Raw genomic sequence first — 46,731 nt, 5'->3', positions numbered from 1 at the left:
ATTCACTTTATCAACAACTGTGATTTTTCACAACTCATTTAGGATTGCTATATATTAAACACTTTATTTAGCTTCCCATATTAAGCTGAATAAAGTGTTTAATATTTATTACTAATTGTTCTGCAATCAAATTTTTATAAAGTGTTGAAGCCTCACCAATACTTTCCTTATTCTTCTATGAAACGGAAGGTATAAGCAGATAAATAAGACGGATTCTGCTCAAAGGCAATCCAGCGAGGCTATACAAATTCCGCAGTAGCATCAGTAGTATTATAACCTGCGAATATATCAAGGACTATATCTCCTGGCTCTGTTAAAAAATTCATAAAAAATAGTGAAATTTGTTGGGGAAAACGCGCTGGATGAGATGGAATATCAACTGCTTTGCAGAGTTGAATATATCGAGAATTACTTTTACTATTAGGAATTTGCAACAAATTAGAAGGAATTGCTCCACCATTATCAGTGGATCTACTGTAATCGGTTCGAGCGATCGCCAGATTGCCGTTTCTGTTTCATTATCCACCGCCAAGGTAGCTTCATCTAAAACCAAAATGGGCGGATTCTTTGAGACTCTACGCTACAAGTTAATAACAATATAATTTTATAATTTTGACTTTTTTCAGAGATGTCTATAATAAAGGAGCTTTTCCCTTCAGGCTCTTTGAGGTTGCGGGTATTATGCTTAATTGCCCGGATATCATATGACATCTATCTGTCTATCAACAAATTGTCTATGAGAGTTGAAATGGAATATGGCAATATCTGATATCCTCCAAGAACCACAGCGTCTGGGTAGCTTATTTAGTGGACTGCGTGGGGATTTGACAGGAGGACTGACGGCAGCAGTGGTAGCCTTGCCTTTGGCTTTAGCTTTTGCGGTGGCAAGTGGAGTAGAACCAAAAGCTGGACTTTATACGGCTATTGTGGCGGGAATTGTAGCGGCAATTTTTGGTGGTTCTTCAGTCCAGATTACAGGCCCAACAGGTGCAATGGCTGTGATTTTGGTGGGAATTGTCGCCAAGTACGGCATTGAGAAAGTTTGGATTGCTGGGGTGATGGCTGGAATTATCCAGATTGCCTTGGGGGTTGCCAAACTGGGACAGCTAGTGAAGTTTATTCCCTATCCGGTGACAGCAGGCTTTACCAATGGTACTGCCGTGATTATACTTTGTGGTCAATTAAATAATTTCTTTGGTTTACAACTACCGCGTAGTGAACATTTTCTGCCAGGAGTTTGGCAAAGTCTAAGTCATGTAGAAGCTTTAAACTGGGCTGCTGTTGGGTTGGCAATGGTGGTGATTGCAACCACGGTTTTGTGGCCCAAGATTAATTCTACAATCCCAGGTTCTTTAATGGGGTTGGTGTTGGCAACAGCGATCGCTGCTTATTTCCATCTGGCTGTACCCACAATTGGCAGCATTCCGCAATCTTTACCGATGCCCCACAGTATCCCCCACTGGAATAATTTTAGGTTGATTCGGGAACTGATTAATCCCGCTTTGGCTTTAGCAGCACTGGGAAGTATTGAATCGTTGCTATCGGCAGTAGTGGCTGATGGGATGACGGTGAGCGAAAAACACAATAGCGATCGCGAATTAATTGGTCAAGGATTGGCAAATATTATTGTTCCATTTTTTGGTGGCATTCCCGCAACAGGTGCGATCGCTCGGACTGTTATCAATGTCCGTTCTGGTGCTAAAACCCGACTATCTGGGGTGATTCACGGCGTTGCTTTAGCCATTTTTATTTTAACTTTAGCACCCTTAGCAGCACAGATTCCTTTAGCGGCACTTGCTGGGATTTTGATAGTAGTTAGCGTGCGGATGATTGAGTGGAAAGCCATTGGTTTATTGATGCGTGCTACCTACTCCGACTTTGCTGTGATGATTCTCACCTGGCTAGTGACAATCTTGTTTGACTTAGTTCTGGCTGTAGAAGTGGGATTGATTGCAGCCGGAGCCTTGTTCATCAAACGGATGAGTGATTTAAGCCTAGTCAAAATACCTGAAACCGAAGTATTTCCCCCTGGTACTCCTCTAGAATTAGGTAGGGAAATTGCCGTTTATCGGGTAGATGGCCCCGTATTTTTTGGTGCTGCTGAACGGTTTGTTACCTTCGTCCGCCATCAACCGGAAGTGAAGTATTTAATTCTCCGGTTGCGGTATGTGCCAAATATGGACACAACTGGGTTAGTAGCCTTAGAGGATATTTACCACGACTTGGAACGGCACAATTGCCGCTTAATTCTCACAGGTTTACAACTCGAAGTCAAACAACTACTAGAACGTTCAGGATTGTTAAAAACAATTGGGTTATCAAATTGTTTTGAAACAACGACAGATGCAATTTGCTCTATCTCTCCTCAGATTGAAGGATGTTCTCAACCAATAGCTGCTGATTTGAAAACTAAAGAATTGATGGAATTAAATGAATGACAATATTTTGCCATCAAAGGAGCAAAATAGATACCTGTAATCACAACTAAAACCTAATACTTATTATCGTTTTTATATTAGGGTGTGTGATTAGATTACTCAATCATAACCGTTAGGCTCACACATTGTGCTGTTGGGAGTATTGATAATAATGTACTGAGATACTACAACATCCATACTTGCCTAAAGGTTGATGTTTATTCTATATTTGATGAGATTATGAAAACAATATGAGAAGATTTAACGGCAAAGTAAATGACTCCTCCAGAAAACAAACCTAGCTTACCAGAGGTTCATCGCAGTATTAGAGTCCCTAACAGCAGCGGCTTTTGGCGTAAGATGTTTGCTTATGCAGGACCAGGGTATCTGGTTTCAGTCGGATACATAGACCCTGGAAATTGGGCAACAGACATAGCTGGGGGGTCAAAGTTTGGGTACACTCTATTAACAGTGATTCTGCTATCGAACCTGATGGCGATATTACTTCAATCACTATGCGTACGTTTGGGAGTTGCTACGGGGCGAGATTTGGCACAGGCTTGTCGGGACTATTTCAGTCGAAGGGTAAGCTTTTGTTTGTGGGTACTGTGTGAGATTGCGATCGCCGCTTGTGACTTAGCAGAACTATTGGGAAGTGCGATCGCACTGCAACTTTTATTCCGTATTCCCTTGATATGGGGTGTGTGCATCACAGCGCTGGATGTCCTGGTACTGCTAGTTCTGCAACATAAAGGCTTTCGCTATACAGAAGCCCTGGTAATAATGCTGGTAGCAACAGTAGGCATCTGTTTTATAGCAGAAATTCTGTTTTCCCGCCCTGATCTGGGGGGAATTTTGTTGGGATATTTGCCCAAGAGAGAGATTTTACAGAATCCAGAAATGCTCTACATTGCTATCGGCATTTTAGGGGCAACAGTGATGCCTCACAACTTATATTTACACTCCTCAATTGTGCAAACCCGTGATTGGCAACCTAATACGGAAAAAAGATGGGAAGCAATTAAGTTTGGTACAATTGATTCAACTTTTGCTTTGTCATTAGCACTGTTTATCAACTCAGCGATTTTAATTGTGTCTGCTGCAACATTTCATTTTTCTGGTAATCGGAATGTAGCAGAAATTCAAGATGCTTATAAATTACTTTCACCATTATTAGGAGTTAGTGCTGCCAGTGCTATTTTTGGTATCGCTTTACTTGCTTCTGGGCAAAGTTCAACGCTGACTGCAACTCTGGCAGGACAAATTGTTATGGAAGGCTTTTTACAATTTCGCTTTCCCTCTTGGTTACGCCGTTTAATAACCCGTCTGCTTGCGATCATTCCAGCGTTAATTACAATCATTCTTTTTGGTGAAAAGAGTACAAGTAGGCTCATAGTTCTCAGTCAAGTTATTCTCAGCTTACAGTTACCGTTTGCAGTGATTCCATTAGTGATATTTACAAGTAATCGCCGCTTGATGGGTGAGTTTGTGAATCCCTTGTGGTTAAAATCTTTAGCCTGGTTAGTTGCTATTGTTATCGTAGGCTTAAATGTTTGGTTGCTATTACAAACTATTTTGGGATGACTGTTCCAAGTTCCCAGTTAATATGAATTTTTAGCGATCGCACTTATAGAATTGGGCTGGTCACGCATTGCAATCGCGCTACTCAAATGCTACTCATTAGAAATGACCTATCGTCCACAACATTTTTATCCTAAGGCATTATGCTTCTTTGAAAGTGATACAGTTTTTAATTACCGTATTTATGCACGCCGAGGTGATATGTCATCGCCTAAGTTCGTAATTCCTGTGGCTTAATCTCCCAATCCTGTTTCTTGATTCTCTCAGTTGCAAGCCGTGCCAGCTTTTCTGCAACTTTTTTAAAAGTTGTTTTGTTTGTGTAATTAGGAGATGGCTCAATTTGTGCGTGAGATGGATTGTCATCAGTTGGCTTTGGACAGACATCAATTTTGTAATCAAAAAGTGGGTTGCCTTTTTGATCGTTTTGAGAAATATTTATCATCCGAACTTCGCCAGTAATTAAACTCACGACACCATCATCTGGGTTTTTCTGCGTGCATTGTGGGTCCTAACCACAAAGCTTTGCTCTGTCAACAGAAGGAGCTTGATTTCTATCTGTAAATGCTTGCGAGGTAAGTTCTAATCCAAACTCTCCAATGCGGTAATATTTGTCTAATCCACGGAAAATGCACCGATACAATAGCTCATCATCTGTAACCACATCGCTCACTGCAAACCTCTATGAAACTAGCCATTTCCAGAGAGCCGTAAGTTCAGCAGGTGATGAAGACGTGCCGTCTTCCATTTCATTGTCAATGTCAGTTCCCCAAACTTTGATATATTCTATGGTATTTCCCGGAATATAAATAGTTAACTTTTTGGTTTCGTGCCACCACTCAAAAACTATTTCTGAGTCAAAGCTCAGATTTACCAGTGGTTCACCCCACCACATTTGGTTAGCAGCAACAACCGTGCGTAGTTGCTTCAACCATTCTATGGCGTATTTATAAGTTTCATTGTCGGCTCCTAGTTCAGCAATTCTTGTGTGAGTTTTGTGAATACTCAAGTGCAGTATAACCTCACGTTTTAGTAAGCTACAAATTTAAAACGAAAAAAAACGATTCTTGTTTATTAATTTTAAGATATCTAAGTCTGTTCTTATAAAAAGTTTTTCACACTCCTCAATCCCCAATTGTTAGAGTGAAGGAACAGATTGAACAGATTCCTTGGCAATCCAACGTTGTGCTGCAAGTTATGAAGGGGTAAAGCCATGAACCATATCAAGCGAACAATAGCCCTCTTGGGAATAACAAGTGTACTGAGTGTAATGCCTGCTGTTTATGCACAAGAAGCACAAATACCTCTGAAGGCGGCAAACTTTCAAGATTACTATAACCAAGGGGTGCAAAAGCTTGAGCAAGGCAACTTCAAAGGAGCGATCGCAGATTTTGACTCTGTAGTGCGGCTGAATCCACGATTTTATGAGGGTTTTTGCCTCCGAGGTTTGGCTAAATCTCAATTAAAAGACTTCAGTGCAGCAATCACTGACTTTAACCTAGCGCTGCGTTTAAATCCTAAGCATACAGATGCTTATAATGGTCGGGGAATCTCTTATGTAGAACTAGGAGATTTTCAAAAAGCCATTGCCGACTTTAATCAGACAGTGAAAATTGATCCAACCTCACAAGATGGTTATTACAATCTAGGACTAGCCCATTTTAGACAGGGAAATCATCAACAAGCGATCGCAAACTTTAACCAAGCACTACAAATCAATCCCAGCCTAGCTGATGCCTACGGTAATCGAGGACTGGCAAAATATGCTTTAGGAGATAGTAAGAGTGCGATCACAGACCTTCAAGAAGCTGCAAGATTATTTCTTAAAAAAGGCGATACCCAAGCTTATCAACAAACACAAGCCCTGATTCAGCAAGTTCAGCGTTAGTAATTTGTTCAGGGTAATATAGAAGCGTTAATAAACCCGCTTTCCTTGCAAATCAGGTTTAGATAAATTTAAATGCTCAGAGTGATTTAGATTTAACTGAGTAATACCAATTTAATATGAAGCTGCATAGAATAGAGCTTCCAAGATAAAGTTATAAAGAGAGCTTAATCATCAACAGGATGTAAATAACATCAGTTCTAATACTGGTATATCAGTAAATATAATCGAGTCTGTCAGGACACATTTATTCTTAGAAGAACATCTTACTCCAGATGGAATAATGCGTTTTGAAGCAGATCCAACAATTTCACAACTATGGGTAAAAGCTGGTAACCAAGAATTACATGGCAACGAGCTTGCAGCATTTAAGCGAATTGTTGCACACGAGTATGTTGAGCTAGCTTTAATGAAAAATGGTCTTCCTTATAAAGGCACTCCGCAAAATCCAGGAGCTCATGAACTTGCACCTCATGCAGACTATGTTAAACCACCATTTGCACATTGGAAATCTCAGAAATACCCAATATGGGAAGATGTAGATATATTATATTAAAGCAATTTTGAAGAAAACTAAGATGCCGCATAAAAGATAGGAAGAATTAGATATGGATAGTGAAAACGAAATTAATAAAGCTATTCAACGGCTTAAGCAAGTAAAGTGGTTTAACGATTCATATGATTACAATCAAGAAACTTGTAAGCTTCTGGTGCGTGAATGGCTGCGTCGGATGGCTCTCTGGGGTAAAGCTTTAAATGCGACTCAGAAATGGCCATTTATCAGTATAGTTGATGAAATATTTGGCGAGCGGGAAATTTCCGAACCAGTTATTATCGAAATATTTGGTGAGCAGGAAATTTCCGAATCCGTTCTTGCAGAAATTACTGTGTTTCTGCGCGATCGTGTGAACATTTACACTACTATTGCATCTCTTTGGTATATACGTTGGTCAGGTGTTAAAAACCAAAGAGAGGTTACTCAGTTTAATCTCCCCGCTCCCTACGAACCGCTAATCGTCTTCTTCGAGCTTGGAGGTTGGTTGCGAAAAGAGCAGAAATTTTTAGACGGCGTAATGATTGATATTGACAATTGGAAAGAATATGATTTGTTAAAACCATTCATTTGTCTAGAGCAAGAAAGTAACTTTTAATATAACAAGATTGTTTTTTTAGTTTGATACCAAATAATATTCGCGTCAAAATCAAAAAATGGGATCGCAAAGATTCGGCTTCTACTATTGCCAAAACAACAGTTGCGAACGCCGACTGTAATATTAGGCTAAATGACTTTAAAATCAACAAAAATAAGCATTATGAGCATTATCATCTTCGGCAGCATAAATATAGACTTGGTAGCAACAGCACCCCGGTTGCCAGTCGCAGGAGAAACGTTGCTAGGAGAAGACTTTTTTCAAGTTTCAGGAGGAAAAGGAGCTAATCAAGCCGTAGCATTAGCAAGATTGGGAATTCCTGCCCAAATGGTGGGGCGTGTAGGTGCAGACAATTTTGGTGTGGAACTTGTCAACAATTTGCAAGCATCTGGTGTGCAGATTGAGAATATTTTCGTGGATGAGACTGTTAGTTCTGGAGTCGCCATCATCGCCGTAAATCATGCTGGTGAAAATCAAATTATTGTAATTCCTGGTGCAAATGGGTGTGTCAATCAAGAAGATGTAGAACGATTGTCCCATTTATTACCAGAAGCTACAGCACTGCTTTTACAATTAGAAATTCCGATTCCTGCCGTGATTGCAGCAGCTAAAGCCGCAAGAGAAACCAAAATAACCGTAATTCTCGACCCCGCACCCGCACAATCTGATTTCCCCGATGAACTTTACCCGTTAGTGGACATTATCACACCGAATGAAGTTGAAGCCTCGCAGTTAGTGGGTTTTCCTGTGGATGGAGAAGAACTTGCAGCCAAAGCAGCTGGAGTTTTATTACAACGGGGTGTGAAATGTGCGATCGTTAAACTGGGTGCTAAAGGTGTTTTTTGTGCCACTGCTGAGGAAAAGTTTTTTGTACCAGCGTTTCCAGTTCATGCGATTGACACAGTAGCTGCTGGCGATGCTTTTAATGGCGGCTTAACGGCAGCACTTTTTGAAGGACTTTCTTTACATCAGGCAGTTGTTTGGGGTGCAGCAGCAGGTGCTTTGGCGACAACAAAACCAGGCGCACAAACTTCGCTACCGGATAAATTTACATTTGATGCATTTCTTAGGGAAAGGGCATCTGTGAGAAGTTAGAATAAAGCGCCTTTTATCCATCAATTAAAATACTCAAAATATTTTTAATAATAAGGTGTACCAATCAATGCCAATAAAAAGCCCTCAAGGCAAGATGAGGGCTTGGCACTTTTTTGCTAGATATTGGCTCAATCCCTTCTACGCACGAGCAAGCGTAATCTGAGCAGCGTCAAAGTCTTGTAGCCGAGTCATGTTTCCAGTGTTCTTATCTACGCTATACACAACATTAGGTGTCTCATATCTCAGCGCTCCAAAAGCGATGAGTTGACCTGTTGCAGAGCAAACTAAGCTTTGTAAGCCATTATTCCATACTTTACCATTAAGTTTCAATTGTGCCAGTCTGATCGGATTTTTTTGATTTGAATCTAGCTGCACCAGAGTTGTTTCACCACCTGGTCCAACTAAGGACGTATAGAGTTTTCCATCTGGGCATTCAGCTAGATTGCTGACTCGCTCATCGTTCGGCAATTTTACTTTACTAATAACACTGATCTCTCCTGTTTCAAGGTCAATATCTACCAATTTGATCGGCGGTGTACCGTTCTTCTTATTTACTAGACCGATGAGTCGCCCATCATTAGTGCCTACCAAGCTCCCAAGCTGTTGACTCTGTTTAAGTCCTGAGACTATCAAAGTTTTTACAGGCGTACTCAAAAATGTAATGCGAGTAGGTGTCTTTTCTCTTCTACTAGCGCTAACAGGAGTAACGGCTACAACAAGTGTGCCATCGCTTAAACAAGTGAAGCCACTCAATGTCTCGTTAGCCTCTACTAAAGGTTTAACGCTATCGCTAGGTGTGCCATTACTTGAAGGAGTGATGCCACTCAATATCCCGTTAGTCAAATCTGTAATGCGATCGGTAAGTGTGCCATCGCTTAAAGAATTGAAGACATTCAATGCATCATTAGACTTTACTAAAGCTGTACCGTGCTGGGCAAGTATCTGAGAGATTAGTGGACTTACAAGCTGAACCTTTCCTGTATTTAAGGATTGCAAACCAAAGGATTGCAAAACTAGTCCTAGCCCTACAGGCTTAACATCTGTAACTACATTGTCTGAGGCAGTGCTGTCTAATTCAGTGGTGTTTACCTCTGGAATAGCCGTTTGGTCACTGCTGATGATAGAGCCAGAACCTATACCTATAATTTTAAAACTTGGTGTTTGCGCCAAGGCTTTGTTAGTTAGATAACTCAGTCCAGATACTATAGTTCCAGCAAGTACCAACTGGCCAAACTTTCGACGTGATACCTTGTAATTCATATTTCTACCCTAGAATTAATGACTTTTATTGAGTAAACATGCAGTGTATTGAACATTAACGTCTAAGAGAATATTTTAAAAGTCCTAAAAACTATAATTTTGCTGTTTTCACTTGGGTTAACTTCGATGATAAATCAAGCTTTTAGCCATGTACTGAGATACCTTGCTGTGCTAACTAGGAGAGCAAAAGACCCTTTTAAAATATCCTCTAAGGCTAAAATAATCGCGTCCAGGTTGCTACTGATGGTGTTCCATTATTGTCACTAATAAAAAGCATGTACCAGCCTGGTGGCGCTATGTTTCGATTGTTTGTTACCGTGACATTGAGAGAAGTAGCGTTCCGAGAATTAATCGGTAGATCCACTAACCTTTGTTCTGTATCGCAGGAATGAGTGGTTGCCATTGGTCTAATCAGACTAACCCATTTAATATTCCCAGCCTGGGGTGTCTGAATCGTAAATTGCAGCCCGTAGCTCAATGTTTGAGGAGCGCTCTGAATGATTGGTCGTGACCGCGACATATACGCAGGACTGTAAATTTCTAATCGCAGTTCATTGACAGTCCGCGCGGGGTTACCTCCAGCTGTGGCTACCCTACCATCTGGCAGGAGCAAGGCCACTGAGTGATATACGCGGGGGACATTTTGTTTAGCTACTACTGTCCAGGTATTTGTGACTGGATTGTAAATTTCTGCTGGCAGCATTGATTGTTTTGTGTCCTCACTCATTTTGCTGCCATTGCAAACAAACACTGTGCGATCGGGCAACAAAACTGCACTCAGATGCATGCGAGCATAGTTTAGAGACTTTGCTGCTACGTAAGTTGGGTTAGTAGCTTTTAAATCTACAATATTTACCCTGTTTGTTGCTGTAGTATTATCACCCCCACCGAGAATCATAACTTTTTGGTCTTGTGCTGGTGGTAAAAGCACACTGGTAGCTTGGTTACAGGAGCCTGAGTTTTGCAGTCCTGTCACCACTTTTTCTGTCATGGTTTGCGTAAATGTTCCTGGTACGGTTAGTATCCTTGGCGCTACTCCATTGTTGCCGCCCATCTGAGCACCTGAATAAAAGATGTTTCCATTACTTAGTAAAAATAAATTTGCGTATTCTGGGATAGAACTAGTTGCTGGAAAAGCGTTCCAACCATTTGGAAATGTAACAGAATAAATTTCTGGTTGTCTGTTGAGCTTGCCATCTTTATCCGGTCCAGACAGTACAAAGATCCGACCGCTGCCTAGTGTTAACACAGTAGGATACCAGCGGCCATTATTCATTGATGGCTTCTTGACCCATTTTTCGGTAATGGGATCAAACATCAGAGCAGAGGGTGAACCACAAAATGGGTCATAGCGCAGAGTTCCACCCGCAACCATTAACAGACCCTCAGAACGGAAGGAGTGACCAGCGCAAAAAAGGTCAATAGGTTGATTATTATCATCCAATGGAGGCGCTTGACGGGAAAAGGTTCCTTTAGTCACATCCCAAACCACACTGTCATAAGGAGTATTTAATCGAGCCGGATCATTACCCGAACCGCAGAAAAAGAATATTTTACCAGTACGAAGTAGAGCGGCATGCATAGGTAGGATTGGAGCACTGTACGACAATACTTGCCATTTGTCTGTGGTAGTAGCCTGAGCTATGAAAGTCCCTACATCCGTTTTCTCTTGAAGGTCAGTCTTATTATTAGGTTGAGTCACTTTATTTACAATTATTCCTATGTAAGTTTTATGTTTTTGTTCTTTATTTCAGTAATTTCACTATTATATTTATCCTTTTTTAGGCCTATTTAATATTAAGATGTGATGTGTTTTATAACAAGATAATGTTAAATCTGTTTAATCAATAGTAATTACACTGTCAATCATCCATGCTATCGAGTATCTAATTAAGCTTTGTACTGGGTTTTTGAGGTAAGACTGAACGATGCTTTTAAATACGATGCATAAACGCCAAACAGCTTGCCATTGGACATCGCTGGCTTAAAAATTGTTTTTCCAACCTCGATTTATGACTAGGTTTTAAACACTATTACTTATTGATAAATGGTTGATAATCTTAAATTTTAATATTAGTATAGTATTATACATTAATTTTATAAAATTAAGAGGATCACGACATCCGCATTAAGACCTTTGCTAAATTAATTGGTAATTTACTACAGCAGATACACGAATTAAACTGGGGAAAGTAGGTTTTTTAGAAAGCAATGCTTAGACTTAGTTTTAGATGTGGCGATCGCAGCCAAAAGCGATCGCTCCTTTGAGACGATTAGCTGAGAAATTTTTCGCAATCAGCATGATACAAAGCACAGGCAAAGCGTAGTAAAGTAAAGTAGTAAAACTCAGAGTGGGTTATAAGCATGGAAACCTACTTAGGAGAAACAGTGGTAACGTCAATCGCTCCCAAAGCAAGATTGTTGCCATAAGCAACTCAACTCCAATGGATAACAAGAAAAATCTCCCAAAGAAAAAGGGCAAGACACTCCCTCCCAAGCTGATCATCTGGCTGGGAAAGTTTGTTTGGACGAGTATGTGGCAGATCATGATGTCAAAGCTTGCTCCTAGCAATCAGTCGGGAGCGTATATTCGTCCTCATAGCCAGTTTCGGAAGTTCATCGGTAAAGAAGAGGGAAATCCACACCCACCAGCAGAGGGACGCTACAAACTCTATGTTGGGCTGGGCTGTCCTTGGGCGCACCGAACCTTGGTAGTGCGATCGCTCAAAAAACTCGAAGCGGTAATATCAATATGTATCGTCTCTCCTTCTCCCATTGAAGGCGGTTGGATATTCAACGAGGAAGAAGAAGGTTGTAACACACTGGCTGAATTTTATCAGCTGGCAGAACCTGGTTACAGTGGACGCTCTACAGTTCCAATTTTATGGGATAACCAAACAAAAACTATCGTCAATAATGAGAGTTCAGAGATTATCATCATGTTGAACTCTCAGTTTAACGAGTTCGCCAATAATCCCCCACTCGATCTCTACCCAGAAGCACTCAAAGAAAAGATTGACTGGTGGAATGAAAAGATTTATCACGCGGTAAATAACGGTGTGTATCGCTGCGGTTTTGCCCAAACCCAAGAAGCATACAATCAAGCCTGTAATGAACTGTTTGCAACTCTGGATGAGATTGACATAGCATTGCAGAATAATCGATATCTGTGTGGGGACAATCTCACACTCGCAGATGTGCGTTTATTCACGACGTTATTTCGGTTTGATAGTGCCTATTATGGGTTGTTTAAGTGCAATAGGCAGCGAATTCGAGACTATCAGAACCTTGGAGCTTACTTACGTGATCTATATCAGCTTCCAGGTGTAGCTGACACCTGCGATGTAGAGAGTGTGAAGCGGGACTACTACGGTAACTTATTCCCACTCAATCCAGGCGGGATCATTCCCAATGGGCCTGATATGTCTTATCTTGATCAACCACATGGTCGCGATCGCATTGGCAAATTCAGTAGGGCTGAGGGCTGAGTAAGTAGTACTTATGAATTTTCCCACTTAGCACTGTTTCGGTGAATGCCTCATAAGGTAGATTGAAAACTGATACCTCAATGGCTGCATTCCAAAGTTGGTGTAATCGTGAACCAGATTAATCGAGTTGCAATTGTCGGTGGAACTCATGGCAATGAGTTTACGGGGGCCTACTTAATCCAAAAATTTGCCCAGTTTCCCGACTTGATTACTAGACCAAGTTTTGAGACAGTTGCTCTGTTAGCAAATCCTAACGCTTTTGCGGTGGGGAGGCGATATGTAGAGAAGGATTTAAATCGTTGTTTTCTCAAGCAAGATTTACAAGATCCGACTCTGAGCAGTTATGAAGAATTGCAAGCTAAATCAATCCAAAATAGACTAACATCAACTGTAGATAAAGCAGATTTCATTTTAGACTTGCACAGCACTACAGCTAATATGGGTCTGACAATTATTTTGGTAAACAGTCATCCCTTAAACTTGAAATTGGCTGCTTATCTAAGCCAGATTAATCCTTTGGTTAGGGTTTATCGCTGCTCTTTCAAATCAGTTGAAGAAAACCCATTTGTAAATTCCCTGAGCGAATTAGGCTTTGCGATCGAGGTTGGCCCCATTGCCCAAGGTATCTTAAAAGCGACGCTGTTCCAACAAACACAGGAACTTGTTTATGCGATTCTCGACTATCTAGAAAGGTTTAATCAGGGTGAAATTCCATCAACTAAGGAAACGTTGATTCTCTATGACCATTTATCAGTTGTGGACTATCCAAAAAAACAGGATGGGACAATCTTTGGGATGATTCATCCAGAATTTCAGGACAAGGATTATCAAGCCTTGAACCCAAGAGATCCTATATTTTTAACATTTGATGATAAAACAATTGTTTATGAAGGGACATCTACCGTTTGGCCGATTTTTATTAATGAGGCAGCTTACTACGAAAAGGGAATTGCAATGTGTTTGACTCAAAGGCAGCAAATCAATATTTGAGGATGTTGAGAAAATTTTTATATAATCGCTTTTTATTGAAAGTGATGATATAAATTGAACATCAGAATCTAGAAAATATGCTGATCCTAATTTATAAATCCTGTAGCTGGTGCGCCGCCCATAGCGAAGCGTTAGCGAGTCTTCGAGCGTCATAGCCTGTCATAGACATCGTTAAGGAATGTGGATTAAACAAAATCCCAAATTTCTGTTTAGTAGGGTGCGTTAGTCTAATACATAACGCACCATTTCAATACTTTCGGTGCCGGACTCCCCGTGTTAACACACCTGACTAAAGTTGCTGAAGATTAAATCCGTGTTCCTAAGACTTACTTAAATTTACGCTTAAAATCGTCCAAATACTTAAACTTATAATGAAAACGAAGCGACCAAGAAACAAACCAATAGCCAGTCTTTCTTTAGACTTGGATAATATTTGGTCTTATCTAAAAAATCAGGGCGCTTTGGGTTGGGAGACTTTCCCCTCTTACTTAGATATTGCAGTCCCTCGTTTCTTAAATATTCTCCAGCAATGGGATTTGACAATCACAGTATTCATTGTGGGTCAGGATGCAGCGCTGGAAAAGAACACCAAGGCATTAGAAGCGATCGCTAACGCTGGTCATGAAATTGGCAATCACTCATTTTACCATGATCCTTGGCTACATCTGTATTCAGAGGATGAGATTGAACAAGAGGTAGCCTTGGCTGAAGAACATATCAAGCGCGTCACTCATCAACATCCTATTGGCTTCCGGGGGCCTGGATACAGTTTTTCTCCTGCGGTATTGAGAGTCTTAGCACGACGGGGATACGAATATGATGCTTCGACTTTTCCCACATTTTTGGGGCCCATAGCACGAGCGTATTATTTGATGACCTGTAAACTGAGTAAGGAAGAACGCAAGAAACGGGAAGCCTTATTTGGTGGTTTCAAAGACGGTTTGCAGCCTCTAAAACCTTACCAGTGGCACATGGGTAAGGATAAACTCACTGAGATTCCCGTTACCACAATGCCAATTTTTAAGGTGCCAATTCACTTCAGTTACATAATGTATCTGAGTACATTTTCTTCGGAAGTGGCGTTACTCTACCTGCGAATTGCTCTGTGGCTGTGTAAAATAACACGCGTACAGCCTTCTTTGCTACTCCATCCTACAGACTTTTTAAGTCAAGAGGATGTGCCAGAACTATCATTCTTCCCTGGAATGAGCGTTCCCACCTATAAAAAGCTAGCAGTAGTAAACAAAAGTTTGGAACTGATATCCAGTCAGTTCAATGTTTTGACTGTTGGACAGCACGCCAAATTCGTAGCAAGCGTCCGTCAACTACCTGTATTAGTGCCTCAAAAGAGGTAAAAATATGATTTATACGATTTATCAGTGTAATTTGTATCCTTAATTATAGACAAAATTAAGTTTTGCGATGTCCAATCAGATTTTTTAAGCCTTGTCTAGGTTTTGAATAGTAAGCAGTTCTCTTGAAACCAGCTGACATTTGCAAGCAAGAATGTGTAAAGTAATTGAGAGTTAATCACTATCTCTAATATTTGACACATCTATCTATGGTTAGAAAAACCCAGCGTCTTTTGCTGCTAGTTATTTCCTGTAGTATAACTGGTGTAATTTTAGGAGGTACTGCCGGTTGGGCAGAAAGTAGTCTCTGCTTGGAAGACAGTAAGGTCACAAGTGACTGTTTAATCCAAGATCCAATCCAAAAAACTATCCAAGGAATGAGTACCGGATTATTAGCTGGGGCTGGGGCAGCTTGCGGTGCAGCATGGCAGTTACGGCGTGAAGATTGAGCATGAACTACCTACCACTAACCCGGCGTACCGGGTTAGATCAGGTTTCTGTACTAAAATCCTGATTTATGTAGCTTTAAAAGAATACCGATCTATTAATGGACGAGCAAATTTCTGGTGTTGTTCAGCTAGATGTTGAGGAGACATGAACTGAGCATTGCCCATAAAGCGGTACACCCAGCGACAAAACTCCTCCAGCGATCGCTCAGAAAGTTTAACAATATAATCTATGTAAGTAGGTTTGCTATGTGTCTTATTCATAAGTCTGGGTTAATCGCCTGGATTGGTGAACGAAATAATCAGCTTTTTGGTCACTTACGCTATCTTCTTGACAAGAAATAACCTTGCTATTTACTGAGGGACTTGTCAAACCACTTTAATTAAAAATAATTTCAGGATTTTCCGGATTATAATTGGGAACTTGATCTGAAATTATAGATTTAATAATTTCATCACCGGCTCTTACCCGATATGCAATAACAGGGTAATCACCAGCACAAAATACTCGAAGTTCTTGTCTTATAAGTTTTGTACGGGTACGAATTAAAAAGTTTAGCCTTAACTGTTCTTTCTGACTCAAATCAAACTGTATACACTCTAATAACATTTTGTTTGGATATATATTATCTAAGGCGAAATATGTTTCTGTCCAGAATCGTTTATTTTCAGGATCAATTTCCTCATCTAAATCAATATAGTACCCATTTATATCAAAAACCGGGTAGTCAGATTCATTGAGCAAATTGAGTTCTAGTTTTTGACTATTAGTAAATATAGGCAAAAAGTAAGCAATACTCCCGCCTCCAGTTGCATAGCCAATCAGATCATTAGTCTGCTTCTCAATTTTGTGTAGAAGGCTGTCTAAATTGCTATTTATTTCTTGTAGCCTCTTAAAATGTTCTTCATCTCGGTAAGACAGAAGTGCCAAGTATTCTTCATCAGTAAATTTTATGCTCAAGTACTCTAATCGCGTACCATAATTTTTTGGTGCATTTAAGAGTAGTACTAAACGTTCAAGATGATAAAGTTCAATAACTATACTTGTATCAAGATTTATTAGTATGTTTCGTTCATTAAGTTTTAGTTCTTGATTTGTTATAAATACTAAGCCATTTGCTCCATTCTTTTCTACACCCTTTAAATCACAAGAAAACTTTTTCTTAATCGCCTGTAGTGTTTTTTGACCTCGTGGGAAGTAGACAGCACCTACCAGCTTTAAATTATCCTTGAAACAAATCAGGTCTTTACCACCATCTTTTCCACCTAACGGATGTGATGGATCTACGGAGTAGTCTTCAGCTTGCAAGAGTGTACTAGCTAACCTTTCCGCAGGTTTTTGCCCCTTTGTCCACTCGCGCAATCGATTCCAAGTTTCATCACCATCAAATCGCCTTGAATGTTCCATTGCTCCCTGTATTATAATTCTTGACAGCTTTTATTCTTAAAAAATGAGTATCTCACCGTTCAACCTCGAAGCACTATCTTAACCAAGAACTCAAGCAGCCTAAGTAGTTATTAGACAGAATTTTTCTGGATATCTACCGCAAGCAAGTGAGGATAAATCTCTGAGATTCATCACCTTTTAGGCGCGATAACACAATGACAGGATTAGATCCGCAATTAGTCAGTGAGATGCAATTATAATTGTGTTGTATGATTTTCAAATTGTCTACTTTACGCCATACCATAACTCACTACTAATTTTTAGTCATGGCTTAGGCAATGACCGCGATCATATGAAGGCGCAGCGCCTTGTTTGGCATTGGGCCAAGATGAAAGTATTTATTAATTGAGAACAGTTCGCAATAATTTGGCAGTGGAGCGACTATCAACGACAGAATGGGGATCATAGCGCGGTAAACTGTCCATAATAAGTCGCGTACACCGGACACTACCAGCGAGAGTAAATGAGGTTGCCACCCCCAACTCGTCTACCCAATAAGCATTACATATCTAGAGAATACCTTACACCAACTGAGGTGCGATCTCTTTTGATTGGGGCGATTTATGACATTTCAGCATCTGCGTGTGAAGTGAGTTTTAAGCACCTCATGCCAATAAGAAAAAGACTGGAACTATGATAAAGCCTGCTGTTGAGTTTATTGCTCCTTTTATACATTTACAGCCAATGATTTCCATGCTTTCTGACAAGCTAATTGTCTAACTGTGCTAACACTTCGCTGCAACGGACTGAATCGATATCTGGGTTGGGATGCAAAGAAGCAAGCGTCTGGGCGCATTTGCATTCTTGGTGGGTTATAGAGAATAATCAAAAATAAAGTAACTTTGGCGTCTTCCTGCGAGAGAATAAATATAAAATATGGCGATCGCAATCGATTTTGGTACTAGCAACACAGTCATTGCTCGTTGGAACCCCGTAACCCAGCAGCCAGAAACCCTGAATTTACCAGGTTTATCAATTAAACAAAGTCTCAACCCGCCACTGATTCCCAGCTTGGTTTATGTTGAAGACGCAACCCAAAATAAAGTATTAGTCGGGCAACAAGTACGCGATCGCGGTCTTGACCTCAAGGGCGAAACTAGATTTTTCCGCAGCTTTAAGCGGGGTATCGGTGCAGATATCCAAGGTTTCTTACCCGAATTAGATGGGCAAATTGTCACCTTTGAACAAGTAGGGCAATGGTTCCTCACCCAGGTGATTGAACAACTAGCACCCCTGCAAGGGGGGTTAGATTCTTTAGTGTTAACGGTACCTGTAGACAGTTTTGAAGCTTATCGTCATTGGTTGGGGAACGTGTGTCAAGCCCTTCCCGTCGAACAGGTGCGAATGCTGGATGAACCCACAGCCGCAGCCTTGGGTTATGGCTTGGCAGATCAAGAAATTCTCTTGGTGATTGACTTTGGTGGCGGTACTTTGGATTTGTCCCTTGTCCGGTTAGATCAAGGCGTGCAAGCAACCACAAAGCCGCTGGGATTTATCCTTAAGTGGGGTAATAAGTCCCTGGCTGAAGATTCAAAACAAAAAGTTAAAACTGCCCGTGTCCTGGCGAAAGCTGGGCAAAATTTGGGTGGTACTGATATTGATAATTGGTTGGTAGATTACTTTGCCAAAACTCAAGAACTAACGATAAGTCCCTTGACAACACGATTGGCGGAACGGGTGAAAATTCAGCTATCAACCCAAAACCAAGCAAGTGAAGTTTATTTTGATGATGAGACATTTGAAAGCTATGAACTGGAACTAAACCGCGACACTTTTGAAAATATCCTCAAAGAACATGCATTTTTTGAATTACTAGATGAGTCGATGACGACACTGTTGCAGCAATCAAGACGCCAAGGGATAGAACTTCCAGATATTAATGCAGTTTTGTTAGTTGGTGGGACAGTGCAATTGCCGGCAGTGCAGACATGGATAAAACAGTATTTTGAGCCAGAAAAAATCCGTTGCGAACGTCCCTTTGAAGCGATCGCTCAAGGTGCATTACAACTAACTCAAGGGATACAAATCAAAGACTTTCTGTATCATAGTTACGGTATCCGCTACTGGGATCGCCGCAACCAGCGTCACAAATGGCATTCTCTGATTAAAGCTGGACAAGCATACCCGATGAATCAACCAGTAGAATTAGTCTTAGGCGCTTCTGTGGAAAATCAGCCTAGTATTGAATTAATTATGGGAGAATTGGGAACAGATACAGGCAATACCGAAGTTTATTTTGATGGCGATCGCCTAATTACTCGCCGTCTGGAAAATAGTGAAACCAGCGTCAAATCCCTCAACGATCAAGAAGGCGCGAGAACAATTGCCCAACTGACACCAGCTGGATATCCTGGAAGCGATCGGATCAAAATTTTCTTTCAAGTTGATGAGCAAGGCTTTTTGCGAATCACCGTTGAAGACTTGTTAACGAATGATACGCTTTTGGAGAATCAACTCGTGGCACAATTGAGTTAGATATAATGCACATCATCAGCCGTAAAAAGCAGCGCGAATTTTGTCAAAAGTATGCTGACTCCTGTGATGCGCTTAACAACTGGTACAAAGCTGCTAATAAAAGTGTATGGAATAATCTTGCCCAAGTGCAAATTGACTTAGGAATAATCTTACCGTTAATATATTTGCTTGCAGGCTTTGTGTCTGGAAGCTTCAGAAACTCTTCCAGGGTAAGTCGTTGAGTAGTTGTGGCGCTCATAGCTCCTGAATTTCTCAAAAATGTGTTTTTAGTCTAGCAGTATATATGGACAGGCGCTTTCACGGAGTGTAACGCACCTGTCCATACATCAAGGTAAGAATTGCAATTATTTCCGCACGACTACTAAAGTTCCCATTGAAGTCCAGTTGTAAAGATTGCGAGCTTGCTTAACAGGTAAATTTACGCAACCGTGGCTGACTGGAGTCCCAAAACGATTATGCCAGTAAGCACCATGAATGGCATAGCCTCTGTAGAAATACATTGTGTAAGGAACGTCAGGAATGTTGTAGCCATTGCCTCGCATTCGGTGAGTGCGATACTTAGAATTAATCCGAAATCTACCTATGGGTGTGGGGGTCGATCGCTTACCTCCAGAAATGCGGTATGAATAAACAAGTTTATTACCTTTCCATGCACGTAGGCGTTGCTCTGACAGGTCAATTTCAATCCAGCGAGGTTGGGATGTTTGCCTGATATTATTAAATACAGTAATGCTGTTTTCATCAACTGACGTGGCTGTTGCTGTAGTAGAGTCGGGTGTACCTGCTAACGGTGATGACCAAGAGAATAAAGTCACCATCATCAGCGCCACGCCTGTACAAAAAGTTCCTGAAGAACGAATCCCACCACTACGAATCCAGGTTTGCATTATGCTTCATCTTCTAAACTACGCAAAAATCATGAAGTGAAGTAGTTTTCTGAAAAACTACAAATTTCCAGAACGACTTCTAGCTTCCTGTAGAGGATTTACGCAATTCATCCGCTAATGCTTCTCAAGACAAGTCCTAAGCTAATCTGCGTCCAATTTGCACATTTGTCATTTGTGCTTTGTTATTCACAAAGGAACACAGATTAAATAAAGAGCAAAGAGCAACTTTCGTAGTGTTACGGCTTCAGTAACGCACCGAAAATATTGGGATGGTACGTTAACCAAGGGCATAACGCACCCTACGAAACAGAAGTTTTGCATTTTGTTTAATCCGCATTCCTAATGACTAATTACAAAGGACAACCTTTACAAAAAATCTGTCATTTAATATGCCTAAATGCAAATTTTCCCCGAATTCATATTTGCATTTGGAATTTCACCCAGGAATTGTCAGGATTTACGCTTATTTCTTTGGGCAAATCGTTGAATGCCCTCTTCTATATTTTATTTCAATTTTAGTAATTCCGACTCCGAAGATTCCCAGCATCAAATATTGCTGGGAATCACTCAATTGTCTTGATTTGTTGTTATTAATGATTTTCTCTAAATTGCCTTTTGGCTGCTTCACATACTATTTCTGGATGACTACTGGTGTTCCTATTGATGCCCACTCAAATAACCATTTAGCATGTTTAGGTGCGATATTCACACAGCCGTGGCTCACTGGAGTGCCAAACTTTTTATGCCAATAAGCTCCGTGAATAGCGTAACTACCTTGGTAAAACATCGCATAAGGAACGTTGGGAACATTGTAGTTTTCTCCCTGCATCTGTGTAGTTTTGAACTTGGATTGAATTTTAAAAGTACCAACAAGAGTAGGAGTAGCTTTTTTGCCAGAGGAGATAGCACTTCCATAAACAACTCTGTCACCTTGCCAAGCTATTAATCGTTGCTTTGAAAGATTAATTTGAATCCAGCGCTGCTCCGATTGTTGTAATGTCTGGATTGTTTGTGCAATCACTTGATTTTTGGAATTCGCCCAAACTTCACTCGTTCCAGTAGTAGTAAAAACACTTAAGGACAGTGCTGTACCAGTGAGGAGTATTTTTAAGCTACGTACCCAGTTAGAATAAATCAGTTTTTTCATTTTAGATACACTCACACTCAAATCATGAAGTCTTGAGAAACTTATCAGTTTTCACCTTTATTTCCCTATCTATTACTTTAATAGACGTGAACTTTTGATGGTTTGATTCTAAGTTAACCTAACTGTCGCACTAGGTTTTTTGCCCCAGATGCGATCGCCTCCCAATTTCCCTCTGTGACAAGCTTTTTGGGAAATAATTCACTGCTCAAACCTACAGCGATCGCTCCCGCTTGTAAAAATTCTTTGGCATTTTCCAGAGTGACGCCGCCAGTAGGAATTAAGGGAATCTGACCGAGTGGCCCTTGCAAACTTTTGATATAATCAGCCCCTCCCACTGCTTGCACGGGAAACACTTTTACACAACTAGCGCCCTGACTCCAGGCGGTAACAATTTCTGTTGGAGTCAGCGCTCCTGGGATAATGGGTACATTTTTTTCTTGTGCTGCTTGAACCATTGCAGGGTCAAAGTGGGGTGTAAAGAGGAATTGCGCCCCCGATGCGATCGCTTCTTGTAGCTGTTGCAGATTGAATAGCGTACCAGTGCCAATAGTACAATCTGGTAATTCTAAGCGTAGTTGACTGATTAATTCCCCAGCGCGATCGCTATTCCAGGTAATCTCAATCAACTTTATTCCCCCAGATGCTACAGCCATTGCCATTTGCTGTCCCACTTCGATTTTAGGGGCACGAATGACTGCGATCGCTCGATGTTTTTGTAACTGTGATAACCAAATTTGATTAAGCATTTTCACTGGCAATTAGGGATTGGGGGCTAGGAACTGGAGACAGGGCACTATACCGCAAGGCGGAAGTCAAAAGTCAAAAGTCAAAAGTCTTATGGAATAAGCTCTTTAGGGATTTTAAACGGTTGCTCTATTTACGCCCTGGCGTACTAGAGAATAGTTTTCCTAATACCTAATTTTCAATAACTACGCCCGTCGTAGACATCACCTGATTTAAAATAAGATTGCGGACAATGAGCCAGGAAAATTTAGTAAATTCATTTAAGTATTTTTAACTGTAAATTAAATCAAGAAACCAGCGCCAGTCTGTTATTAGGCTGGCGCTATATTTTTTAATCATTGATAAATAAAATAATAATTGGTGGTAATCTAATCCCGTGCGATCGCTGTTAATAAACTTCAATTAAAAAAATATCCATTAATCGTAGGGTGTGTTAGCACGGAGAGTACGGCACCGCCACAGATCAAGATGATGGATGGTGCGTTACGAGGTTCCGTCTAACGTAATAGCAGTTATCAGCGGCGGCTTCCACCGCTGATAACTGCCTCCCCTACTTACCTAAACTAGGGCTGGTGTATTTGCACGCTTAACTTGAGGTGTTGCAACCATCTGCATTCCAGCAGGTGCAGCTAGAGTTAAACCACGGCGCACAGGATGCACAGGACGTTTGTTCACCAGCGAAAGTTGAAAATCTGACAAAACAGTTGCCAAGACGATTTTCATTTCATACTGGGCAAATGCCATCCCAATACAGCGACGATTACCACCACCAAACGGTAAATATTCGTATGGTGAATATTGCCTTTGTAAAAAGCGTTCTGGTTTAAACTGCTTGGATTGTGGATAGACTTCTTCCCGATGATGCGCTAAATAAATACTAGGGACTATTGCCGTTCCCTCTCGCAATTCGTAGCCCATAATTTCAATTGGGGTCTTCACAATCCGCACGAAAGCATTCATGGCAATTGGGTAAATTCGCAATGTTTCTTGGCAAACTGCTGTCAAATAGGGCAATTTAGCTACATTACTCAAATCGGGGTTAACTCCAATGGTGTTAAGTTCCTGTAGCAACTTCTGACGCACCTCTGGTAAATGCTCAATCCAGTAAAAAGCCCATGTCAATGCAGAAGCGGTAGTTTCATGTCCTGCAACTAGCAGCGTCATTAACTCGTCGTGTAATTCTTCATCTGACATCCCTTGACCATCGTTGTAACGAGCAGCCATCATCAAACTCAGGATATCTTGGCGATTTTGAGCAGATTCAGCCCGACGTTCCCGAAGCAAAGCATAAATCAATTGATCAATTTTTTGCCGTTGTTGCAAAATCCAACCCCACGGACTCCACGCACCGAAATCTTTTTGCATGAACCTGAAAAAGAAGGCGCTGGACATTAGGGGCGAAGTGATGAAGTCTAGCAAGTCACTTAGCGATCGCCTAAGTTCCTCAAAAAGCTGTCCTTCATTCAAACCAAATACAACGCGTAGAATAACACGCAGGGTGATTTCTTGCATCGACTCACGGATATTAAAAGGCTTGCCAATTTGCCATTCATTACTCACCTGTCGGGTTATTTTACGGATTTCTTGACCATAAGCCCGCATCCTTTCACCATGAAAAGGAGGAGCTAATAGTTGCCGTTGGCGCTGGTGGCGATCGCCATCTGATAACATAAAGGAGCGATCGCCAAGTAAAAATTTTAGTCCTATGTTCCCCCTCCCAACCTCAAAATGGCTGGAATCAGCAGTAAAAATCTGCTCAAGTGCTTGGGGTTGACTAAAGTACACAAGATGGTTATCTCCGCGACTACTCCTGATAGTAAAGGTGTCACCATAGATTTTGGCAAAATCATCCATATATTTTACTGGCTGACTAATAAACTTAATCATCCGCAGCCAGCGCGGCATTTGAGGCCCATCAGGCAAATTGTAAGTTGCTGTCATCGAATTTTGTGGAGTTGATGGCTTCTGAATTTTATTGTTACGAGTTTTCATGTTCTTGAGGGTCACATAAAGCGGTATATTCTTGTAAGGCAGTCCAATAAAAAATGTTTCATCACCAGGGACTGAGAACTAGGGACTAGGGACTAAAGACTAAGAACTAGGAACTAGGGACTAGAGACCAGGGGGACAAAAAGGAGAATAATAACTCTTAACTCCTGTACAGACGCGATTAATCGCGTCTCTCAGCACGGGCTAAACGCCCCGCTACCGCTAACAGCACTCAAGAGGCAGAATCGGAAGCAAGCAGTGCCAAAAATCATCGCTATTCTTAACGGTAAAGGAGGAGTCGGTAAAACGACTACCGCAGTCAATCTGGCTGCAAACTTTGCGAAGAAAAAAAAGGTGTTGCTGATTGATGCAGATATTCAAGGTTCTGCCAGTTGGTGGTTTGGGCGCAGTCAGCAGGGAATGGGGTTTGATTTATCTCAAGAAACCGATCCCACACTTTTAGGTGATTTAGGAAAGATAACAGGGTACGATTTAGTAGTGGTGGATACGCCTCCCGCGCTGCGCTCTGAAGCATTAGTGGCGGTAGTTGCGATCGCAGATTATCTAGTTTTGCCTACACCCCCAGCCGCAATGGATTTAGCTATCCTCGTGGAAACAGTCAAGGAAGCCGTCATCCCCTTGGGAACCCCCCATCGGGTATTGCTCACTAAAGTCGATACGCGCAGTCTGGGGGAAGCACTAGAAGCGAAAAACACTCTGACTCGGCTAGGTATTCCTGCTTTTAATACCTTCATCCGTGCCTATAAAGCTCATGAACGAGCGGCACTTGAAGGTGTAGCAATTACTCAATGGCGAGGAGGAAACGCACGGGAGGCGGAGTTAGACTATCGCCGCGCAGCTGATGAACTACAGCATGATTGGAGAAAATAATGGTTAAGAAACAAAGTCTCTCTGACTTATTACAAGAAGAGGCGCAAAAATTTACACCCCCAGAAGGTGAATCTGCGATCGAAGTTACAGCAGAAAAAATTGCTGAAGAAGAAGCTTCGTCTGATGAGGAATCCTCAGCACAGACACCTGAGTCAACTTCTATTAAGCGCACAAGTCCCACTAAGGCTGATTTAGAAGTAACTGTCAAAGAGTTGACAAGTAATTTGGAAAAAAGCCACGAAAATGAAGCATCTCTTGGGCAGGAAATTGCTGATTTGCAATCAAAATTATCTAAACAAAAAACATTAGCATCCGAACACAAATTAGTAGTACAACAGGTAACAAAAGAACTTGACGAAACCAAAAAAACAGCACTGCAACTTGCGGAAGCAAATTCCCATCTGATAGAAGAAATTAATGCTTTAAAACAAACAGCAGAAGATAATTCTAAACTTGTTGTCAAAGAAACTAGTGCTATAAAACCAGTAAAAGAACACTACAATCCATATAACTACAAAAAATCACATCGGCCATCGGAAAGACTAGCTCCAAATCAACCAGGTGAGTATGCTGATACTGTTGTAAAAGAAACTAGTGCTATACAACCAGTAAAAGACCACTACAATCCACTTAATTACAAAAAATCACATCGCTCATCGGAAACATTAGCTCAAAATCAACCTCAAAATCAACCAAATGAGTATCCTGATAGTTCTAATGAGATGTGGTTACTTGACTAGAGTCAGTTAATCTTTGCTCCCCCAACCCTTCTAAAGTTGGGGGATTAGGTTTTTGATTGCTGAATCGATGCTCTAGGTAACAAACTGCTTTAAACGAGTTAACCTGAATAAATAAATTGATAAAATAGTAAAAAATAGAACAAAAAATCCTTGCTTAATGCTTTTAAGGCATCCAGACTATTATTTATTTCTATTCTCACAACTATTTCTTTATAAACTGACTTTCTTGTAAATTTAAAAATCTACCCTAATGATCTGCTGTCTGTTTGAAAGACAGATTTGCGATCGCTCTAGCAACAGAGTTGCCTAAAATTAGGTGAAAGTAACACTATTAAAAAGAAAAATAGTAGCTCTGACAGAAGCCATTAGCAATAGATGAAAAACTTTACAGTTGGGCGTTACATAAAAATTATTGATAGTTGTACTGCCTTAACACGTTTTCTCCAAATACACCCAACAAGTTGCAATAAATGCATCAGATTTTTTGGGTTTCAACTACAATTCAACTCGAAAGTCTAAAATATGCTGCGCGGTAATTTGTGGTTGTTCCAAGTGTGGGAGATGACCACAATTTTGAATCCAGACGAGAGTACTGTGTGGAATTGCCCTTTTAAACTTTGTGGCATCTTCAGTACCTAAAATTTTATCGGAATCGCCCCACAAAATTAGCGTTGGTTGTACAATTTGTGATAATGTTTCAAATCTAAAAGCACTGCTGTAGGAAGAAAATTCGGAAACATAAATTTTAGTTTATCATACGAGCTTGCTTCCACGCATCGCTGATTTTGTTAAACAACTAAATTACACAAGCTAACACGCTGAGATATTACTTATAATATATAAAATATAGACCAGCGGCTATCAAAACATTCTAACTCCCAACTCCTAACCGGAGGCGGAGCGTCTTCCGCTTTGCTCCTAACTCCTTACTCCCCACTCCCGCAGAATCCTGGTATCAAAGAAAGTTTTCCAAAATGTCAAAATTGGGACTAAAGCCACGTACAATTAAAGTCGCCTATCCCTTAATCCAGGAGCTAATGCCATGCCAATGGCGGTTGGCGTAATTGAAACTTTAGGTTTTCCTAGTGTCTTAGCAGCGGCAGATGCAATGGTCAAAGCTGGCGAAGTCACAATTGTGTACTATGGTCAAGCTGAAAGCGCTCGTTTGTTAGTCGCCGTCCGGGGACACATTGCTGAGGTAAAAAGAGCTGTTGAAGCCGGAATCGCAGCTGGAGAGCAAGTCAAGGTTGGTGCAGTAATTACTTACTACATCGTTCCTAATCCTCCGAAAAATGTCGAAACCATATTACCAATCCATTTCACTGAAGAATCAGAACCTTTCCGCATGTCCTAAGCAATTTTGCTATCAAAATCTGTAGCGAAGCTTCGTACAATTAACTTGTAGTCCCCATATCGTTTATTCATACAGGAGATTAATAATGTCATTACAAGCAGTTGGAGCACTCGAAACTAAAGGTTTTCCTGCGGTGCTAGCAGCAGCAGATGCTATGCTAAAAGCTGGTCGAGTCACCCTGGTTGGTTATATCAGAGTAGGTAGTGCCCGCTTTACAGTTAATATTCGTGGTGATGTTTCTGAAGTAAAGACAGCTATGGCTGCTGGTATTGAAGCCGCAGAAAATGTTTTCGGCGGTACACTGGAATCCTGGGTGATTATTGCTCGTCCCCATGAAAACGTTGAAGCTGTTCTGCCAATTGGTTACACAGAACAAGTCCAACAGTATCGAGAATCTGTAGAAAATCCCATTGTTGGTAGATCATCCAACGGTCGATAAAGTCAACCCCCTCTCCTGCAAAGGCGCTACGCGAATAGAGAATTCAAAATTACCCAAGTTCATCTCGCTGGAAGCCAGCGCTCCGACTTATCTCAAAATTCAAAACGAAGAATCCCCATTAATGAATTTAAAGAGAAGTCTCTTGCGAGGCTTATGACTATCAAAACTTTAGAGGATTACATTCTTTCTGTTTTTATATTTTGCATAAGTTAAATTTTGAACCAGAAGGGAAAGCAACAATCAGAGTCAATAGTCAAAATCAATATTGACTGTTGACTATTCCTTTTTGAGAATGTAAAACTTTTAAGAATAACCTGCCAATTTTAGAGGCACAGTTGTGGCTGAAGCTAGTTTAAAGAGGATAAATAAGCGATATTTTCCCTACTACTAGAATAGCGTAGGCATAGCCCGTCGTAGACATCACTACGTGGCATATTGGGGCTAATTCCAAGCTATAGCGATCGGATTTATCCAAAATTTATTATCAAAAAAGAATTCAGAAGCAGATATGAGACTCTGCTTCCAAATTCTTATTTAAAACATCTTAGTATAAAATGTAACTAAGTTTATAACTACGTAAGAGGTTATAGAGGGTTGAAACTTATACGAGTGAAATAACGTCTGACATTGAGTTAAATTAGATTCGTTCCTCGGCTCGGTTACAAAACTATCAGATTTTTGCAACCCATCTCCTGAAAGGTGTATCCTCTACCACTCTAGGAGGCAGATTTCTGTTCTCAGTTAAAAAACATAACTTAACAAAAAATTTAAATTAACAGATTTGGCAGAAATGCTTGATTTTCATGGATTTAGAGCACTTTGAAATTGAAAGCAAAACACCAATGCAAAAATTTTTGCATAATTTTAGTGAATTAAGACGTAATAAAAGTGGAATCACTGAGATGTTTTCATGAAACTCATGAAATCCGGGGCATCTGCCAGTTAAACAATTAGGTGGGACAAATGGGGGTTGTGATGCAAACTTCAAAATTGAGTTTCGAGGAGCGCAATCTCGCTATGACAAAGGATGTGGAAAAACTAGCTCTAGATTGGCGAAAGCGCTTGGCTGCGGAATGTCCAGAACAAAGTGAAGCTGCTAGGCAAAGTATTATTTTCTGGCTATTTGGATCTGACTCAAAACGGTTTGATCTGTTTAACCCTAAGGAACTAGATATCGCCAAGCAAGCGATGGAATATCGCTGGAGGATTTTACATCAACGCTACTTGGGGCTGGGGCGAGAGCGTGCTTATCGCAACTTGATAACGCGACTGGGAAGTTTAGTGACATTACGAAATAAAATTCAGACATGGGTTGCCCTGAGCCGCGATCGTCAGCGTAGCGTGATCGATGTGTTGCAAGAAGTACTCCAAGAATTACTGCAAAGCGATAGCCACATGCAACAGCAAATGGCTGATATTGCCAAATATACAACCGATCGACGATTGGGGGATGCTCTGCTATTTGCCAGTGTAGAAGAATATTGTCTGCGGCCAGTACGCAATCAACCCCTATTAGCTTATCGGTTTGTAAATTACTTGCGTCGCACTCAGCGCGGTGGCTTAACTCAAGTGCCAAGCCGTGACTTAATTAGACTAGTGTCGGAAGAAGTTCTTACAGACGACAGTGAGAATCGAGTTAACTTAGTGGATAGTCAGGCGATCGCAGAATATCAACAAGCACAACAACTAGAGGAACAACAAGTGCTGCGTCAGTCAGTACAAAAAGAATTTGAAAATTATTTACAAGAAAATCTGGGAACAGATGCAGTGGAGTGGCTACGACTGTATTTACAAGGTAAGTCCCAGGAAGAGATCGCCCACAGATTAAATAAGCAGACTAAAGAGGTATACCGTCTGCGAGAAAAAATTAGTTACCACGCCGTGCGGGTTTTTGCTCTTAAAGGTAAACCAGAACTCGTAGACAGCTGGCTCTCAATTTCCTTACAAGAACATAACTTGGGATTAACACAAAATCAATGGCAGCAACTTTATGAAAAATTGACTCCTCTGGAGCGGCAAATCCTAGATTTGCAAAGAGCGGGTAACTCAATAGAAGCAATAGCCCAAAATTTAAAACTCAAAACCCATCAAGTGCTAGGCGAATGGACAAAAGTCTATCTTGCTGCCCAAGCTTTAAGAACTCAGGAGTAGGCTGTGAGGCATCTAGTTGATCAATTCAAACCGTGGGAGACAAGGAGCAGGAGAGCAGAGGGGAATTCATCAAAAATTCCTCCCCTCTGCTCCTGGAGCCTCTTCATCCCCTCATGTCTCAGTTACTACAGCAGATCGTAACTCAATATTATCCCCAATCCACATCTGAAATTCTTCTTCTACTTAGGTATATATAATTTAAATTTTAACAATCGAACAAAGTCCAATTTATTAACTACCTCCTAAATTAAAGGGAAAATATTATATAAATAAACACTAAGTAATTAAATCTATGTTGTCTTCAGAGGGTGAATTAAATGATTCGCCATGCCTGAGGAAATTCTCAGCAATTAAGCTTCAAGTTACATGAACTACAAAAACGGCTTTTACTGAATCCTAGCCTTGACTTTCAGCAATTAGAGGCTTTGGTTGCCCTGAATGAATTAGTGAAAAATTTAGATAAACAGCTCAAAATACTGGCACTAGATAGCAATCCATCAACAAACACCAAATCATAAATCTGTCAGTAAAACTGCTGATTTCGATCACATAGATAATTGTTATGTTGTAATGGAACCCTAGACCGATCAACCTTAGAGGTTCATCTCAAATAAATACAAATTTTGCGAGCATATTCTGAGTAAGATTACGGTTTAAACAAACTTATAGTAGCAAAGTTAGTTTCCCACTGTTGAATCCATTTTTTGCAAATATTTCATGCTAACTGAGGTTTTTAGTGAACTTTTCCCCTTAATGAGTACAGCCAATCCACAGACTTTGGAATGGCTGCTCAACGTTGCAATTGAACATGAATACCCATCTGGGCGAGCTGTTGTGATGGAAGATGCCTGGGGTAACGCCGTTTACTTCGTGGTTTCTGGTTGGGTCAAAGTCCGGCGTACCGTCGGGGAAGATTCAGTAGCTCTGGCAATTTTTGGCCGTGGCGATTTTTTTGGAGAAATGGCAATTTTGGATGAATCTCCACGCTCAACCGATGTCATTGCCCTTTCACCCGTGAAGTTGCTTAGTATCTCTAGAGAGCGTTTTATTCAAATATTGTTTAAAGACCCGCAGTTACATCACCGCATGTTGCAACTGATGGTGCGGCGATTGCGACAAATTAACCTGCGCTTACAAATGCGGTCTTCACCACCAGCAGTTAAACTCGCCCATACCCTAGTGACTTTATGCGAAAACTATGGTCAGGAATCAGACTCAGGAAGAGAAATTTTTAACATTCCCTTTAAAGATTTAGCAGAGGTAACAGAAATTGGTGTTGAAGAAACCACCAAAATCATGGAAAAGCTGCATGAAAAAGGGTGGATTAACATTGACAGCGCCAACAACACTACTTATCTTGTGAACTTCAAACAGTTGATGAACTTGGCTGGCAAAGTGTGATTGCTAGCGGTTCTTAATTGAATGCACTACATTTTTTCTTGTGGGATTGAGAGAAGTCTTTAGTAAAATCCTCTAGGGTGGCCAGCATCAAGCTAGGGTCAATCAATTTTGGATAATGGAATTGACAATTTTGGATTGACACTTCGGCAACTCTTAGAGACGCTCTTGGGTTCGCTCAATGCTGACCCCGGCAAGGTTGGGTATGGGGCAAGCCGAATAATAAACATTGAGAATTTTGGATTTGTTCCGCCCACGTTAGCGTTGCGGGACGCAATACGCTTGGGTTAAGGTTAAAACTCTTTATCAAAGTCAATTTTTTTAACGTAGACGCGGAGCGGCTTGCCGCAGGCTACCGCAGAGGCAAGGCAGTGCGTTGGGCGGGTTCCCCGACTTGTTCGCGCAGCGTCTCCCTTAGGAGAAGCAACTGCCGCGCCGAGAACACAGAGAGAATGAAAAAATGCTTAACTGAACTGTATTGTTGCGGAACGTTCGCGTTAGCGTCTCCAAGAGTTGTCCGGGGCGGGGCATGAACCAAAAAATCTTTTATCTAAAATCTTTTATCTAAAATCTTTTATCTAAAATTCGTAGTCAAGTACAACCCTCACCCCTGCACGATTATCATTTTCAATAAGACTTCAATAAGACGATTTTGGGTATTTTAACTGATTGACAAAATGCGCTTTATTTTAACCTCTCACTGATGACCTTGAAAGGGTTAGTTCTGTTTAAAACACTCGAAAGCGCAAGCAACATCTTGACTTAAATGGAGCTTGCGCTAATCAAAATCTAGTCAAATACTTCTGCTAGAGAACCTGCAACAGTTGTTTAATTTTGGTGTCTTGGCGTTCTTTGAATTTATCTGGAAAAATTAACTCGATCGCAATCTTGCCATTTACCTCTTCTTCTACTACATAAATTTCGGCAACGAATCGGTTAGATGAGACATTATCTCCATCCTCATTCAACAGTAAACCAACTAATGGTTTAACAGTTCGCATCGTGTGCAAATCCTGTTGTCCTAGCATTTTGTGAGAAGACACGGCTTTTTTATCTTCTATTTCCAAGCGCAAACCTGTTGTTCCTAGTTCTGTGGCTACTCCAAAAAAGAAGTTACCATCCCAGTAGAGTTGGCTATTGCTATTTACCTGCTTGCGTACCTTTTTACGGCTAGTTTGTTTGATGTCACGCAAAGACCGAGTCAGACTCGTAGCGAGGAATCCAAGGGAAGCTATGGGTCGGTCTACATACTGCCCCTTTTGAGAATACCACTCCTGCACATCAGAATATAAAACTAGAGTTAAAGCATCGCGTTGGGCGTTGTTGAGCTTCACAAAATCAACTGCTAAAAGCGTTTCTGTATCATTAATAGGGGAGACTCGGACAATCTGCGCCGTTAGGGAAGCGCTAGCAGTATAATCTCCCATCACCTCAACTTCCACTTCATCCAGTAAATTGGGCCAGGTTTCCAAGGAAATTAATGCCCCAGTTTCCGAGATATTCACCGTTTTGCCCATGATTGTTTGACTGTTACTGGTAATTAAGATGGGGAGACGACGCTGTAAACGGTGGGCAGAACGTACTTGCGGTTGTTCAAAGCCAACCAACAAAGCAGCTATCAGTAAAACCAGGTTAAAAATAGACCACATGGTATTAACTAAGACTGCTTGCCAATCTTCAGGACGTAGCAGCAGCCAATAGGGAACAGCCAGCAAGGAAGAGACTACAAGTCCTGTTACCACTAAAAGACCACGCATCGATTCCCAATCAAAGGTGCGTTTGGTTATAGACGTTCCTTTGTCGGTAACGTTAAATGAACCCAGCTTGGGATTAAACAGTGCTAACATGGTCACCCACCCAGCCTGGAAAGCCATTGCAAATTCAAAAATTTCGTTCCAGAACGAGAACCGGACGTTTTTGTAAATGATGTAATTAGTAAAAAGCGAGAGGAGAATATGAGGTAGGGCGTAGGCTAGAGTTTCTAAACCCAAACCTTGGACAGAGTTAATGCCAAATAATAAAAATAGCGGGGGAGCGATCGCATATATTAGACGGGGATAGCCGTACAAAAAGTGTGAAGTCGCACTGAAATAACAAATCCTCTGGGCAACTGTCAGGTTCAGCTTCGGATTAAAAACGGGGTTTTCCAATCGCAGAATCTGCGCCATCCCCCTTGCCCAACGCACTTGTTGCCCTACATAAGAAGAAAACGTTTCTGGTGCTAAACCAGCCACCATAATTTTGTCGTAGTAGACAGATTTGTAACCCAGCGAATGCAATCGCAAGGCAGTATGGCAATCTTCCGTCACTGTTTCCACTGCAATTCCCCCAACTTCTAAAGCGTGGGATTTGCGGATTAATGCTGCAGAACCGCAGAAAAAGGCGGCATTCCAAAAATCGTTACCCTTTTGCAGTACCTTATAAAACAGTTCATTACCTGCGGGTATTCTACCTTTGGTGACCAAATTACGCTCGAAGGGGTCGGGGTTATAGAACCAGTGGGGAGTTTGGACAAACGATACTTTGGGATCGAAGAAAAAACCCATTGTATGCAGGAGAATTTGCCGTGAAGGGATGTGGTCGCAGTCCAAAATCAACACTAAATCGCCACCAGTTTTGTAAAAGGCAGCATTAATGTTACCCGCCTTAGCATGGTCGTTATTGTCCCGCGTCATGTGTATACAGCCGAGTTCTTGGCACATTTGCCGTAGCTGTTCCCGTCTGGCGCTAAACTGTTCTCGACGTGGGTCGTTCTCTTTATACTTTTCAGGACGACCATCATCAAGGACATAAACCTGTTTTTTATTAGGAGCATAATCACAGGCCAAGGCTGCCACGGCAGTCTTACGAACAATCTCCACGTCTTCGTTGTAAGTGGGAATGTAGATATCAACTTTGTACCATTCCTCAACAGGAATGGTTGTGAGATTAACTGGTTGGCGTTCTTGAATTTTCAGGGTTTGAAAGTACGCCAGTACTAAGGTAAGGATGGCATAAAGTTCAGCAGCGAACAAAAATAGGCAAGCAATGCTGTTGAGCCAACCATCAAAGTTAAGGGTATAGCTGGTGCGGTAGTATAAATAACGCAGCGTTGTTACCATACTCAGCCACAGTAGAAACAGGTGATAATACTGGCTGATTTCTGAAGAGTCCTCTTGAAACTCTGCCTGTATGACCAGTTGACCAAGTAGCACAAGAAACACTGCTACCAATCCCTGCTGCCAAACTTCTATTGGGGTAATAATCAGTGGCACTGAGAGCAACAATAGCAGCAGGATAAACCATTTAAAGTGTTTCACACCCACTCTTTGGAGAGTGCGGTCAAAAAATCGGGGGGTAATATCAATCAGCCAACTGCTCAATTTGAAGCGCTGGCGATCGCGTGATTTACGAGGCGATATATCTGGGGAAGAAGACATTTTGGATCTAAATTTTGAAATTTAAAATTGGCGATACGTAACCGAAAGTGTCTACTTTTTGTCAGCAGTTAGCCGCTTGAGATACAACTGAACAATGCCGTAAAGAATTAGAGAGACACTCAAAATACCTACAGGTAGCAATAGCCAATTTTCTTGTAAAAAGCGTGATGCCTTACTGAGGAGACTGGTATTTTCCCAACGACGAGTGTTCGGGGCGCTTTGAAAAAACTGTAGTTGATAGGCATCAGCATCGTAGGAAACTGGGTCTTTTTGATCGCTACTAATTAGCACCGTATCCTTTTTGAGTTGGAAGAACCACGGATCTTGATTGAGGACTTGTCGCACTCGCTCTAAACCAGTTTCAGTTTGAGATGTTAAAGCCAGAACGACGCGATCGCTGTTCCAAGGAGAGATAATTTGCTTAATCATGCCTTGTGTGTCCTGTGGGGTCTGAACCACAGCATAGGCAGAAGAGCGGGAAAATGCCTGACTCAAGTTAAAGCCACTGGAATTAAATACTTCAGGAAAAGGAAACTCTTCTCGCGTTCCAATTCCTACCAAATGGTCATTTTTGCGGACTTTTGTCGGCAAGGCATCCGGCGTGTAAACTTCTAGTTTGATGGCATCTGCTTGACTGAGCCTTCCTAAGCGTTCGCTAAAGGCTAACAAGGTCAAAACATCTGTCTTCGAGGGGATTTGTGGCACTACAATCGCCGTCTGAGACAAATCCTGTGGTGCAGCAAAGGGAAAACCGAATTTCAGCAGGTTCAAGTCTGGTAGTTGTGTAGAAATTTCCCGCTTCAGGTCGAAGCTAGTATCAGAATGCACCGTCCCTGTAAGTTGTTGATCTGGTGGCTGAAGACAGTTCTGTTTGTCAAACGGTTCTCTAGGATTCATCCGGAAAAAAACTTGCAGTTTCGAGTTAGGTTTGATCAAGTTTTCCGGCAAATTGACTTTGAGGTTTTTGTGAGTTTCTCCCGACTCAGAATCAAGACGGGCCCCACCAATGAAAACTCCATCCAGCAAAACTTCGATCGCAGAGGTTCTAGGATTAACCTGCGGCCCATAGCTGTACACCAGATTCATGGAACTACCCCGAACAAACCGATCATCTGGTAAAGCACGAAAATCAACTTCAATTGGCGGTGCTCCCATTCCCCGTACAGTCACATCACTAAACGGCTCACCATTTACCTGGGTTTTAATGTCGCCCAGTTTAAAAGAATTTTGCTCTGGCAAATAACGAGGCCACTGGCGGAGTCCTGGTGTCAAACCTTCTTTGAGGGTATTGACGAAAACTACTTGACCAGTCCCTATTTTCCGCAAGTCTGGCTGTGATAAAAATTGAGTTGCCTTTTCCACAGCTTTTGTGCTGTTGCCAGTGGCAATTAAAACTGGAACCCCGCTCTTTACAGTTTTAGTGATCATTAACACCCCTGTTTCATCTGGTACAGGGTTGTTATCACGATCAATAATTTGATTACTGACGATTTTTAGGGGCAAATTCTTCCAACTATTTAGAGATGGTTGCTCATTTGGAGTCCCAATGATTACCAAGCGATCGTTTGCCCTCACACTTGCAACATCAGACACCAAGCTCGTCTGAATCGGGCGAAAATCTGCGATTCTCCCCAATGCCGCTTGTAAGCGAGCTGCTGCTGTCAACCAGGATTGATTAACTTGACTCGGTTGCAAGTAAGCAATTTGATTAGTTTCTAAGCCGAGTTCGTCAAAGAAAGGATAAGGATAGCGGCTGAAATTCAGGGGAGTCGGCTGCCGTTCATAGTTCAAGATTAATTTGGAATCTGGCAGAATCTCTGTCCATAAGTCGGGGCTACTAGGGTCGCTACATTCGAGGGTGTTATTCTGCTGTGCCACCAATAGGAGTTCGTTATAGTCTTGAATCAGCTTTGATGGGATATTGAACAGTACTTGACCTACTTGGGACTCTTTGCGGTTAAGTGGTACGCTACCGACACTGGTGCCATTGACTAGCACGGTCAGGTTAGAGCGATTGGCATACAGTGCTGGTGAGTGTTGAAAACGGATTAAAGCTTGTACCTTACCCCGATCTAGTTTCCAGCCACGAGGACGAGTAAAGGCAAGACGACCTTCTGAGTAGACCCCGCGCAAGCGCATCCGGTTGCCCACAATTGGACTACGATTAAATTCTAGGATGTAAGTTGCCAGGTTCTTGGCACTAGGAGCTTTTAAGTCTGCTTTACTACTATTTTCTGATGTCGTTGCTTGAGCTAATAAAGTTACTTGCTGTTGCAGATCGCCTGTGGTTTGAGCTTGAGCGCTGAATAATGAACTAGGAAACAAAAAAAAGCACGAAGTAACAATAATTGCTTTTTTACTAATTTGGGAAAGATGAAACAACTGCTTCATGGTAGAGCGTAATTTTAGTGTTAATTTACTCAAAATCTTTACGTACAAAGCACAACTAACTAGTTGCTTTTAGAACTTAAAAATTATCCCATCGGATTTTTTAAACGAAATCAACCAGAGTCAGTCTGCTGGGAGTAAAGCTTATTTGGGAAGCCTGTGCCTAACTCGGTGTCAGGGAATGTCATTTAAGCAGTCGCTGGGGAATTGTCTTTGGAGGTAGCAATCCTAACCAAGCCAAATTCTGGGTATAATAAGCAGATTGGTCTCCCCAAATTCCCTGCTTGTATTCAGGCAGTATTTTTTTTACAAGCAGTTCTTGAGCTATTGCTGGTTCCACCAACTGCATAGCGGCATACAACATAGCGTATTGGGATGTAGCTTCGTAATCCACTAATGGTTTCCCTTGGAGATCAATGCGTGCTGGTAGACTCGATTGTTTACTCCACAGTTTTTGCAGGTGCTGAGTGGATGTCGCTAGATAGCGTTGCGCTTGGGGTGAGTTGAACCAGGCAGCATCTAACGACAAACGCCACCAGACTCGATAGGCATCAAAGCCATACAAACTCTTCAGAGTACTAGATGCTGGGAGAATTTGGCTTTGTCCTGTTTTGGTATTTAAAGCTACCCAGTCACTGGGTAAACCCACGCTAGAAAGCTTTGCCGAATTTTCTAACACTTGATAGCTGCTGTCTACCAAACTCAACCAATCATGTTGGGGGTCAACTTGTGCAAAGATGCGAAAAGCATAAGGAGCAAAATAAGAGGGATTCAGATAAAAGGTAGATGCATTCGGGACAAATGCAGCCACAGGCCCTGGTAACAGGTAGCGCTTACCTTGTGGTTCTGAGATGGTGGACAGGTTCCATAAATCTTGCAGTTTAAGTTTTGCCAGTTCCAAGTATTCGGGTCGATGCCAACGCCGTGATGCCAAAATTAGGGCAGTAATCGCATCTATATCTCCATCACTGGCAAAGTTGGTGTCGATGATACCCCAGTTACCATCTTTCTTTCGTCCCCATTTCCAAGCCCACAAACTATCTGTGCCTTTACCACCTGCTTGGCGCTGGAGGTTATTTTCTGACCAGTTTAAAGTCCGGGCAAAAGTTGCCGGATCATTAATCAGTACTGCTCGTAGCAAAGCATAGGCTTGACCTTCACTAGTTGAGCGATCGCTTGCTTCGTAATCAATCACCCGTCCGTCTGACTGAATAAATCTTTGGCGGTAGTTATCCCAGCTTTGAGCTAGTAATTCCCGGTTGGGGGTGGATTCAGGAAGATCAGCTAACAATCCAGTCAGATTTTGACTACTACCTTCAGTGGGGACGTTTGCTACCGGAGTTCGATCATCCGGTGTTTTGGGTTTTGCTGCCCAGTAACTAGAGACACAAGCAGATAAACCAATTAGGCTGGCAATAGCTGCCACTCTTGGGAAGTGCCACATCCTAAGAACAGTTTGATTTGTAAAATATTAGCCGATAGGGAGAGTGTGAGAGTACCATTTTCCTGCCCTTATTGTTCCCTTGTAGTTGTTCAAAATTAACTTTCATGAAGAAATTTAAGCGATCGCTAATTCCTGTTTCGACGTTGATAGTCTTGCCAAGGGGGTTGAAATCCTCGTCGGAGCAAAAAGTCTGTTTGGATTTGCTGTATTTGCCGAGATGCATCACTATCGGTTCCTCCTTCGGCAGCTGTTTCTAGTTGCAATCGTTCTAACTGTGCTAATGCTGTCAAAGGCTGATCTAAAATCGCATTCAATCCAGCCAGGGCGCGGCGTGCATCTTTGTCTTCCGGTTTTTGTGCCAACACTTGAGCATAAATCTCCTGTGCCGATTCAAAGCGGCGCTGTTCAAAGCGAATTCCGCCCAAAGCCGCTAGGGCATCGATGTTATCTGGTTGCTGCGCCAAAATATTTTGATAGGTACTGCTAGCCAAATTCAAATCACCTACAGATCGAGCCAACTCTGCCTGCAACTGGGATGAGTTTGGAGTGTTGGGAATGCGAGCAATCAACTGCTTCATCCGTGCTTGTGCTTGGGCTGGATTACGTTTTGCTATCACTTGTAACAAGCGCAGTTGTAGTGGTATGGAAGTAGGGTCAGTTTCTAGTAGATAACTATATAAAGCTTCTCTTTGTGGATCAGCAGGTAGCGCTTCTAACAAACTGTATAGTTCTGGAGGAGTATTGGTTGCAGGTTGTGTAGCTAACCAATTGTTGAGAACTGCCTCTGCTTCTGGTTGGGAGATTCGCTTGGCTTGATAGGCGATACTAGCACGCCCTAGTTGAATCGACAAATTTTGAGGATTCCGAGCTATCAATTGGTCATAAACTGTCACAGCCTCATCAAAATGCTTTTGTTGCAGTCGTACTCCAGCCAGTCCGCCCAAAGCAGCATTAATAATATCGCTACTATTTGGCTTGCTAGCAAGCACAGCTTGGTAACGCTGGGCACTAGCTTCCAGACTACCCTCACGACGCTCAATTTCTGCTGCTAGCAACTGGGGTGCGAGGTCTTTAGCACCTGCGGGGGTAGCTGTGTAAGCTGCCAAGGCAAGCCTTGCGCCATTCAAGTCTTGGCGCTGCACATACATTTGTGCCACCCGGAAATTCAAAAACGGTACGTTAACCCCCATTTGTAAAAGATTTTGGTACACAGGTAAAAATTCCGGATCGGGAAAATCAATGTTCACTAAGGCATTAGCTAGTTGTTGCAACTGCACACGATCGCTCGGCAATGATTGCATTACAGTCGCCAAACGCTGTCTCAAGTCATTTTTACCGAGTAAACCTAACTGATTTTCCAAAGCTAATTGCTGCACCAGCAAACTTTGATCGTTGGGAAATTCTAACGCCACTCGTTGATACAATTGCAGCGCTGTTTGTCGTCCTTCAGGAAACCCACTAAAGACATCAGCGACTTCGCGCAGTAGTTTGGGCGAAGGGTTGGGATCGGTTTGGAGGGCTTGACTGTAGAGATTAAAAACTTGCTGGGTGAGGGTGGGATTATTGGTGTACTTGCGAATTTCATTGAGCGATCGCGCTAAGGGCAAAATCGCATCTGGCCTTCCCTGTAATACATCTAAGACCGCCAAAGCTTGGGCTTGTTGTTGATTGACAAGGTATGCTACAGCCAGTTCTTTACGAGTTTCAATCCCCATTGAGTCAAGTTTATTGGAGCGCTGTAACTGCGCTTCTAACACCTGTACTGCTCCTCCAGGATTACCTGTTTCTCGTAAGCTGCGGCCGTAGGCTACTGCTGCGTACCCTGTAATCGCTTTGCCAGTGGAGCGATAGCGGTTAAATAACTCCAGTGCTTTCGGAAAATCCCCACTGTAACTATAAGTTTGAGCTGCACCAACGACTGCCTCTGGTGTGGGGTTATTGTTCAGCGCAATTTCGTAGTCTGTCAGGGACTCGGTTAATTGTCCTTGATAGGAGTAGAGTAGAGCACGGTAACCACGACCTTCTGAGTCATTAGGATTTAACTCTAATAAAGTTGTTAGAGCCTCAATTCCTTTTAAGTTCCACTCAGAACGATAAGTAGCCAGTAGACCAACTGTCTTTAAAGCTAGTTGGTTGTTGGGGTCTACCGCCAGTACTTGTTGATAAGCACTCCAAGCTTCAGGAATACGTCCGGCCTTGCGATAAGCGATCGCTAGTCCTAACCTAACTGGCGAAGATTGCGGTTGACTTTTGAGGGCTTGCTGGAAGGCTGCGATTGCATCATTAATCCAGCCTTTTTTTAATAATGCAAAACCTTTTTGTGCCGATGCTGATAAGTTCTGTGCTTGAGCAGGGGCAATGCTGCCCAAGGGCGGCACAGTTAATAAGTAAGTAAAAAGGAAAAATGAACAAGTAAAAAGAGAACGATATTTAATTTTTTTAGCTTTTACTTTTTGGCTTTTATCTATATTGTTTTGACTCATTGAGCAATTCTCCCTCTGGGAGTGACATCAAAATCTGATTTCACCCTGATACCGAAGACTGTTTCGGAGAAATCATCACGTGCCTGAACCGAAAAGCCTAGCCGGAAATTGGAAATAAATTTAAAATCATAGAACATTTCTAATACATCTGGACGGTCTCCACGACGGAGGCGATCGTTAGAGAGAGGAAGTCCATAAGCTATTCCTAGTTTGTCATCTGGGGTAAACAGATCCAATAAACTAGCTCCCAAAACGTAAGTATTTGCACCCTCTCCTAAAGTGCGGTTTTCGTAGCGACCATAGCGCCCAAACAAACCTAATTTCAGATTGGGAATAAAGACTTCGGCGTTGACACCATATGCTTCTTCGCGATCGTTTGCTTCAGGGCCAAATTGATTGTTACCTCTGGCAATGCTAAAGCTTTCGAGGAAGCTATCACGAACACCAGCGTCGCGATCGCTGGCATAAGTACCACGAATAATTGCATTGCCATAACGGATGCCGATTTCTCCAGCAAATCCATCTAAAGAAAATTCACCGATTTTGTTTGCTGATGAAAATACTGCTGCTTTGGCTTCAATATTGTCGGTGACACTCCAATCGGCTAACAAACCAGTGCGTGAACTAATCCCTGTCGCCGCCAGTGCTGGGTTGGTTTGAAACACCGGATTAAAGAATTGACTGGCCCCATCTTTAGCAAAACTGTTGTTATCAAAATAAGACGTTAAATCTAGTTGACCGATCACTAACCGCAGATTAGGTATTCCTGCTAGTGAAGTCGCCAAATAAAGCTCGTTGATGTTCAAACCCTCGTTTCGGGAGTCATCCAAGCTGCTGCCTTGGCTTGTTAAGTCCAGGGTTGCCCCAACCAAAGCTTGGGGAGAAAGTGGGTAGACTCCCGTGACTCTCGCCCGGGCTGTGGTGTCGCTGCCTTGGGTGATATAAACTCCTTGGAATTGTAAAGAGGGTTCCCTTAAACTACTGCTAGTGAGCTGGCGGCGTTGTTGAGTAGTTACTGATACTGCTGTATTTGGTGTGGGAGTTGGAGTAGGGACTGATGGTGTTGTCTGTGGATTGAGTAATTGTTGATTAAAAGTTGGTGCTGTTGGTGCAGTGAATTCTTGCGTTGCAGGCAAGTTGGGAAGTGGCGGCAGAGGGGCTGTTTGGGAACTGAGTAGTTGATTAAAAGTTGGTGCTGCTGGTGCAGTGAATTCTTGTGTTGCAGACGAGTTGGCGAGTGGTGGCAGTGGAGTTACAACTGAGCTAATTGCTGGCTTTGAGTTGTTCATCTGTCCCTGCAATCCTAAATTAAGGTCAGAAGTGTCCCCACCTGCTGTCACTCGTGGTGCAACAGAACTATGTGCTGCTGCCGGGGCTTTTCCACTTACCTGCTGCTGGATGAAGACACTCTCCAGTTGTTGGAGATCCTTGACTGGTTTGGGTTCCACAACTTTGTCCACTGGATTGGCGATCGGTGCAACTGCGACACCAGTCGTTACGGGTGGAGGAGTCAATGTTTGCGACCCTGACTGCGATTGACTCTTCTTGACAGGTAATTTAGGCACTGATAGTGGTTCTGTTAAGCCCAATTGGTAGTCGCTACTCTGTAGCTGAGATGGGTTGACCTGAGCTGAAGACTTTTCGCTCACTGCCAGTACCCAGCAAATCGAGATGACGACAGTGCAAAGCAGTGGATAAACCTTGTGGTACTGACTTGAAAAAGTAAATTTATAACAATCGAATACTGTTTGCCTCATCAGCTTAGTTGGGTAACAACTACATATTTAGGTTATTGAATGTCGCCACTTTAGCAAAATAAATGAGTAGTAACCACTACATACAATAAATTTCGTAATTTTAAATTAATTCGATTAGGAGTCGATAAAACTTGTTATTTATGAAAATAAATTGGGCATAATAGGTAAAAATCTGATTTATTGGGAAATACGCCAATAAACTGCCTCTTATCATGAAAAATCTTGATTTAAAGACTATTTTTGCCAAAATTAAAGCTTTATCTACTAGTAATCTCCAGGCAGCCATTTGCCTTATGCTTTTAGCTGCCAGTTATGGCTGTGTTCAAAAAGCACAAGAAAAGGTGGGGATGGAAATTAGAAATGTACAACCTATATCAGGTAAAGGTGTATACAACGTCGTTGGTAGTACCAATCTGCCTGAGTCTAGCAAGATTACAGTGGTTGCTGTGCGTTATTTGCGTCCAGTGTCAGGACAAGCAGAAGCTTTGCTGAACTCAGATACGAATACTAACCGTTCAATTTTGGCTCGTCAAATTGTGGAAGTGAAACAGGGACAATGGGAGGCTGCGCTAAATCTGTGGCAAGTTTCACCCGATGGTAGCTTCCAAGAAGTCTGGCAAGCAAATCCAGCACAAATACGACTGTTTCCAGAAGGTGGCGTTACATTTGTAGCTATTTTCGATCCTGCTAGTCAGTGGGAACAGGCAGATAATCAAAACTCTCAAAAGTTAAAGTCAGAGAATCAACAGCTTGAAAAGCTTGAAAAGATTGAAAGCAAGTTGATTCGTTTTACTAACGAAGGTGAAAAATATTTACAAGTTAGCCAAACCTTAACAATACCCCTACCTATGGGGAAAACAATACCACCTCGTTCACAACCGGAAGACTTGAATAATGGTTGGGGAAACCGATATCAAATCCCGCCGCAATCCATAGCTTCTAAAACTACCCTACTTCCATTAGTTAAAAATAGGCAAACGAATGCCTATGTGACTCCTTCAGAGTTTCTCAGGTGAGAATTAAGATGGGCATAAAACCTATAAAATAATCCTGTCTATATTTATGTACCCCTACTCTACTTCCTACTTGATTGAGGACGGGGTACTGTAACCCTCCATCGCTCTCTTTTTAATAGATAAAAACTAGAATACCAGCCTCAATATGAGCGCTGGCATCCAGATATTAATTACCCAATAACCACCAATTTAGTGGTCATTGTCTGTAGATAAAAGTGCTTGTCCTCATTAAGAAAGTTGTGGCAATTTTGGAAGATTCACAAAATAGACAGAGAGGAAATTTATACCTAAAGGCACTTGCTCTATACTCCTATGCACTTGAGTGATTTAAATCTTCTCCTCTGCTTCTCTAATGCCTTGTTTGTTTTATTTGTCTATGACGCAAAGATGTAGGTAATGAACATTAAACCTGTTTATCTTCAGCTTTTGCTCTTTGATAAATAGATTTAAGCAGATTTTAAAGAACAGTATTATAGTAGATCTGAAATTTAGCTGTAGAATCTACTTCCGCATTTGTTGCTTGAGGCGTTAGTTGTAAATTGTCCTGCATTACCTGCATTTGTAACATCATCTCTTTAATTTGTTTTTGCAAATCTTCAAATTCGGATGGCATGATTACTGTTTGATTTACTTCACGAGCAGCAGCAACTTCTTTGGTACTGTTCGGATTTTCTTGAGCATAGCCAAGGAAAGTTTGGGCAGATGTAAACGCAGAAGTAGCAGCAACATTTGTCATGGTGGTAGTATTTTGTTTAGTTGCAACCTCTGGTACAGGATTTATCAGCTGTGTGTGCATCGGCATTTGCGCTTCAACAGGTTGAGATGCAGTTATTGCGTTTTTTGAACTGAAAGCTTGATCAAAAGGCATTTCGTCATCTAAAAAAGCGCTCAATCCAGAAACTTGCAATCGAGGCTCGGAAACTTGCCATTCTTTTAGTAATGCTTCCTTTTGCTGTAAGTGCAGATCTAGATTAGATAATTCCTGCTGAATTTTTGCTGATTTGTCAGAAGAATTTCGCCAACCACAAAAAGCAAGTGCTGAAATTCCAGACCCTATACTAAGCACAGTTGCAAAAACTACGTAAGGAATAGCAATATCTCTAAGTTTCCCGTCAAAAATAGGTTCTTCCTGAAATTTGATGTCTATTTGTTTATCACCTAGTGTAGCAAGGGGAAATGACATTAAAGAAAATACACTTAGAGAAGCGATCGCAGGTAGTACTAAGAATTTTTGCAGTGCAGAAAGTGTCATATTCAGAAAACTTTTGTTAAATAAAAGGCTATGGACAGATTGCAGAAGATTTAATTACCGCTTGTAACATCTAAGAGTTTTTACGGTCAGTCAATATCTGTACTGCCTTAATATCTAAGTTATTCTCGATCCGAGATGTTTTCAATAGACAACTCATGAAGAAGTCAGTAAATTCCGTAAACTTTCTGTAAATTAAGTAACTACCGCAGATTGTATAAAGGGAAATGCAAAACATAGATAGAAAATTATCCGTATTACCAGTCAAAGATTTTAGCGTTTTTGATTTCCACTATCCAATTTTTGCGGATACAGAAACAATAGTAGCTAAATATTGCTCTAATACTATTAGGATGGTTAAACGTATGGAAGGTTAATTAAGTAATACAAAAAGCTGGAAAATAAATGCATTGTAATCAGACTACGAATATTTATCGTCAGCTAAAAATCATATTTACAAAAATACTTTTTACGTAAAGATACTGTAAAAATTATTTTTTTGTACAAACCATTACATATTTGTCTGTTAATTTGACTTAGATATTGTCCTCCAATAAAAGTAATAGTATGCAAGTTATCCATAAAAATAAACCAAGAAGATTGAGGTTACATAAGAAATTACTGATATTTTCCCTAAGTCTAGTAGTATTTTTAGTAATTATTTTGACTAAGGCACCTGTTAATATTCAGCTAGATGCTTCTAGGGCTGCGACGCCAATAGAGCTACCACTTTCAACAATTGGTAGAAGAATTGTGGATGCGAAAAGCAAGGTTGTATTGCCCAGAGGTGTTAACTGGTTTGGTATGGAGACTGATACGCACGCCCCTGACGGTTTATGGAAACGAGATTATAAAGAAATGCTGGCGCAGATTAAAAGCTTGGGATATAACCTCATCCGGTTACCTTATTCTGTGGCAGGATTGCGATCGCTTAATGTAAGTGGCATTGACTTTGGAATTGGCAGCAACAAAGAACTTCAAGGTAAAACCCCCTTGGAGATAATGGACTTACTTATTCAGGAAGCAGAACGTCAAGGATTGCTAATTCTACTTGACAACCACCGCCTTAACGACCAGCAAATTCCAGAGTTGTGGTATGGAGACGGCTTTACGGAAGCAGACTGGATCGATACTTGGAAAATGTTAGCCATCAGATACAAAAATCAAGCTAACGTTATTGGCGCAGACTTAAAAAATGAACCTCACGGCCAAGCTAGCTGGGGTGATAACAACATCAATACTGACTGGCGATTAGCAGCAGAACGCGCAGGCAATGCGATTCTCAGTGTTAATCCTAATTGGCTGATTGTCGTTGAAGGAGTGGAAAAGAATGTCCCCGGTCAAAAACTGCCACAGCATTGGCATGGTGGAAATTTAGAAGGTGTGAAACGCTACCCAGTACGTTTATCTCGTTCTCATAAGCTAGTCTATTCTCCTCATGAGTATGGCGCTGGGGTGTACAATCAGCCCTACTTTTCTGCCTCTAACTTCCCTCAAAATCTGATTGAACGCTGGCAAATAGGATTTAACTATATCGCTAGTGAGAATATTGCTCCCATCTTGATTGGGGAGTTTGGGGGACGGAAAGTAGACTTAAATTCCCAAGAAGGAATTTGGCAAAATGAGTTAGTGAAATACATTCAAAAAAATA

General features: G+C 41.6%; 37 protein-coding genes and 2 pseudogenes (1 of these 39 running past the window's edge). 19 read left to right on the top strand and 20 right to left on the bottom strand.

The features are described 5' to 3' along the window. Window positions 1–239 precede the first annotated feature (239 nt). The gene (locus Q0541_RS34555) at window positions 240–434 is read right to left on the bottom strand and encodes a DNA methyltransferase (protein WP_366941908.1); all 195 of its coding nucleotides are present in this window, start codon (window positions 432–434) and stop codon (window positions 240–242) included. 321 nt (window positions 435–755) lie between these two features. Here Q0541_RS34555 and Q0541_RS21130 point away from each other — a divergent pair, with 321 nt between their 5' ends. Together Q0541_RS21130 and Q0541_RS21125 are read left to right on the top strand one after the other, a co-directional pair. Next, complete coding sequence (locus Q0541_RS21130) at window positions 756–2,438, top strand: SulP family inorganic anion transporter (protein ID WP_298914743.1); 1,683 nt, start codon at window positions 756–758, stop codon at window positions 2,436–2,438. A 255-nt stretch (window positions 2,439–2,693) separates the two neighbouring features. Beyond that, the gene (locus tag Q0541_RS21125) at window positions 2,694–4,001 is read left to right on the top strand and encodes an Nramp family divalent metal transporter (RefSeq protein ID WP_298914741.1); all 1,308 of its coding nucleotides are present in this window, start codon (window positions 2,694–2,696) and stop codon (window positions 3,999–4,001) included. A gap of 208 nt (window positions 4,002–4,209) precedes the next feature. Here the strand turns inward: Q0541_RS21125 and Q0541_RS21120 are convergent, their stop codons facing one another. From Q0541_RS21120 to Q0541_RS21110, 3 genes are read right to left on the bottom strand one after another with little or no spacing between them, the layout of a single operon-like run. After that, complete coding sequence (locus Q0541_RS21120; RefSeq protein ID WP_298914738.1) at window positions 4,210–4,467, bottom strand: hypothetical protein; 258 nt, start codon at window positions 4,465–4,467, stop codon at window positions 4,210–4,212. Window positions 4,468–4,506: 39 nt separating this feature from the next. Then, complete coding sequence (locus Q0541_RS21115; RefSeq protein WP_298914735.1) at window positions 4,507–4,668, bottom strand: hypothetical protein; 162 nt, start codon at window positions 4,666–4,668, stop codon at window positions 4,507–4,509. A gap of 9 nt (window positions 4,669–4,677) precedes the next feature. Further along, complete coding sequence (locus Q0541_RS21110; RefSeq protein ID WP_298914730.1) at window positions 4,678–5,004, bottom strand: hypothetical protein; 327 nt, start codon at window positions 5,002–5,004, stop codon at window positions 4,678–4,680. A gap of 204 nt (window positions 5,005–5,208) precedes the next feature. Here Q0541_RS21110 and Q0541_RS21105 point away from each other — a divergent pair, with 204 nt between their 5' ends. The 4 genes from Q0541_RS21105 to rbsK all read left to right on the top strand — a co-directional run bounded on the left by Q0541_RS21105 (window position 5,209) and on the right by rbsK (window position 8,126). Further along, window positions 5,209–5,883 (top strand): tetratricopeptide repeat protein, encoded by a 675-nt coding sequence (locus Q0541_RS21105; protein ID WP_298914727.1) that lies wholly within the window; start codon window positions 5,209–5,211, stop codon window positions 5,881–5,883. A 280-nt stretch (window positions 5,884–6,163) separates the two neighbouring features. Next, window positions 6,164–6,436, top strand: a complete 273-nt coding sequence (locus tag Q0541_RS21100) for a hypothetical protein (RefSeq protein ID WP_298914724.1) — start codon at window positions 6,164–6,166, stop codon at window positions 6,434–6,436. Between the two features lie 52 nt (window positions 6,437–6,488). Continuing rightward, window positions 6,489–7,031 carry a hypothetical protein gene (locus Q0541_RS21095; RefSeq protein ID WP_298914721.1) on the top strand — a complete coding sequence of 181 codons (543 nt, stop codon included), beginning with the start codon at window positions 6,489–6,491 and terminating at the stop codon, window positions 7,029–7,031. 162 nt (window positions 7,032–7,193) lie between these two features. Then, window positions 7,194–8,126, top strand: a complete 933-nt coding sequence (rbsK, locus tag Q0541_RS21090) for a ribokinase (RefSeq protein ID WP_298914718.1) — start codon at window positions 7,194–7,196, stop codon at window positions 8,124–8,126. 138 nt (window positions 8,127–8,264) lie between these two features. Here rbsK and Q0541_RS21085 read toward each other — a convergent pair whose 3' ends face one another. Together Q0541_RS21085 and Q0541_RS21080 are read right to left on the bottom strand one after the other, a co-directional pair. Continuing rightward, the gene (locus Q0541_RS21085; RefSeq protein ID WP_298914715.1) at window positions 8,265–9,386 is read right to left on the bottom strand and encodes a hypothetical protein; all 1,122 of its coding nucleotides are present in this window, start codon (window positions 9,384–9,386) and stop codon (window positions 8,265–8,267) included. Between the two features lie 214 nt (window positions 9,387–9,600). Next, a complete protein-coding gene (locus Q0541_RS21080; RefSeq protein WP_298914712.1) occupies window positions 9,601–10,968 on the bottom strand; it encodes a galactose oxidase-like domain-containing protein in 1,368 nt (455 codons plus the stop codon). Between the two features lie 862 nt (window positions 10,969–11,830). On the opposite strand from Q0541_RS21080, the gene Q0541_RS21075 reads away from it, so the two are divergent. The 4 genes from Q0541_RS21075 (at window position 11,831) to Q0541_RS21060 (ending at window position 15,665) form a co-directional block, all read left to right on the top strand. Next, on the top strand, window positions 11,831–12,874 hold the full coding sequence (locus tag Q0541_RS21075) for a glutathione S-transferase family protein (RefSeq protein WP_298914709.1): 1,044 nt from the start codon (window positions 11,831–11,833) through the stop codon (window positions 12,872–12,874). A 108-nt stretch (window positions 12,875–12,982) separates the two neighbouring features. Continuing rightward, a complete protein-coding gene (locus Q0541_RS21070; RefSeq protein WP_298914706.1) occupies window positions 12,983–13,864 on the top strand; it encodes an aspartoacylase in 882 nt (293 codons plus the stop codon). 371 nt (window positions 13,865–14,235) lie between these two features. Continuing rightward, the gene (locus tag Q0541_RS21065) at window positions 14,236–15,219 is read left to right on the top strand and encodes a polysaccharide deacetylase family protein (RefSeq protein ID WP_298914703.1); all 984 of its coding nucleotides are present in this window, start codon (window positions 14,236–14,238) and stop codon (window positions 15,217–15,219) included. A gap of 206 nt (window positions 15,220–15,425) precedes the next feature. Beyond that, on the top strand, window positions 15,426–15,665 hold the full coding sequence (locus Q0541_RS21060) for a hypothetical protein (protein ID WP_273766307.1): 240 nt from the start codon (window positions 15,426–15,428) through the stop codon (window positions 15,663–15,665). Window positions 15,666–15,731: 66 nt separating this feature from the next. On the opposite strand, the gene Q0541_RS21055 is transcribed toward Q0541_RS21060, so the two are convergent. Beyond that, window positions 15,732–15,926: a hypothetical protein gene (locus Q0541_RS21055; protein ID WP_298914697.1), complete on the bottom strand. Its 195-nt coding sequence runs from the start codon at window positions 15,924–15,926 to the stop codon at window positions 15,732–15,734. Window positions 15,927–16,041: 115 nt separating this feature from the next. Continuing rightward, on the bottom strand, window positions 16,042–17,070 hold the full coding sequence (locus Q0541_RS21050) for a hypothetical protein (RefSeq protein ID WP_298914694.1): 1,029 nt from the start codon (window positions 17,068–17,070) through the stop codon (window positions 16,042–16,044). Between the two features lie 915 nt (window positions 17,071–17,985). Between Q0541_RS21050 and Q0541_RS21045 the strand changes: the two genes are divergently transcribed. Beyond that, window positions 17,986–19,584, top strand: coding sequence for an Hsp70 family protein (locus tag Q0541_RS21045; RefSeq protein ID WP_298914691.1), 1,599 nt, complete (start codon window positions 17,986–17,988; stop codon window positions 19,582–19,584). Window positions 19,585–19,714: 130 nt separating this feature from the next. Here Q0541_RS21045 and Q0541_RS21040 read toward each other — a convergent pair. The 5 genes and pseudogenes from Q0541_RS21040 to Q0541_RS21020 form a co-directional block, all read right to left on the bottom strand. Further along, a pseudogene (locus Q0541_RS21040) lies at window positions 19,715–19,822 on the bottom strand (Uma2 family endonuclease); the annotation flags it as partial. A 106-nt stretch (window positions 19,823–19,928) separates the two neighbouring features. Continuing rightward, entirely contained in the window at window positions 19,929–20,471 is a 543-nt protein-coding gene (locus tag Q0541_RS21035) for a L,D-transpeptidase (RefSeq protein WP_298914688.1), read from the bottom strand. A 631-nt stretch (window positions 20,472–21,102) separates the two neighbouring features. Beyond that, on the bottom strand, window positions 21,103–21,618 hold the full coding sequence (locus Q0541_RS21030) for a L,D-transpeptidase (protein ID WP_298914685.1): 516 nt from the start codon (window positions 21,616–21,618) through the stop codon (window positions 21,103–21,105). Between the two features lie 113 nt (window positions 21,619–21,731). Continuing rightward, window positions 21,732–22,364 (bottom strand): bifunctional 4-hydroxy-2-oxoglutarate aldolase/2-dehydro-3-deoxy-phosphogluconate aldolase, encoded by a 633-nt coding sequence (locus Q0541_RS21025; protein WP_298914682.1) that lies wholly within the window; start codon window positions 22,362–22,364, stop codon window positions 21,732–21,734. Window positions 22,365–22,920: 556 nt separating this feature from the next. Continuing rightward, the gene (locus Q0541_RS21020; RefSeq protein ID WP_298914758.1) at window positions 22,921–24,303 is read right to left on the bottom strand and encodes a cytochrome P450; all 1,383 of its coding nucleotides are present in this window, start codon (window positions 24,301–24,303) and stop codon (window positions 22,921–22,923) included. A 306-nt stretch (window positions 24,304–24,609) separates the two neighbouring features. Here Q0541_RS21020 and Q0541_RS21015 point away from each other — a divergent pair, with 306 nt between their 5' ends. After that, window positions 24,610–25,242, top strand: coding sequence for a ParA family protein (locus Q0541_RS21015; protein WP_298914677.1), 633 nt, complete (start codon window positions 24,610–24,612; stop codon window positions 25,240–25,242). Then, complete coding sequence (locus tag Q0541_RS21010) at window positions 25,242–25,982, top strand: hypothetical protein (RefSeq protein ID WP_298914672.1); 741 nt, start codon at window positions 25,242–25,244, stop codon at window positions 25,980–25,982. Before Q0541_RS21015 ends, Q0541_RS21010 begins: the two co-directional genes overlap by 1 nt. Before the next feature lie 495 nt (window positions 25,983–26,477). Here the strand turns inward: Q0541_RS21010 and Q0541_RS21005 are convergent. Further along, window positions 26,478–26,702, bottom strand: a pseudogene (locus tag Q0541_RS21005) (alpha/beta hydrolase); the annotation flags it as partial. Window positions 26,703–27,024: 322 nt separating this feature from the next. Here Q0541_RS21005 and Q0541_RS21000 point away from each other — a divergent pair. The 4 genes from Q0541_RS21000 (at window position 27,025) to Q0541_RS20985 (ending at window position 31,327) form a co-directional block, all read left to right on the top strand. Next, window positions 27,025–27,336: a carbon dioxide-concentrating mechanism protein CcmK gene (locus Q0541_RS21000; RefSeq protein ID WP_298914669.1), complete on the top strand. Its 312-nt coding sequence runs from the start codon at window positions 27,025–27,027 to the stop codon at window positions 27,334–27,336. Window positions 27,337–27,421: 85 nt separating this feature from the next. After that, window positions 27,422–27,775, top strand: a complete 354-nt coding sequence (locus Q0541_RS20995; protein WP_298914666.1) for a carbon dioxide-concentrating mechanism protein CcmK — start codon at window positions 27,422–27,424, stop codon at window positions 27,773–27,775. Window positions 27,776–28,738: 963 nt separating this feature from the next. Next, window positions 28,739–29,926, top strand: a complete 1,188-nt coding sequence (locus Q0541_RS20990; RefSeq protein WP_298914663.1) for a HetZ-related protein 2 — start codon at window positions 28,739–28,741, stop codon at window positions 29,924–29,926. Window positions 29,927–30,643: 717 nt separating this feature from the next. Continuing rightward, a complete protein-coding gene (locus Q0541_RS20985; protein WP_298914660.1) occupies window positions 30,644–31,327 on the top strand; it encodes a Crp/Fnr family transcriptional regulator in 684 nt (227 codons plus the stop codon). A gap of 803 nt (window positions 31,328–32,130) precedes the next feature. Here the strand turns inward: Q0541_RS20985 and bcsA are convergent. The 5 genes from bcsA to Q0541_RS20960 form a co-directional block, all read right to left on the bottom strand. After that, window positions 32,131–34,743, bottom strand: coding sequence for a UDP-forming cellulose synthase catalytic subunit (gene bcsA / locus Q0541_RS20980; RefSeq protein ID WP_298914657.1), 2,613 nt, complete (start codon window positions 34,741–34,743; stop codon window positions 32,131–32,133). A gap of 51 nt (window positions 34,744–34,794) precedes the next feature. Continuing rightward, window positions 34,795–37,134: a cellulose biosynthesis cyclic di-GMP-binding regulatory protein BcsB gene (locus Q0541_RS20975; RefSeq protein ID WP_298914654.1), complete on the bottom strand. Its 2,340-nt coding sequence runs from the start codon at window positions 37,132–37,134 to the stop codon at window positions 34,795–34,797. Between the two features lie 181 nt (window positions 37,135–37,315). After that, window positions 37,316–38,575 carry a glycosyl hydrolase family 8 gene (locus Q0541_RS20970; protein WP_298914651.1) on the bottom strand — a complete coding sequence of 420 codons (1,260 nt, stop codon included), beginning with the start codon at window positions 38,573–38,575 and terminating at the stop codon, window positions 37,316–37,318. 125 nt (window positions 38,576–38,700) lie between these two features. Then, window positions 38,701–41,058 carry a tetratricopeptide repeat protein gene (locus tag Q0541_RS20965; protein WP_298914648.1) on the bottom strand — a complete coding sequence of 786 codons (2,358 nt, stop codon included), beginning with the start codon at window positions 41,056–41,058 and terminating at the stop codon, window positions 38,701–38,703. After that, window positions 41,055–42,707 (bottom strand): porin, encoded by a 1,653-nt coding sequence (locus tag Q0541_RS20960; protein ID WP_366941907.1) that lies wholly within the window; start codon window positions 42,705–42,707, stop codon window positions 41,055–41,057. Before Q0541_RS20960 ends, Q0541_RS20965 begins: the two co-directional genes overlap by 4 nt. A gap of 320 nt (window positions 42,708–43,027) precedes the next feature. Here Q0541_RS20960 and Q0541_RS20955 point away from each other — a divergent pair, with 320 nt between their 5' ends. Then, window positions 43,028–43,831 carry a hypothetical protein gene (locus tag Q0541_RS20955; RefSeq protein ID WP_298914642.1) on the top strand — a complete coding sequence of 268 codons (804 nt, stop codon included), beginning with the start codon at window positions 43,028–43,030 and terminating at the stop codon, window positions 43,829–43,831. Between the two features lie 457 nt (window positions 43,832–44,288). Here Q0541_RS20955 and Q0541_RS20950 read toward each other — a convergent pair whose 3' ends face one another. Beyond that, complete coding sequence (locus tag Q0541_RS20950) at window positions 44,289–45,014, bottom strand: hypothetical protein (RefSeq protein ID WP_298914639.1); 726 nt, start codon at window positions 45,012–45,014, stop codon at window positions 44,289–44,291. 633 nt (window positions 45,015–45,647) lie between these two features. Here Q0541_RS20950 and Q0541_RS20945 point away from each other — a divergent pair. Next, window positions 45,648–46,731 carry the 5' portion of a cellulase family glycosylhydrolase gene (locus Q0541_RS20945; RefSeq protein WP_298914636.1) on the top strand. Its footprint extends 515 nt past the window's final position, so 1,084 of the gene's 1,599 nt are visible here — the first part of the coding sequence; its start codon is at window positions 45,648–45,650; its stop codon lies off the right edge, out of view.

It is taken from the genome of uncultured Nostoc sp., assembly GCF_937863485.1.
Lineage (GTDB): Bacteria > Cyanobacteriota > Cyanobacteriia > Cyanobacteriales > Nostocaceae > Nostoc.
This window is presented reverse-complemented; position numbering and strand designations above follow the sequence as displayed.

Coding starts and splice junctions, on each gene's coding strand:
- Q0541_RS21130 (WP_298914743.1), top strand. CDS start 756: ATGGCAATATCTGATATCCTCCAAGAACCACAGCGTCTGGGTAGCTTA.
- Q0541_RS21125 (WP_298914741.1), top strand. CDS start 2,694: ATGACTCCTCCAGAAAACAAACCTAGCTTACCAGAGGTTCATCGCAGT.
- Q0541_RS21105 (WP_298914727.1), top strand. CDS start 5,209: ATGAACCATATCAAGCGAACAATAGCCCTCTTGGGAATAACAAGTGTA.
- Q0541_RS21100 (WP_298914724.1), top strand. CDS start 6,164: ATGCGTTTTGAAGCAGATCCAACAATTTCACAACTATGGGTAAAAGCT.
- Q0541_RS21095 (WP_298914721.1), top strand. CDS start 6,489: ATGGATAGTGAAAACGAAATTAATAAAGCTATTCAACGGCTTAAGCAA.
- rbsK (WP_298914718.1), top strand. CDS start 7,194: ATGAGCATTATCATCTTCGGCAGCATAAATATAGACTTGGTAGCAACA.
- Q0541_RS21085 (WP_298914715.1), bottom strand. CDS start 9,386: ATGAATTACAAGGTATCACGTCGAAAGTTTGGCCAGTTGGTACTTGCT.
- Q0541_RS21080 (WP_298914712.1), bottom strand. CDS start 10,968: ATGCATGCCGCTCTACTTCGTACTGGTAAAATATTCTTTTTCTGCGGT.
- Q0541_RS21075 (WP_298914709.1), top strand. CDS start 11,831: ATGGATAACAAGAAAAATCTCCCAAAGAAAAAGGGCAAGACACTCCCT.
- Q0541_RS21065 (WP_298914703.1), top strand. CDS start 14,236: ATGAAAACGAAGCGACCAAGAAACAAACCAATAGCCAGTCTTTCTTTA.
- Q0541_RS21060 (WP_273766307.1), top strand. CDS start 15,426: ATGGTTAGAAAAACCCAGCGTCTTTTGCTGCTAGTTATTTCCTGTAGT.
- Q0541_RS21055 (WP_298914697.1), bottom strand. CDS start 15,926: ATGAATAAGACACATAGCAAACCTACTTACATAGATTATATTGTTAAA.
- Q0541_RS21050 (WP_298914694.1), bottom strand. CDS start 17,070: ATGGAACATTCAAGGCGATTTGATGGTGATGAAACTTGGAATCGATTG.
- Q0541_RS21045 (WP_298914691.1), top strand. CDS start 17,986: ATGGCGATCGCAATCGATTTTGGTACTAGCAACACAGTCATTGCTCGT.
- Q0541_RS21035 (WP_298914688.1), bottom strand. CDS start 20,471: ATGCAAACCTGGATTCGTAGTGGTGGGATTCGTTCTTCAGGAACTTTT.
- Q0541_RS21030 (WP_298914685.1), bottom strand. CDS start 21,618: ATGAAAAAACTGATTTATTCTAACTGGGTACGTAGCTTAAAAATACTC.
- Q0541_RS21025 (WP_298914682.1), bottom strand. CDS start 22,364: ATGCTTAATCAAATTTGGTTATCACAGTTACAAAAACATCGAGCGATC.
- Q0541_RS21020 (WP_298914758.1), bottom strand. CDS start 24,303: ATGACAGCAACTTACAATTTGCCTGATGGGCCTCAAATGCCGCGCTGG.
- Q0541_RS21010 (WP_298914672.1), top strand. CDS start 25,242: ATGGTTAAGAAACAAAGTCTCTCTGACTTATTACAAGAAGAGGCGCAA.
- Q0541_RS21000 (WP_298914669.1), top strand. CDS start 27,025: ATGCCAATGGCGGTTGGCGTAATTGAAACTTTAGGTTTTCCTAGTGTC.
- Q0541_RS20995 (WP_298914666.1), top strand. CDS start 27,422: ATGTCATTACAAGCAGTTGGAGCACTCGAAACTAAAGGTTTTCCTGCG.
- Q0541_RS20990 (WP_298914663.1), top strand. CDS start 28,739: ATGGGGGTTGTGATGCAAACTTCAAAATTGAGTTTCGAGGAGCGCAAT.
- Q0541_RS20985 (WP_298914660.1), top strand. CDS start 30,644: ATGCTAACTGAGGTTTTTAGTGAACTTTTCCCCTTAATGAGTACAGCC.
- bcsA (WP_298914657.1), bottom strand. CDS start 34,743: ATGTCTTCTTCCCCAGATATATCGCCTCGTAAATCACGCGATCGCCAG.
- Q0541_RS20975 (WP_298914654.1), bottom strand. CDS start 37,134: ATGAAGCAGTTGTTTCATCTTTCCCAAATTAGTAAAAAAGCAATTATT.
- Q0541_RS20970 (WP_298914651.1), bottom strand. CDS start 38,575: ATGTGGCACTTCCCAAGAGTGGCAGCTATTGCCAGCCTAATTGGTTTA.
- Q0541_RS20965 (WP_298914648.1), bottom strand. CDS start 41,058: ATGAGTCAAAACAATATAGATAAAAGCCAAAAAGTAAAAGCTAAAAAA.
- Q0541_RS20955 (WP_298914642.1), top strand. CDS start 43,028: ATGAAAAATCTTGATTTAAAGACTATTTTTGCCAAAATTAAAGCTTTA.
- Q0541_RS20950 (WP_298914639.1), bottom strand. CDS start 45,014: ATGTCATTTCCCCTTGCTACACTAGGTGATAAACAAATAGACATCAAA.